Here is a 45,207-nt window from a genome sequence, read left to right on the forward strand (position 1 = left end):
AGATCGTACGTCCCCGCAGGGACGTCTGGGCGGCCTTCGCCGACACCGAGACACGGCAGCAATGGGGAGTTCCCGCAGGCGATGGTCTCGTTTACGATCACGATGATTTCAGAACGGGTGGAAGTGCGCGCTACAGGTGTGGATCGCCGGAGCGACTGGAGTTCTCCGCCGCGATGTCCTATATCCGTGTTGAGGCGGAATCGTATGTGGTCCACACGGATACCGTGTGGTCCGGTGAAGAGGTTCTCGGCACGGCCATGATCACGTGGACCTTCTCCGACGTACCGGTGGGGACGTGTGTTTCGATCGTCGACCAGGTCGTGTCGTTCGTCGGTCAGGGCATGATCGAGGGCAGCCGAAATGGGCACCGAATCGTGCTCGAGCAGCTAGGTGCCTTCCTCGCTGGCCCAGGGCAGATCGGCTCCGGGCCGAGAGACGGTGACAGCGGCGCGCCGTGAGGCATTCTCACCGAGTTGTCTGAGTTCGCTCTCGCTCATCGCATCAAGCCGTGAACCAGAGTCCTGCAGGTCGTGCACCAGCGAGGACATGAAGCAATCTCCCGCACCTATCGTGTCCGCCACCTTGGCTGTGCGCGCGGGAACGCTCACCCTCGCCGAGGCGGTGGTGATGAAGGATCCCTCCGACCCGCAGGTCAGTGCCACCAGTGAAGCCCCGAGGTGAAGAATCCGCTCAATCTGAGAATCGGGGCTCAGCTCGGGATAGAGCCAATCCGCGTCGACGTCACTGAGCTTGACGACATCCACCCGTGAGGCAATTGACTCGAACCGAGCCAGCGCCTGCTCCTGGTCTCCGATGATGGTGGGTCGGATGTTGGGATCGAAGCACAGGAGCGCCGAGGACTGGCGCCCCCGCTCCAGGAGAGCGTCGACGACCGCGGCACCGGGGGAGAGGAAAGCCGCAATCGAACCGACATGGATCGCCGACCACCTGCCGTCGTCGACCACAGAGGGATCCGGCGCCCAGTGCAGCGCGAAATCATATTCGGCAGAACCATCCGGTGACAGCAGCGCCCTTGCCGTCGAGGTCGAACCGGTAGGGCGCGTGTGCACCTGCACGTTCGACTCCCGCAGATGTGCAAGCAGGAAGCCGCCGTGAAAGTCATCTCCGACATCAGTGAGCAGCTCCACATCGGCACCCAGGCGCCCCAAGCCGAGGGCCACATTCGCCGGCGCTCCGCCGGGGGCATAGCGATCCGGTGCCCCTGCCGAGCTGACGATGTCGATGAGAGCCTCACCGATGACAAGAATGTTCATGGCCTCGATTCTATGCGCACCGCATCGACCACGTGCCTCATCAGCACGAATAGGACAGATTTAGTTCAGAAGTAGGCTTTTGCTTCAGTTTGTGTCAGTGCCGTCTGGAATCGTTGCCGCATGGACAAAGACACCATGGAATCAGAAGTCAGAACCATCGTCGATGCAGCCTCAGCTCGCATCCTCACACCACGAGAGGGGGAGTGCCTGGTCTGCTACGTCTTCCGCCAGCTCGGTGAATTCGGTTGCGACGGAACACATCGCTTCGCCCAGACATTTCGGGACCGCACCGCACCCAGGGCCACCGCGCTGATGGAACGCCTGGGAAGTATGGGCGCCTGCTGCTGTGACTGCGAAGTATTCAACAACGCCTACACGTTCGCATCACGCCCGTGGATCACCGGTGCCGCGTTCGGTGCGGATATCGGCACAGGGTTCGAATCCGCAGAACCCGTCGACCTACGTGAGGAGTTCGGCATCAATGAGCCGCCCGCGAAGATCTTCTACTTGTGCTGCCAGTTCGTGCGACGGGGCTCGACACAACCGTGCCCGAACTGGGTGCGAATGAGTCGCTGGTGAGAGATAGAGGCGAGTCTCCGGCAGAATAGGGCACATGCCTCCACGCCTGCCGCTGTTCCTCGACTGTGACCCCGGAATCGATGACGCCATCGCCCTCGGCTATCTGCTGTGCCAAGTCGATGTCGACATCATCGGAATCGCAGCTTCAGGCGGCAACGTGTCCACCGCACAGGTGAGTGCCAATGTTCAGAGCTGGCTTGAACTCGCCGGACGGAGGGACATCCCCATCCATCCGGGCAGCACGTTCCCCTCTGCCTGGCCACCCGCCGATGCCGACCGACGGTCTGCGGCTTCGCCTCGTGCTGAACCCGAGTACGCCGACCTCACCCACGGACCCACCGGGTCCGGATACGCTCAGCTTCCACCGCCGAGCACACCGCTGAGCCCCATCGACGCTGCTCAGGCCTGGGTCGACACGGCACGGTCCCATCCCGGAGAGCTCATCGGAGTCATCATCGGACCTGCCACGAACCTTGCCTTGGCCCTTGCTCTCGAGCCTGAACTGCCCAGCCTGATGAGGCGACTCTTCATCATGGGCGGTGCCTTCAACTATCGCGGAAACACGCTCCCGACCACCGAATGGAACGTCACCTTCGACCCCGAGGCGACGGCGGCCGTCATCGCCTCCTTCGACCAGGCTCACCGCCAGGGTGCTCTGCAGGCACTGCCGGTGATCGCCCCCATCGAAGCCACCGAGGCTCTTGAGATGACTCCCGCGCGGTTGCAGGCAATCCTCGACGGAGCGCGGGCGGCCCATGATGAGGCAACGCCGCCTCGTGACGAGAGGCTGGGGCCCCGTGACGAGACCAGCGAGGTGCTTGTCACAGGAGAGAAATGGAGGGACTGGCTGGCTCAGATGGCCGAAGCTCTGCGCTTCTACTTCGAATTCCACGAATGGGACGGCCTGGGCTACATCGCTCACATCCATGACCCATTCGTCCTCGCCTGCGCCCTCGAATGGGCACGCAGCACCGAGGCCACAGCCACCTCGGCGGGCTGCAGCGAACCGTTAGCGAACGGAACTCGAGGCACACTGCCCTGGGCCACGACGATCTGTGCACCCGTCGACGTCGAACTCACCGGTAAACTCACACGTGGCGAAACCGTCGCCGATTGGCTGGGACGGTGGGGGAAGGGCGTCAACGCTGAGATCATCCGCACGATCGACGCACAGACCTTCCTCGACCACCTCGGCGAGACACTGAGCAAAGGACCCCATCATGACCACTGAATCCAGACAGTCTGGGCAGGGGCCGACGCACACCGTCGGTCCCGCACAAAACCAAAGCACCAAGGGTCACACAATTCCCTTCACACTGACCTTCCTCGGCACCCTCATCATCCTCGGCACCTATATCGCGGTCCTCCTGACCCAACCGGCTAACCTCGGCACCGATCTGGGACACACAACATTGTGGGTCATGCTCGGCTACCTGGCCGGGGGAGTTCTCCTCGCAGCCGGCACCCTGCCGCTCATCCCGCGCAGCATTCTCGCCCTCATCCCCGTCGCCATCGCGGCCAACATCGTCATCGGGCAAGTTGTGGGCAACGTAACCCCGATTCCGCTCTACCTCGACTCCATCGGGACCGTGATGATCGGTGTTCTCGCCGGTCCTGCCGCCGGAGCATTCACCGGCATCATCTCCAACCTCATCTGGGGAGTCACCCTGAGCCCCAGCGTCATCGCATTCAGCTCTGGAGCGGCCTTCATCGGCGCAGCCGCAGGATGGGCGGCACGACTCGGAGCCTTCCGCACCCCCTGGTTCGCCGTCATCACCGGGGCACTGGCAGGAATCCCGGCCGGATTACTCGGGGCACCCGTGGCCGCTTACGTCTTCGGGGGCGGCCTGGGCTCGGGCACCGGTGGTGTTGTGGCCATCCTGCAGGCAGCAGGCCTGGAGATGCTCAACGCGACCATGGCCCAGAGCCTGTTCTCCGACATCATCGACAAGGCACTCATCTTCGCTCTGGCCTACGTCATCGTGCGCACCCTGCCGCGGCGTATCCTCAACCGATACCCGTTCACTGACCATAGTCTTTCGCGCAGTTTCCGTGAGCCGGCGCGGGTCGGCTGAGTGACAGCGACTGTTTCCGACCGTGAACGGCAGACCACACGTCGTTGGCACCCAGCCACTGAGATCATCGTCCTCGCATGCTCTCTGCTGCTCGTCTTCGGCATCCCATCCCCGGTCGTGCCCATCACCATCATCGGTGCCGCGTTCATCGCCGCGGCAGCCTCACCCGCTGTGAGGCTGCACTCATGGACGCTCGGGGTCTGTGTGTTGTGCCTGCCGACGCTGCTCGTCCTCAGCGTCGTCCAAGGACTGTTCTATCCAGGTGCCGAGGTGACCGTGCTGTGGGAGTACGGTCCTGCTCGGCTCACCGTCGAAGGACTGGCAATCGCCGTTCAGATCTGGCTGCGTGTCACCGCCCTCGTGTCCCTGTGCGCATACTTCGGCCTCGGCGCTGACTCCGCCCGCCTGTTCGACGGTCTGCGATTTCTGCGGCTGCCCTCCTCGGTGGCCTATATCGGCGCCTCGGCGATCGGCCTCATTCCACTCATCCGAACGCGCACTCAGCAGATCATCGAGGCTCGGGCCAGTCGCGGGTGGAACGTCAGCAGCTGGATGGTCCGCACACGATTGCTCCCGAGCATCGTCACCGGCCTGTTCACCTCCGTCCTCATCGGGGTCGAGCAGCGCCACGATGTGCTCGTACAGCGCGGCCTTGGAGAATCAATGTCGGTGAGGTCACTGCAGGACCACCACGACGGGCCCGGACAACGGGTCCTGCGCCGTGGTGCACCTATCCTGACCTGTGTCCTCGTCGTGTGCTCCGTGGCAGGTGTTCTGCCACTGCCCACAGCCGACCAACTGATCGGGGGTGATTGAGTCTATGCCGCTCGAACTGATCGGAGCCGGCTTCACCTACCGCCGCGACGCCTTCGCGGCATTGACAGACATCGACCTCCGTCTGGCACGAGGGCAGATGCATGCGATCCTAGGCGCGGTGGGCTCGGGCACCTCCACCCTGGGGCGCCTGATCACCGGCTTGTTGGGCGACTGTGGAACCAGCGTCGGCCGCATCCACCTCGAGGGGACTGCCGTCATGCTCGGCGATGACCCCGAGGCCCAACTGAGCGGAATGACGAGCCTCGTCGGCGATGAGGTCCAACTGTCCGGGCGCTTGCATGGGGACGAAGTCACAACGGTCGAACGGCATGCACGCAACACCTTGAACTCGCTTGACATCGGCGATCTGTGGGGGCGACGCCTCGACACTCTGTCCGGTGGTCAACGGCAGCTCGTGGCCTTGGCCGGGCTGCTGAGTCTCAACCCCTCTCTGCTGGTCCTCGACCAGCCCTCCTTGTCCCTGGACCCGGATACTCGGCAGCGCCTCGCCACAGTGCTGCAGGACTTCTGCTCCGCCGGAGGTACGGTTCTCATCACAGCCCATCAGTTCGACGAGGTGGCTAAAGCCTGCGATCGGCTGAGCATTCTGGATTCAGGTCGGCTGATCACTACCGATACCAGTCTGTCGGCCCAGGAACTTGAACGCTGCGGAATCTGGGACACCCGGTGCCCTGAGCAACATGGGCAGGGACTCTCGGAAAGTGCTCGACCACCGGCTTCGGCACCACTCACACTCTCCGCGCGCGGGCTGAGCGCCATTCGCGACGGTGCCACCGTTGTCAACGACATCGACCTCGACGTCGCATCCGGCGAGAACGTCACAATCATGGGATCCAACGGGGCAGGGAAGTCCACCCTCCTGCGCAGTCTCGCGGGCCTACTCGGGCCCGGCTCCCGAACATCGGGCATCATCACCGTCGATGACAACGGAACTCCGGTCAGCCTCGGTGAAACGCAGGCGCACGAACGGACACGGCATCTTGCTTGGGTCGGTCAAGACCCCGGCAGTCAGCTCTCGGCCGCGACCGTGCGCGCCGAGCTCATGTACGCCGTCCCCTTGCCCTCGCACCGACGCCGCGACCGGGTTGCGATGCGCGCCCAACGCCAGGAAGCGGTCACCTCAGCGATGGTGAAGACTCAGCTGGGCACGGTGAGCGAGATCCATCCCTATGATCTGAGCATCGACCTCCGCAAGGACCTGGTGATGACATCGGCACTGATCATGAGCCCGCGGATCATCCTCCTCGACGAACCGACCTTGGGCAGAGACCGTAGGGGAATCGACAGGCTGAACATGTTCATCACGGACTTCCTTCGCCGAGGCGGGTCCGTCCTGGCCACGACCCACGATGGGCGATGGGCGTCAGAGACAGCGGATCGCGTCCTGATTCTGGACGATGGTCGTCTATGTGAGGGCCGAGGTGGCGGGGTAGTCCCATCGGCAGGATGAGCGAACCGGTTCCGTCCGCACCTGGCACCTGCCCCACTCGACGGCCGGGGTGCGTGGGCCGGGCGACTCAGAAGTCGTAAGTGGCGTCCGTAGTTGGGGTTTCAGGTCCGCGGATCTTCTGCAGGTGCACATGTCTGATCAGGCGGATGACCGGTCGGATGAGCATCTCAAGGCTGCCGAGGACGAAGAGGCAGGTTCCTGTGAATACCCATCTGTCGGAGAAGAACATGAAACTGCCGATGAGGAACCAAATGCCGATGAGGACATCGTTGACGATGCTCAGCACCTGATACCGCTGGCGGATGACGAGTTCGTCATGGCCGATGTGAATCGTCAGATTGCGGTCGCCATCGGTCATAAAGTCCTCCTGGGTTGAACGTGTGTGGGACCACGGTGTTGCTGAGAGATCGCGGCTCGTCCCCGACTCGATGCTAGCCCCGAGAATGCTCAACGACCATATCTGACGCCGACTATCTCGGCCATGTCAGTGCCGCGTCGTAGCGTGAGGTCATGGATAAGAACGTGAATTCGTTTGATGCACTGTACGCCGAAGTCGGCAGCCACAGGTCCGTGATGCCATGGGACGAGCTGCTGGGTTTCGTCCGCAGATTTCCGCATATCGCGGCGTTCAATGCGGCCCTCATCGCACAACAGAATGCCGGAGCGATCTTCGTCGAAACAGAGCACGCCTGGCAGAAGAAATACGGCCGGCTGCTGAAAGACGAAGCTGTGGCGCTGATCGTCCTTCACCCTTTCGCGCCGGTGCGCTTCGTCTATGACGTCGAAGACACACACGGGCCTCCCGTCCCTGACTCCGCGGTCAACCCGTTCAAAGCAGTGGGGGCACCGACGTGGGACGGGCACCGTCTCGTCATGGATGTCCTTCACCGAAAGGGCCTGGCTCTCGCGGGTCTGCCGAAGACTCAGAGCCCGACCGTGATGTTGGCGCATGTGCTCGATGAGCTGGCTCGGGTCTACGCCGGACACCGCGGAGCATTCCCCAAGCTGGGAATCACAGCAAGCAACACCGATATCGACGGACGACAGGCACGTTTCGAAGCCGAATGCGTCACCTGGCTGATCGCCGGACGACTCGGTCTGAAAACGGCGGCAACGGGCTCATTGAAGGGCTATCTCAAACACGGCGAACTGCTGCCCCCACTGTCCAGAGACCGCGTTCTCCATGTGGTCAATGCCATTGAGAAGCTCTTCGGTGGTGCACTGAATTTCGGTCAGACAGTCCGCGAGGATGTGCCAAGTTTGTTTCCGCTGACAGAACAGTGGTCGCACTCGTCATAGCCGACGTCGTGCGGTTACGAACTCTTCGCGGCAACCCGGAGACAAATTTCTGCAGAACCCTGGTCACCGGGGCGCTGGGCGAGCAGAATGCCTATATGTCCACAACCCCGAACAGACGGACCCAGGCCACCGTCTACCCCGATATGTGGGTTGACCCCGACGATGATCCCCGCAATATAGACGGCACGAGTCCCGACGGCGAGGCCGAGACTCAGCTCGAGTTCATCCACGACTACCGCTTCACCCTGCGCATGAAATTCGAGGGAGTCGAGGCTGAGCAGCTGGCCACGTGGTCGGTCCCGCCCTCGACGATGTTGCTTTTGGGCCTGCTCAGACACATGGCCGAGGTTGAACGAGACTGGTGCAACTGGATCACAGACGACGGCCAGAGGCCCTCACTTTACGGCGGACTCGATGCGGCATTCGAAACATCAAGGGCCGATGCCGACATGCTGGCGAAGAACTGGGCAGATCTCGAAGCCGAACAGGCATTCACCGATGCTGAGATGGCCAAGCATAAGGATCTGGGCGCCCGCATCGGACAGTCGCAGATAGCGGTGAGGGAGCTCCAGATCCACCGATTCGAGGAGTACGCCAGACACTGCGGGCATGCGGACCTGCTGTGTGAATGCATCGACGGTCGAACCGAGCAGTGACACCACTGCAAGAGCAGGTAGCCTTGGTTGAACTATCTCAATGAGGAGACACGATGAGCCGAGCAGTTCAGATCACATTCGATTGTCGCGACCCGGTCAAGCAGGCCACATTCTGGGCAGATGTCCTCGGGTATGTCATACCCGGTCCGCCGGGAGTCAGGCTTGATGCCGGTGACGATCCTTTTGCCGCATGGCAGAACTTCATCGAGGAACGCGGCATCGAGATGAAGCCGGAGGATTACCGCGCCGCGATCGAGGACCCGCAGGGACGCGGGCCACGGGTGTTCTTCCAGATCGTTCCCGAGGGCAAAACCGTCAAGAACAGAGTCCATCTCGATGTGCGTGCGGCTCCCGGTCTGCAGAACCCCGAGCGGATGGATGCGCTGGAATCGGAGAGTCAGCGCCTGCAAAGCCTAGGGGCACAGCGTCTGGAGAGGGTTGATCCCAGCCCGCCGATGGAGTCTGGATTCATCGTCATGGCCGATCCTGAGGGCAACGAGTTCTGCCTGGACTGACCAAATCGGTCCTATGGCTCATTTCGGTTCAGTGAACCATTTCGGTCGACAGCATCGCGGCGTAGGCTGTCGACATGCCCATGATTCCCGTTGCTTCGCCGCGGTCGGCAGGACGCCTCGACGTCATTGCCGGCCCCATGTTCTCAGGCAAGTCCGAGGAGCTCATGCGCCGGGTCCGGCGGGCGAAGATCGCTGGGGTCAAGGTGCTTGTCCTCAGCCACTCTCTCGATACCCGTTCCGATCTCTCGGCGATCACCTCACACGATGGGATCAATATTCCCGCCGTGCCTGTTGGTGATGTCGAGTCCCTTGCCGAGGTCGCCCGTGCCGATGACTTTGATCTGGTGGCCATCGATGAGGCTCAGTTCTTCGGCCCTGACCTGGTGCCGACCGTGTTCGAACTGGTGGAACGTGGTGCCACAGTCATCGTCGAAGGCCTGTGCGTGACATTCGACGGTGGACCCTTTGAACCGATGCCGACTTTCATGGCGGTGGCCGAGGATGTTCTCAAACTGACGGCCGTGTGCACGATCTGCGGCAGGGATGCCGTGTTCCACCAACGTGTGGGTACGCCTGGCTTCATCGCCGAAGATTCAGAACCCCGTGCCACGGATATCGACGCCAGCCACATCGGCGGTCTCGAATCCTATGTCGCACGCTGTCGGGAACATTTCGCGCCACCGCGCTAGAAACGCACGCTCACGGCCGCATCAGGTCAGGAACTCAGTCCTCGATGCTCTCCCACACTCCACGCCAGATCCGCGCCAAGTCCGGAACCTGGTAGTGGGCATTGAGTCCGCTGGGCTGGGGCACGACATGCAGCGCGATGTCTTCAGGCCACCCCTCGATGAGGGACGTGTCCTGTGGCCCCAGGTGGGCCGTGGGTTGTGAATATCCGATCCGGAATGAGGTGATCCCAGCGACCGCAACGGCTCGGGGGCGGATTTCATCGAGGCGGTGAACAAGCCTGGCCGCACCGTCTCGCAGTTCCTGCCTGTCCAGCTCATCCGCCCGGGCAGTGGCCCGTCCGACGAGGTTGGTGATGCCGATGCCGCGGGCCAGCAGCTGAGCCTCGTCTTCTACAGCGAGTCCCAGGGAAGCATCGACGAGGTGATCAGTCAGACCTGCCTGATGCAGAGACGGCCAGAAGCGGTTGCCCGGTCGAGCGAAGGGCGCATTGACTGCGGCCGTCCACAGACCAGGATTGATTCCGACGATGAGCATCGACAGTTCACCCGGATGTTTGGGCAGAACATCATCGATGGCGTCGGGACTGTCATTGGCGAACTCAGCGAGGTCGTCCTTCGTCGGCTTTCGTCCACCTAAGGGCGAGGGCCGACGGGAGCTGATGAAACTTTCCTCATTCACGCATTCCACACTACCGTCGAGTCAGAACGGTTGAGTCGGCACCCGCCGACTCACAATAATCGGGAGACCCATGACCCATGCACACGAGCAACATACTCATCGGCACGTGCAATCGTATGCCGGAGAGTCAGCGCCCTTCCACTTTGAGAACCAGTGGAGGGTCAATGCCTCTGTGGCCGATGTGTGGTCCGTGCTCTCCGATATTGAGTCGTGGCCGCAATGGTGGCCGGGCCTGCCAGTGGCGGTGCCCGTCGATGAGGGGACCGCATCCGGAAGCCGTGCCGACATCCAGGTCAACAGTCCGATCGGTGTGACATTGAGCTTCGGCATCGAACTTAAGGACACCGACCCGCCGAACTTCGTGAAGTTCTTCGCCAGCGGTGACCTGAGAGGGATCGGGGAGTGGACGTTGGAGCAGATGGGCCCGATCACAACGATCAGCTCCGTGTGGTGTGTCACGACTCGGCGCATGCCCATTCGCCTGCTGCGTCCCGTGGCAAAGAGGATGCACTCACATGTGATGAGCGCCGGGCGCCATGGTCTGGTCCGTCGACTGAACCGTCTCCTGCCCCGAGGCTGACCAGGCATCGATGCCGCCTGCCAGAGACCGCAGGCGCACGGAACCCGGTGCCGAATCATGGAGGAGCTGCACGGCTTGGCCGGAGCGAGCCCCCGACTTGCAATGGATGACGATGTCGACTGGCGGGTGGCCAGCGATTGTCTCCACCGCACTCCACCCCTCGATCTGCAGCATGCCCAGCGGCAGGTGAACGGAGCCGGGGATGGCCGCGATCTCCCGCTCCCAGTCAGCACGCACATCGATGAGAAGAACACCCGAGGAGTGAGCCCGGTATTCGTCGACGCTGATCTCCTCCGCCCGGTCCGGATCCCGACCATCGGGTCCCGGACGGGCAGCAGCGCAGGCAACGGCCACCTCGGCGAGGTCGGTGACCGGCGGGCGATCAGGATCCGGTGAGAACCGAAGTGTGGAGTAATCGGACTCCAGAGCGTCATAGCGCAGAAGGCGCCCGATCAGCGGTGTGCCGATTCCGCAGATGAGTTTCACGGCCTCCGTGGCCATGGCCGAACCGACGGTGCCGCACAGGACCCCGAGCACACCGCCCTCGGCACAGTTGGGCACGGAGTCGGCCTCGGGGATGTCTGGAAACAGGTCACGCAGCATCGGCCCCTGCCCGGGGACGAAGGTGCTGACCTGCCCCGAGAAGCGAAAGATCGTGCCCCATATCAGCGGTGTGCCGGTGAGCTCGGCGGCATCATTGGACAGGTATCGGGTCGCAAAATTGTCTGCACCGTCGAGGACCAGGTCGTGGGAGGAGAAGAGCTCGAGAGCATTCTCAGGACGCAGCCGCTCACACATCGTGTGGACCACAAGTTCCGGATCAAGACGCAGCAGGGCATCACGGGCGGAAGCGACCTTGGCTCGCCCGATATCGGCATCGCGGTGAAGGACCTGACGCTGCAGATTCGAGGCTTCGACCACATCGTCATCGATGATCGTCATCGAGCCGATCCCGGCCGCGGCCAGGTAATGCAGGATAGGTGCCCCCAGTCCACCCGCACCGATGACCAGCGCCGAGGCGGCCCGAAGCCTCCGCTGTCCCAGCACACTGATTCCCGGCAGGCTCAGATGCCTGGCGTAGCGGTCGAGTTCCCGTGGGCTCAGACAATCGACCGGTTCGACGAGTGGGCCCGGATTGCTCGCCACGCTCATGCCGGGGTCACCATCCCGTCGAATGTCGACGAGGCGAAGGCCAATGGTCGTTTCGGGATGCGACCGGCATGAGCGGCGAGGTGCCCGGACTCCACAGCCAGGGACATCGCTCGCGCCATGGCGGTGGCATCGTGGGCCCGGGTGACGGCTGAGGCCAGGAGGACGGCGGTGCAGCCGAGCTCCATCGCCAAAGCAGCATCGGAGGCGGTGCCGATCCCAGCGTCGAGGATCACGGGCACCTGGGCACGGCTGACGATCGTCTCGATGTTGTGGGGGTTGAGGATACCCAGCCCGCTGCCGATCGGAGCCCCAGCAGGCATGACCACGGCCACCCCAGCATCCTCGAGCCGCTTGGCCAAGGCTGGATCGTCGTTCGTATAGGCAAAGACCGTGAAACCATCGAGAACTAGTTCCTCCGCGGCACGGAACAGTTCCACCGGATCGGGCAGCAGAGTCTCCTCATCGGCGATGACCTCAAGCTTCACCCAGTTCGTCTCGAGCGCCTCCCGAGCCAACTGGGCCGTCAGCACAGCATCCCGGGCGGTATAGCATCCGGCAGTGTTGGGCAGGATGCGAATACCCAGGCTCTGCAGCAAGGCGAACACCGAGTCGCGGGCTTGTCCGTCATAGCGGCGCAGAGCCACGGTCGTCAGCTCGGTGCCCGACGCTTCCAGGGCCTGTTCGAGGATGCTCAGCGAACTGGCGCCACCGGTGCCCATGACGAGTCGGGAGTTCAGAGTCACGTCGTCAACGCTCCAGGTCATGTCAGCCTCCCTGTACCGCGGTGACGATGTCGACTCCATGGCCCTCGCGCAGAGTGAAGTCCGACCACTGTCCGCGCCGGATGACTTCACCGTCGACGGCGACGGCGATGCCCAGGCGGCTGCCGTCGACGGGAGTGCCCTCGGCGGTGAGTTCCTTGTCGACGATGCTGGAGACGAGGTCTCTGGCGGTGGTAGGTCCGGCGAGTGCATGGTGCTCGCCGTTGAGCGTGATGGTGATCGTGTCGGTCATGGATGACTCCCTGCTGGTTGCCGGATGGTGGTTGATGAGTGAAAGCGTTCTGGTCCCACTGCGGTCAGTACCCCGGGAGGCCCAGACTGGGGTGCGCGCTCACACACGAGGTCGGCGCTGAGTTCGGCACCCAGTGGGGCGAGGAGGATCCCGTGGCGGAAGAACCCGGTGGAGATGACACAGCCGGGGTCGATGCGTCCGATGATCGGCACATCATCGGGTGAGCCCGGCCGGGCGCGGGTGGTGATATCGGTGATCTCGGCCTCGAGGATGGCCGGGGCGAGGCGTTCGGCATCTCGGAGCAGCTGGTGGACGCCACCGGCGTTGGTCCCTGACCGCCCGTCCTCACGGCTCGTGGCCCCGAGGACGAGTTCACCGTCGAGACGAGGCACGATGTAGACGGGGCGGGCCTTGACCAGACCACGGATCGTGCGAGTCAGCAGCGGGGCCAGGGCCTGAGGCGCACGGAGCCTGATCACCTCACCCCACACCTGGCGCAGCGGCAGTGGGGGAACGCCCGAGATGTCATTGCAAGCGCTGCCCGCGGCCACGACGACCTGATCGGCGCGCAGCCTCGTCCCATCCTCGAGTTCCACTCCGAGTGTCTGGCCGGCTTCGGTGATCAGGGCGTCGACGCGGACACGAACGATATCGTCACGCAGCACCGCGAGCAGTGCACCGGTAACGCGCCGGGGATCGATCGAATGATCTCCGGGGATCATCACCGCACCACATACCCCCGGTGCCAGGGACGGTTCCAGCTCGCGGGCCCGGGATCCGGTGATGAGGGAGACGTCGAATCCGGCGGTGGTCTGCAGATCGACGAGTTCACGCAGGGAGGCGAGATCGGCGCGGTCACCGGCACAGACGAACGTCTCGGCGCTCGAATACCCCAGCTCATGACCCGAGGCTGCAGCGAGATCGGCGGCGAAACCTGGGTAGAGGTCTGCTGAGGCACGCATGAGCGGATATAGGGGAGACTGACCCCACACCACCTCGGCGGCCGGGGCCAACATTCCGGCCGCAGCATGGGAGGCACCCATGGCGGGATCCGGATCGACGACGGTCACGCCAACGCCGCGACAACGCAGCTTCCAGGCAGTGGACAAGCCGATGATTCCGGCTCCCACAATGACGACGTGCACGTACTTCTCCCTCCGGCGGCATGACCCGCATCAGGTTGAACGGTCGGCACAAAGCCCTCTCAGCCTCTTTATGAGGCTCCCGCGAACTCCTCTACTCTAGGAGCATGGTCGCAGATATGACAATGGACGCCGCAGTCCGAGACACAGACAAGACCGCAGACAGAGCCGCACGACTGGAGCGACTTCGCGAAGCCAGCCTCTATGTCTGCACCGATTCCCGCAGCGCCCAGGGGGACCTCCCCGAATTCCTCGACACCGCCTATGCCGGTGGTGTCGACATCATCCAACTGCGCGACAAAGGCCTCGAGGCACGCGCCGAGATCGCAGCACTCGAAGTGCTCAGGGAGGCAGCCCACCGTCACGGGAAACTGTTCTCCGTCAATGATCGTGCGGATGTGGCTCTCCTCGTGGGAGCCGATGTCTTCCACGTCGGGCAAGGGGACCTCACCAGCGAACAGGCCCGCGCGGTCCTCGGCCCGGATGTGATCCTGGGGCGATCGACCCATTCGATCACGCATGCCGAGGCCGCCGAGGCGGACCCCGAGATCGACTATTTCTGTCTGGGCCCCGTATGGGAGACCCCAACCAAACCCGGCAGACCCGCCATCGGCACTGACCCCCTGCGTGCGCTCGCCTCCATCGCCACCAAACCCTGGTTCGCGATCGGCGGGATCTCGGCAGGCCAGCGCCTCGACGAGGTTAAAGCTGCAGGTGCGCGGCGCGCCGTCGTCGTGCGTGCGGTGACCGCGGCAGACGACCCTGCGGCCGCAGCCGCGGAACTCAAGCAGGCACTGTGAAACCCAGCCGGTTGAGACCAGCACTGTGAGGGCCAGCAGGGAGAAGGCCAGCAGTATGAAAACGAAGGAATCCAACTGACATGGGAGAACACGCAGTGAAGATACTCATCGCCGGAGCCGGCGCGACCGGTGGAGCATTCGGCACCCGCCTGTTCGAAGCAGACCGCGACGTGACACTCCTGGTCCGCGCCGCGCGGGCAGAGACGATACGCGCCGATGGGCTGCGCTTCGTCGCCCCCGGAGAAGACCGGACGAATCACATTCCCGTCCTCACTGCGGCAGAACTCGCCGCAGACGGCACCGACCAGGCCCCCTTCGACCTGGTGATCGTCGCAGTCAAGGCCAACGGCCTGGAACCGATCCTCAACGACATCAGGCCCGCCGTCGGCGAGCACACGATGATCATTCCGTTCCTCAACGGCATGGCTCAGATCGACCGGCTGGTCGAGGAGTTCCCCGGACAGGTGCTGGGCGGTCTGGTCAAGATCGTCGGGACGATCAAGGACGGAGCCATCCACCAGATGACAGATCTGGCCGTCATGACCATCGGCGACCTCGACGGGGGAGTCGTTCCGGAGACCATTGCCCAGGCGCTTGACGTTCCCGGCTACAAACTGCAGATCCTGGACGACATAACATCCGCGCTATGGGAGAAATGGATCTTCATCGCAGCAGCGGGAGTCGTCACCTGCCTGTTCCGAGCCCCGGTCGGAGCGATCATGGCCGCTGGTGGCCACGCCCACATCGTGAGGATCGTTGATGAACTCGAGGCCGTGGCGGCCGCGGGCGGACACCCTGTTTCGGCCAAGGCCAGGGACATGACACTGTCTATGCTCACCGCCGAAGGGTCGGCGTTCACCTCATCGCTCTACCGTGACGTGACCTCGGGTCTGCCCAGTGAAACCGAGCACATCCTCGGACACCTCGCGAGCACGGCGGCTGGCCTCGGTGTCCCGACGCCCCTGCTCGACCTCACACTTGTGCAGCTGCGAGCTGGGGCATCTCTGCGACAGCACTGACCTCTTCGGCGCCGAGGCGCAGCATCGTCACGTACGGGTCATTGGGGATGGTGTGGGGGACCGCATCAGATCCGTGCGGGGCGGTGAACGTCACCATCGGGATCGCATCTCTGCGGTCGAGGACCAGAAGTGTCTCGTACTTGCCCGGCCCCACCGAGTGGGCGGCGCCGACGGGAAGTTCGGAGGCCAGCGTCTCCAGCGGATTGGCCGCCGAGGGTATCCGATTCATCTCCTGATCGGCGACATCGGCGAACTGTTCGGCGGTGATGAGATAGGCCTTGGCCGGGGTGGGTCCCGGTGCGTGATGGTCGTAGAAGGCCATTCCTCCACCGCCCCACACGGTGGAGCTGCCGGCGAAGTAGATGGATCCGGGAAGTTCGATGCCCATCTCCGCCAACGGCGGATCGGTGTTCCTCGCGCCGGGATAGGTGACGAAGGCACCTGGGGGACGGCCGCCCTGCAGGTAACAGGCGAGCCTGTCACGATGCATGTTCGACCCATAACTGACATACCACACGAGTGCTTGAGACATCCCTTTCATGATGCCACGTCGACGGCTGGGACTGTCCAATCTGTCGCGCCTCGGTGTGCCGTCCGAACGTCGTCTGCTCGGGCTTTCCTCCTGGCCAGGAGTCTGCGCGTGAGTTCGGCTACACCGGTGATTGTCAGAGCGATGCCGACGCCCAATCCCACTCCGAGCAGCGGCTGGTCTTCGAAGAGCACACCACCGAGGAGACCGATGCCCGTGGAATACAGGGCCCAGGCCAGGCACCCTACGGCGTCGAAGGCGAGGAACCGGGTGCGCGGATACTTCAGGATCCCGGAGGTGAGGGTTGTCGCTGTGCGCCCGCCGGGAACGAAGCGTCCCGCGATGAGGGCGGCACCGCCTCGGCGGGCGAAGATGTCTTCGGTGTGCTCAACCATTCGCGAGGCCCGCGGCGAGCGGGTCCACCGATGCACCAGCGAGCCGCCTCCGCGCCCCACAAGATGGGCGGCGAAGTCGCCGATGAGGGCACCGATGGCCGCTGCCAGGAGAAGTCCCACGGGGGTCGGCGTGCCGGCCGCGGCATAGGCTGCAGCGGTGATGAGGACCGTCTCGGAGGGGACGATGGGGACCAGGGAGTCGAGGCCGGCGGTGACGAAGATGAGGAGATAGACCCATGGGGATTGGAGCGTAGCGGTGAGGATGTCGAGAGCAAGGTCCATACCCACTTACGCTATGGACGGGGAGGTGAGATCGGAACGTGGCAAGGAGCAGTCTCTTGTGCAGGTGTCCGGACGAGGATATGCGGAAAACCGGAAGCGGAGATTGCGGTCGGTCCCATGGGAGTGGCCGTCTGGCGTTGCTACGATCAACCTATGCCCTGGCCGACATCGCTGACTGCGCGAATTCCCCGAGAGTCCCGCATGTTCGCCACCCGTTGGGTCGCCTCGGTCTTCGGCATCCTTTGGGGCGTGGTTCTGTGTCTTCCGCTTCTGCTCGCCGCCGTCCCAGCACCGACGTCGCGTTTGAGTCGCAGGGTCCTCGGCTGGGAAAGAAGCCGACAGGATAGGTGCTTCGGCATCGTCATGGGCGAGGCTCCGAGCAAGCGCGGCTTCTTCGTCTTCAATGGTGTGGTTGCTGGCCTCATCGCCATGCCAGTGTTCAATCTGCTGACCGGTTTCCTGCTCGTCACGATCGGCTCCCTCATCCAGGGACTGTTCATCGGTGGCAGCATCACCATCGGCTTCGACTTCTGGACCATCAGTCAGCCGACATTGTTCGTCGGGGTGCTCTACGGAGCCGCGAATCTCATCGGGGTCATCGTCCTCGCCGAGCTCGCGAATTGGCTGCATGGGACAATCGACTCCCGATATTCGGCGGTCAGCCGCCCCAACGCACCACACACTCGCATCACCCAGCTCCTCATGACCCGCCACGGTGTGGTCATGGCCATAGACGAGGAGCGTCGACGCATCGAACGTGACCTCCACGACGGGGTGCAGCAGAACGTTGTCTCCCTATCCGTGCTCATCGCCCGGGCCCAACGAGCCAAAGACCAGGACAAGGTCAGCGCTCTCCTCGATGATGCCCTCGTCCAGTCCCAGGACCTCATCGATGAGATGCGCGAGGTCGCTTGGCGTGTCTATCCCACGGCCTTGGACGAACACGGCCTGGGCACCGTTCTCAACCGGGTCGCCGATCATTGCCCGATCCCGGTCACCCTCACCGCTGTCCCGTCCCAACGGGCGCCCCAGGCCTGCGAATCGGCCGCGTATTTCGTCGTCCGTGAGGCTGTGACCAATGTCGTCAAACACGCAAATGCCTCGCACATTCGCATCAGCGTGATCGTTGACGGGCAGATGTTGATCGCCGAGGTGGTCGATGACGGATGCGGGGGAGCAGATCCTGCCGGTGGCGGGCTGAAGGGCCTGTCACGTCGAGTCGGAGCCTTGGACGGGACGATGACGATTGAAAGCCTCGAGAATGTCGGAACCACTGTGAGAGCGGAGATCCCCTATGCCTGAAGCCGAAATGCCTGAATCCGCTGATGAATCGAGGGATGGTGATCCTATGAGAGTCGCTTTGGCCGATGATTCTGTGCTGCTGCGAGAAGGTGTGCGCAGCCTGCTCGAGGACGAGGGCATCGCGGTTGTGGCCTCTGTCGACGATGGGCAGCAGCTGCTCACCGCGGTAGCAGCCCAACGTCCGAACCTGGCGATCGTCGACGTCAGGATGCCACCGACACACACCACCGAAGGACTGGAAGCCGCGCTGGAGATCAAACGGCGGTTCCCGGACATCGGAGTTCTCGTGCTCAGCCAATACGTTCTGCGCGAATACGCGACCGAACTGCTGAGCACAGAGACGGTGGGAGTCGGCTACCTGCTGAAGAACCGGGTCACCGACATCGACCGCTTCCTCGAATCCGTCAACAGGATTGCGGAGGGAGGTACAGTCATCGACCCCGAAGTCGTCCGGCAGCTGCTGAGCTCCTCCGAACAGCAGAATTCTCTGTCCGCGCTCACTCCCCGGGAGAACGAGGTCCTGCGGGCCATGGCCGAAGGTCTGTCGAATCGAGGTATCGCCGAACGCCTCTACGTATCCATCAGCTCAGTGGAGAAGGCCATCAGCTCGATCTTCGACAAGCTCGGGCTGCAGGCGGGGGAGACCACGAGCCGCCGAGTCGCTGCGGTCCTGCACTACCTCGACCAATCCTGATCAGAGTTCTGCCCGGGTCCGGGCGCCGATGCGCAGGTTGAGGTCCTCGAGCTCTGCCAGGACGTCGCCAGCGCCCCAGATCTGATTGCGTTTGCGACTGGTCAGGCCGCGCAGAATGCCAGCTTCCATCAGTGCGGAAACGGCCCGGTTCGCCGAGGAGCTGGGCAGGTTCAAAGAGTTCTCGTGGTCATCGATCGTGAACACTGGGTCCGATGCGAGGTAGCTCAGGACGCGAGCTGCGGCACTGTTCGCATGCGGATGGCCGAGGAGGTCCGCCCACTCACCCGGCAGCGCGGCCAGCCGATGCGCGGTCAGCTGCGATTCCTCTGCAGCGATGATCGAAGAACGGGACCACAGGGATATGACAGGTCCGGCATTGCCCAGGTGATAGGAATTCAAGGCGCCGAAGTAGCGGTCGCGAACCTCGACCAGAGCAGCGGCCAGCGGAACCGTGATCCCCGTGGTGACACCTCTCGAGTGGAGAATCCCGGCTGCCAGGGCCCGTCCGATGCGCCCATTTCCATCCGTGAAGGGATGGATCGCCTCGAACTGCGAATGGGCAATAGCCGCCTGCGCAATCGTGGGAATGTCATCGCGCAGAGCAAACGTGAGCAGATCGTCCATGAGCCCAGGCACAAGCTCAGGGGGAGGCGGGACGTAGAGGGCTCCACGGGGCGAATGATCCGACCCGCCGATCCAGTTCTGCATCGGCCGATGCCGCCCCGCCAGATGATCTTCCCCAGTATCGTCTTTGAGCAGCAGCCGATGGGCACGAGAGATCGAATCTGCACTGATCGCTCCTGATGTCAGCAGATCCAGTGCCCCTGTCGCAACGGCCATCGCTGTGGCCGAGGAGTTCGACTTGGCTCCGTGCAAGGCCCTGACGAAGTCATCGATGGGTGCCTCTTCGGCCTCGATCTTCGACGAGGCGATCGATTCGCTGCGCAGCAGCAGATACGACAACGGAATCAGGGTGCGACCGTGCTCGGCATCGAGTCGGGAAATCGCCCGGATCGCGGTCTCTGACAGAGACGCGAGTTCGGCAGGCAGACGCAGGTCGACCGAGCTGATCCGAGCGGGAATGGAGACTGCCACCTCGGCGAATGTCCTGTCATCGACAGTGCCGCCGCGAAACTCCTGGCGCCACGGTCTGGTCTCGGACTGCGCCGTGGGGACGGGCACGATGAAATCGGACATGGGATTCGTCTAAGAGATAATTCCACATATGAAGGAAACTGGGAATATCTCTCATGGTGATCCCAGTTCCGGCGAACACAGATGCCTCGTTAGACTCGCAGCTCAGAGGTGCCGACTGCCCATGGCTGTCCCAGGCACCTCGAGCCCGACGACATTCAGTATTGACCACGAGTTTGCGTGTTTGCCACGAGATTGCGTGTTCACGACGAGGAGAACGATGAAACGCCAGCTGCCCGATATGAAGGAACTCGCCCCTCTCCTACAGTTCGGACTGCCCAGACTCGACCGGGTGGCCGCACGGCTCGACTCCGCTGCCGATATCTGGGACCTGCGTCGCATCGCCAAGCGAGTGACACCCACCGCTCCCTTCGATTACGTCGACGGAGGAGCACTCGATGAGCACACGCTGCGCAAGAACCGGCAGGTCTTCGCCGATGTCGAACTCCTGCCACGCATCCTGCATGGAGTCGACGCTCCGAACACGTCGACGACGATCGCCGGACAGCACGCAGCCCTGCCTTTCGGCATCGCACCGACCGGCTACACACGCATGATGCATTCCGAGGGAGAGGTCGGGGGAGTCCGGGCCGCAACGAAGGCAGGAATTCCCTTCTCCCTATCGACAATGGGCACACGGTCCATCGAGGAAGTTGCTCAGGCGGCACCCGGGTCCACACGCTGGTTCCAGCTCTACCTGTGGAAGGACCGCGAGCGCAGCCTCGACCTGCTGCAGCGAGCCCAAGCCAGCGGGTATGAGACCCTGCTTGTCACCGTCGACACCCCGATCACCGGACAGCGGCTGCGCGATAACCGCAATGGGCTTTCGATTCCACCGAAGCTGACGCTGAAGACCATTCTCGATGCCTCCTACCGGCCCGGCTGGTGGTTCAACTTCCTCACCACCGAACCGCCGAAATACGCCTCGCTGTCGAACACCTCACAGTCCCTGGCCGAGATGACGCAGACCATGTTCGACCCGACTCTTGACCTTGATGACCTGAAATGGATCCGCGAACACTGGAAAGGCAAGCTCTTCGTCAAGGGCGTCCTCACCGTCGATGATGCCGCCAGGGCTGGGTCCATCGGTGCCGACGGTCTGGTCGTGTCCAACCACGGAGGACGCCAGCTCGATCGGGCACCCGATTCTCTGACCGCACTGTCGGAAGTCCGGGCTGCAGTCGGTGAGGATATGGAACTCATCCTCGACTCCGGCATCATGTCCGGCACCGATGTCGTGGCCGCACTGTGTGCCGGAGCGGACTTCGTGCTCATCGGCCGGGCGTACCTCTATGGCCTCATGGCCGGAGGGCAGCGCGGAGTAGAGAGGGCCATCGAGCTGATCAAGGCTGAGATCTTAACCGCCATGGGGCTGATGGGTGCCCGGAACATCTCCGACCTCGGGCCGGACCTTGCCAGGGGCCTGCCGACACCTGCCACTGGGAATCCGGCCAGACCGGACGAATTGCGCGGCGTCGACTCCTGAATGTGGTAAGAATGGCCGGGGCCCGAACGGGATCCCGCCGGCACGACAGTCAAGGGACACGATGAACGCAGCACCCACCTCGGCGAGGGACAACCGCGAACTCAAACGGGGGCTGAAGTCACGTCACCTGCAGATGATCGCCATCGGCGGTGCCATTGGCACCGGCCTCTTCCTCGGATCGGGTGGCACGATCTCACAGGCCGGACCCGGCGGTGCACTCCTGGCCTACGCCGCGATCGGCATCATGGTCCTCTTCGTCATGCAGTCCCTGGGGGAGATGTCGACGCATCTGCCCGTGGCCGGTTCCTTCCACACCTACGGCTCGAAATACGTCAGCCCCTCATTCGGCTTCGCCATGGGGTGGAACTACTGGTTCAACTGGGCCATCACACTCGCGGCCGAACTCGTCGCGGCCGGGGTCATCATGTCCTTTTGGCTGCCCGATGTTCCCTCCTGGGTCTGGGCCGCGGTCTTCCTCGTCCTGCTCTCGGGACTCAACTTCCTCTCGGCCAAGGCCTTCGGCGAAGGCGAATTCTGGTTCGCCGCCATCAAGGTCACCGCGGTCCTGGCATTCCTCGTCCTCGGGGTGCTCATGATTACGGGCATCATCGGTGGACAGTCGCCGGGCAACAGCAACTGGACGACCGGGGAAGCTCCCTTCGTGGGCGGCTGGGTCTCGATCATCAGCGTGTTCATGATCGCCGGATTCTCCTTCCAGGGCACGGAGCTCGTCGGTGTCACCGCAGGCGAGTCCGCCAACCCTCGCCGCGACATGCCACGAGCCATCCGCACCGTGTTCTGGCGCATCATGCTCTTCTACATCGGTGCGATCGTCATCATCGGCTTCCTCCTGCCCTACACCGACCCTTCGCTGCTGGCGTCGGCCAACAGCGAGGATGTCACGGCCTCGCCCTTCACCCTCGTCTTCGAACGCGCCGGAATCGCCGTGGCCGCCTCTGTGATGAACGCCGTCATCCTCACCGCGATCCTCTCCGCCGGCAACTCCGGTCTCTACGCCTCGACCCGGATGCTCTATGCAATGGCCAAGGAGGGAACCGCGCCGAGGCTGTTCGCCCGACTCAATGAACGCGGCGTACCCGTCATGGCGCTGCTGGCCACCGCGGTCATCGGCCTCTTCGGCTTCCTCTCGGAGGTGATGGGCGACGGCGGGGCCTACACCTGGCTGATCAACGTCTCCGGCCTCTCCGGATTCATCGTCTGGGTCGGCATCGCCTGGTGCCATTTCCGCTTCCGTCGCGCCTACATCAGGCAGGGACGCAACCTTGCGGACCTGCCGTATCGAGCGCCCTTGTTCCCGATCGGTCCGATCATCGCCCTGGTCATGCTGGTGATCGTCATCATCGGCCAGAACGTGCAGGCGATCGTCGAAGGACGCGTCCTCGAAGTTGCCTCCGCCTACATCGGACTGCCTGCGTTCCTGCTGCTGTGGCTCATCCACCGACTGGTCACGGGTCACCGCTCACGCATTGTGGGCCTCGAGGAGATGGATGTCGAAGGTCTCGAGATCACACCTGAGCACGACCGGAGCAAACGCATCTGAGCGTCGCCGAGACCCTCTCGGATGGGTTAAGCTAGGCTCGCCTAACTCAAAAAGAAGGATCTCATGCGCAGAATTCTCGCCCCCATGCTCGCCTCAGTACTCCTGCTCACTGCCTGTGGTGGCAGCGGCGGTGGGGGAGAAGAGGCCGGCTCCGGTACCAGCATCGACACAAAATTCGGTTCCGTCGAGGTTCCCAAGGACCCGAAGAAGATCGTGGCCCTGGGCTGGGGCGATGCAGAGACCGCACTGGCCCTCGGCGTGCAGCCCGTCGGTGCCTCCGACTGGGTGGAATTCGGCGGCAAGGGTGTTGGTCCCTGGGCCGAAGATCTCTACGACCAGGCTCCGGAGATCATCGACACAATGGAACCCGACTTCGAGAAGATCGCGGCACTCGAGCCCGACCTCATCCTCGACACGAAGAGTTCCGGTGAACAGAAGCGCTACGACCGTCTCTCGGAGATCGCACCAACTGTGGGAGCACCCGAAGGCGGCGACAACTACCTGACGACGATGGACCAGCAGGTCGATCTCATTGCCCAAGCCCTGGGCAAAGAAGACGAGGGCAAAAAGGTGCTCGGCAAACTCGATGAGAAGTTCGAATCCGTGCGTGAGGCCCATCCGGAGTTCGACGGTAAGTCTGTGAGCGTGGCGGCCAAGACCTCGGAAGGCTGGGGAGCCTACGTCGAAGGCTCTGAACGCGTCCAGTTCATGGAACAGCTCGGCTTCAAGCAGTCCGAGAAGGTCGCCGCCCTCAAATCGGAGAACTTCACCGCTGACGTCTCCGAGGAGGAGCTGGAAGTTCTCGACGCGGATCTGCTTGTGGCCTTCCCGATTTACATTCCCGACACCGAGGTCACCAAGGACGCTGCCTTCAAACGCATTCCAGCCGTCGAAGACGGGCACAGTCTGGTGCTGACGGAGGACCTCAACGACGTCCGCCAAGCATTCTCACTCAACTCGGTGCTCTCTGCGACTTATGCCGCGGAGAAGATGCCCGACCTCGTAGCCGACACCCTCAAATAGCCCCACACTCACACTGCGCCACGCCACGCATCAAGACCGATGTCGATGATGCGGGCGTGGCGCACGTCGGCCAGCGAATCGATGGCCAGCCATTCCGCCCGATCCGTCGTGCCATCGATCTCGAGCGTGCCCAGGGTACCGCCCGTGATGCGAGCCTCGTAGACGACCCGCACTCCCTTGAACGGACGCGGAGTCGACCTGCGACGGGAGGCATTGCTGCGATTCTCCGTGAAGGTGTGGGTCGTGAGAGGGCGGACGAGCTCGGCATCGAAGCCCGTCTCCTCTTTGATCTCACGGATCGTTCCGGTGTCGATGCTTTCGTGGAACTCGATCCCACCGCCGGGCAGAGTCCACAGTGCATGGGCCGGTTCACTGCCGCCGTTGAACCAGCTGAGCAGGATTTCCTTATCGTCGTTGACGATCACCGCGTACCCGGCAAGTCGTGTGTCGTAATCGGAGAAGTGCATGGGTTCAGCCTACCTTCGAGTATCTCTTCCCAAGCCGAAACCCGGTGAATAGGCTGATCACATGCCTGAAGCCGCGAAATACCCCAACGAACACATCATCCGCACACGCACCATCGAGGCCCCCGCCCACTCGATCTTCGCAGTGCTGCGTGATCCGACCCGACACCGGGACACCGAACCCACCGACTGGGTGCGCGATGCCGTCGATCCGAAGCCGATCACGGCCACCGGACAGATCTTCTCCATGAATATGCACTTCGATGAGGAGAATGGTGACTACAGGATTGACAACACCGTGACCACGTTCGAACCCGATCACGCGATCGCCTGGGACCCGGGCCAAGCCGATGAGAACGGACAGGTCGACCCCGGCGGCTGGCGGTGGCGTTATGACCTTGAAGAGACAGATACCGGGACAAAGGTGTCACTGACCTATGACTGGTCACGCACAACACGAAAGATACGAGACGAGTTCGGCGGCTTCCCCGTCGTCAGCCCCGACTACCTCGACCGGTCATTGCAGGCCCTGGAAGACACGGTCACCAGCAGCAAATGACCCGGTGAGACGTCCCGGGTAGGCTGATGGCGTGAGAGACATCGCCACCAGACTCATCGGCACCACCGGTGCCCGCATCGTGTTCCTCCACGGTCTCTTCGGCCGCGGCAAGAACTTCACCTCGAACGCCAAGGCCCTCGAGCCCGACTACTCGAGCCTGCTCGTCGACCTGCCCAACCACGGTGATTCGGACTGGACCGAGGACTTCAGCTACGTGGACATGGCCGACTCCATCGCCGCAAAGATCGCCGAGGTGACCGATCCCGATGACCTGCCCGTGCGCCTGGTCGGTCATTCCCTGGGCGGCAAGGTCGCCATGGTCCTGGCGCTGCGTCACCCGCAGCTCATCGACCGCCTCGTCGTCGTGGACATCGCACCCACCGCGGGCGGGTCGCTCGGAGTGTTCGAACACCTGCTCTCAAGCCTGGCCGAACTCGACCTTCACCAGATCGAGTCCCGCACGGCTGCCAACGACGCTCTGCAGGAGAAGATCCCCGAGGACACGATCCGAGGATTTCTGCTGCAGAACCTGCGCACCACCTCGGCCGGATATGCCTGGCAGCCCAATCTGACCCTGCTGCATGAGAGCCTGCCTGAGATCGGTGACTTCCCCGACATGGGGGAGGCCACCTTCGACGGTCCCGTGCTGTGGATCGCCGGCGAGAGATCGGACTACGTCTCCCGTGACGACCTGCCGCTCATGCGCTCCCTCTTCCCGCGCACAATCCTGCTCACTGTCAAAGGCTCGGGCCACTGGGTCCACTCCGAGAAGCCACAGACGTTCATCTCGTCCCTGCAGACATTCTTCGCACGCAGCTGACTCACGAAACCCGCCAGCAGCCTCCCGTCTGACTTGTGAGGCTTTGATCTCACCTGCGACACCCCGAGATCGGTCACTGCTGAAGAGGAATATGCTGGTGGACAGTGGCGTTGAGCCACACAGACGCACCATGAACCACAAGATCACAATCTTCACGAGGAGGAACGAGTGAGCACAGCGATCCCGGCCGATTCCACGGTCAAATTCGCCGAATACGCAGACGGTTCACGCCTGGTCAGCACCGAATGGGTGGCCGAACATGCCGGTGAACCCGGACTGGTCATCGTCGAAAGCGATGAGGACGTCCTCCTCTATGAGGCCGGGCACATCCCCGGCGCGGTGAAGGTCGACTGGCACACCGAACTCAACGACAGGGTGACCCGGGACTATGTTGACGGTGAAGGCTTCGCCGCCCTCATGTCCGCCAAGGGCATCTCACGAGAGGACACGATCGTCTTCTATGGCGACAAATCCAACTGGTGGGCCGCCTACGCCCTGTGGGTCTTCTCGCTGTTCGGACACGAAGATGTCCGCCTCATGGACGGCGGCCGCTCCAAGTGGCAAGCCGAAGAGCGCGAACTGACCACGGTGAAGCCACGCCCGGAGCCAACCGAATACCCGGTCGTCGACCGTGATGATGCCACCCTGCGTGCCTTCCTGCCCGAGGTCAGGGACAGCCTGGGCAAACGTCCCCTCATCGATGTCCGCAGTCCCGAAGAATACAGCGGAGAGCGCACTCATATGCCCGCCTACCCCGAAGAGGGCGCACTGCGCGGAGGACACATCCCCACCGCAGCATCGGTGCCCTGGGCGAAGGCCGCAAACGAAGACGGCACCTTCAGATCGGCCGAGGAGCTCAAGGCCATCTACACCGATGAAGCCGGACTCGGCACCGCCGACGAAGTCATCGCCTACTGCCGCATCGGCGAACGCTCCAGCCACACCTGGTTCGTTCTCCAGCATCTGCTCGGCTACACCAACGTCCGCAACTACGACGGTTCCTGGACCGAGTGGGGCAACGTCGTCGGCGTTCCCATCGTCACCGGCTCAGAAGCCGGCGAGGTGCCGACCAGCTGATGGCTGCCGACACAGACACCCCAGATACCTCGGACCTGCCGGAGAGCCTGGCCGAAATCGTCACTGACTTCGCAGACACCGAATCCGGCGACCGGCTGCAGCTGCTGCTCGAGTTCGCTTCTGAGCTGCCCGAGCTGCCACCGCGCTACACCGATCACCCCGAACTGCTCGAACCGGTGCCCGAATGCCAGTCACCGATCTTCCTCGTCACCGAGGTCGAGAACCCCGAGCAGGGTGACTCGGCAATCGTGAAGCTGCATTTCTCGGCACCTCCCGAGGCGCCGACGACGCGTGGCTTCGCCGGGATTCTTCACGAAGGGCTCAATGACCAGACCGCCGAGGTTGTCCTGTCCATCCCGTCCGACCTGCCCTTGCGTCTGTCGATGACGGATCTGGTGAGCCCGCTGCGGCTGCGCGGGATGAGCGGTATGCTCTCCCGGATCCAGCGGCAGACATCGGAAAGGATCGGCAAGATCACAGATCAGTGACCGGCAAATCGTTTGGATGAGCCGACATTTTCGACTAGATTGTGGTTAGCCTGCCCTTAATTAGTCGATACTAAGGAACCCTCCGATGACCAGTCTCGCCACCACCGCCTCGGCGAAGCACTCTGAGGTCACCGGTCAGAAGGCGAGCCGAGCGCTCAAGGTCAAGAGGACTCTCGGCCTCGTCGTGGCGATTCTGGCTTTGGTGGTCGTGGTGCTGGCTTCACTGGCCATCGGCACCCGCGATATGCCGGTCTCGGAGGTCCTTGGGGCGTTCTTCAAGCCCAGCGGCAGCGACGACCAGCTCGTCGTCCTCGAACTGCGTTTCCCGCGGACCGTGCTCGGAATCCTCGTCGGCATGGGTCTGGGGGTGGCAGGCGGGCTCATTCAGGCACTGACTCGCAACCCCCTGGCCGATCCGGGCATCCTCGGCGTCAATGCCGGAGCCTCCTTCGCGGTGGCCATCGGCATCGGATTCTTCGGAGTCACTTCGATCAACGGCTACATCTGGTTCGCCTTCCTCGGCGCGCTCCTGGCCACGACAGGCGTGTACATCATCGGTTCCTCCGGCCGAAACCACAGTGTGGACCCGATCCGCCTGACCTTGGCCGGAGTCGCGGTCGCCGCTGTGCTGACCGGACTGACCAAAGGCATCCTGCTCACGAACGAACGCGCCTTCGACGCCTTCCGCGCCTGGGACGTCGGCGCCATCGCCGGCCGCGGATTGGACACGGTCTACGCGGTCGCCCCATTCATCATCGGCGGCATCGTCCTCGCACTGTTCTTGGCCCACTCGCTCAACGCGGTGGCACTCGGTGACGATCTGGCTGCCAGCCTCGGCACCTCGGTCAATCGCACCCGCATCATCACCATTCTCGCCGTCACTCTCCTCGCCGGCGGCGCCACCGCTGCTGCCGGGCCCATCGGCTTCATCGGACTCATGATTCCCCATATCGCCCGTTGGATCGTCGGTCCCGACCAGAGATGGATCCTCAGCTACTCCGTCATCCTCTCGCCCATCCTGCTCCTCGTCTCCGATGTGCTCGGACGCGTGGTGATGAAACCGGGTGAACTCCAGGTCGGCGTCGTCACCGCCTTCGTCGGCGCGCCGGTACTCATCGCCCTCGTTCGCAGAAAGAAGGCGAGCGGACTGTGAAGACATCGAACTCACCGATCGGTGACGCCCCTGTGCTCGTTCCAGGACACCGCGTTCTGCCGGGGGAGCGGATCAACTTCGGCCGCCCCATGCTGCGAGCCTTCGGCTTCCGCATCGATCTGCGCGTCGTCGTCATAGCCGGCATCGTCACTCTCCTGGCCCTGGGCTGCGGATTCCTGGGACTGCTGCTCGGCGAATTCTCACTGACCCCCGGCGAAGTCTTCCAGGGGCTGTTCGGCCAGGCCGACAGACGCATCGTCAACACCGTCGTCGCCGAATGGCGGGCACCGCGCATCATCGCCGGAATCGTCCTCGGTGCCGGCCTGGGCATCTCGGGCGCGGTCTTCCAATCACTGACCCGCAACCCGCTGGGCAGCCCCGACATCATCGGCTTCTCCACCGGTGCCTACACCGGCGGCATCGTCACCATCATCGTCTTCGGCTCCAGCTTCATCTCCACCGCCTTCGGCGCGATCATCGGCGGACTCCTCACCGCCATCGTGGTCTACCTCCTGACGTGGAAGGGCGGCGTCCAAGGATTCCGACTCATCATCGTCGGCATCGCACTGACCGCCATGCTCAACGCCTTCAACACCTGGCTGATCATGCGGGCAGATCTCGACCTCGCCATGGCCGCAGCCACTTGGGGTGCTGGCACACTCAACGGCATGGGCTGGTCGACCCTGCTGCCGGCCGCCATCGGCACGGCGCTGTTGGGGCTGGGGTGTGGTCTCTTCTCCCGTGGTCTGGGAACCCTGGAGCTCGGCGATGACACCGCCAAGGCGCTCGGCGTGCGCAATGAACCGGTCCGTGCCGGTCTCATCCTGGTGGCCGTAGCTCTCGTCGCCGTCGTCACCGCCGCCGCAGGACCGATCGCCTTCGTCGCACTTGCCGCCCCGCAGATCGGACGCAGAATCGCGAAATCCCAGGGCACCAGCCTGCTCTCAGCTGCGGCGGTCGGAGCACTTCTGCTCGTCGCTGCCGACCTCATCGCCCAGCATGCCCTGGGCGAGACCCAACTTCCCGTCGGAGTCGTCACCGTGTGCATCGGCGGCATCTACCTGATCTGGCTCCTCATCCAAGAAGCTCGGAAGGCACAATGAGCATCTCATCCGACACGACTGATAAGGCTGTTATGACTGATAAGGCGACCTCGACCCAGGCGCCGCTGGCAGCCCAGAATCTCGACCTCGCCTATGACCATCGCCAAGTCATCGCCGACCTCGACGTCGAGATCGCACCCGGCAAATTCACCGTCATCGTCGGACCCAATGCCTGCGGCAAGTCCACCCTGCTGCGGGCACTGGCACGACTGATGACGCCGGCGAAAGGCACGGTGCTCCTCGACGGTGGAAACATCGCAAAGCTGAAGACGAAGCAGATTGCCAAACGATTGGGGCTGCTCCCGCAGGCATCGATTGCCCCTGACGGCATCACTGTCGGGGAACTCGTGGCCCGCGGACGTCACCCGCACCAGTCGTTCCTCAAACAGTGGACCGATCAGGACGAAGTCGCTGTGCTCTCGGCCCTGCGTGCAACGAACACCGAAGAGCTCTCCGCGCGCCAGGTCGACGAACTCTCCGGAGGCCAGCGGCAACGGGTATGGGTGGCGATGGTCCTGGCGCAGGAGACGCCGTTGATGCTCCTCGATGAGCCCACGACGTTCCTTGACCTTGCCTTCCAGATCGAGCTGCTCGATCTGTTCTCGCAGCTCAACAACGAACACGGGCACACCCTCGTGGCAGTCCTTCATGACCTCAACCAGGCCTGCCGCTACGCCGATGAGATCATCGCGATGAAGAACGGCGCGATCGTCGCCCAGGGAGCACCAGCGGAGATCATCACGACAGAGCTGGTGCATCAGGTTTTCGGCATCGACTGCACCGTCATCGACGACCCCATCACCGGTGCACCCATGATCGTTCCCGGCAAGCCGAAGAAGACCTTCGCCGACCGCTGACTCTCAATGCCAGCAGTATCGAAGACGTGCTGGAGAAATAGGACTCAACTGTCCGAGGCGTCTTTGGCCTGGCCGGGCGCGTAGTTCGGCTTAGGTCCTGCCCCGTGATTGGCAAGTGAGACCGGGTCCGCAATAGACTTCGCTTCGTTTGTCTTCGCATCGTTCGTCTTCGTGTCCCGGACGGAGGGCTCCTTGCCGTCGTTGTGCCCGGACTTCATCAGTGCAGTGATGCCGACGGCGATTCCTGCCACGATGGCTCCCCAAACGGCACCGAGGATGAGCGAGAAGAAGGTGTTGACCAACCAGCCGAGGAATCCGCCAACGACCGGGATCATGGCCACGGGCTCTTCGAGGTGGTGGACGAAGTCGTAGAAGACGTGGAGGCCGAGTTCGTCTGTGCCGACGAGGATGATATGTCCGCCGACCCACAGCATGGCGAAGGTGCCGATGACTGAGAGCCCGCCCAGCAGCTTGGGCATCGCCTTGACGAGGAACCGGCCCGTCTTCTGTGTGCCCGGTTTGTCCTTCTGGGCCATGTTCAGACCGATGTCGTCCATCTTCACGATGAGGCCGACAGCACCGTAGACGCCGACGGTGATCGCCAGAGCTACAAGCAGGAGGATGATGGCTCGGGGGAGTAGAGCTTCGCTTGTCACCTCGTTGAGGGCGATGACCATGATCTCGCAACTGAGCACGAAGTCAGTGGTGATGGCTGAGCGGACGATCTTCTTCTCGGCGTTGGCATCGTCCTTTTTGCCGTGTTTGGATTCCTTCTTCGGCTCTTCGTGGTGTTGGATCCACCCGAACTTCTCAAAGATCTTCTCCGCACCTTCAAAGCACAGGTAGGTACCGCCCACCATCAGAAGCGGAGTCAGCAGCCACGGCAGGAATTCGCTGAGCAGCAGGATGACCGGCAGGATGATGACGACCTTGTTGATCAGCGAGCCGATGGCGATGCGCTGGATGATCGGCAGCTCCCGTTTGGGATCGACCCCTTCGACGAACTTCGGTGTCACTGCCGCGTCGTCGACGACGACGCCTGCGGCCTTGACTCCTGCACGGGATGCGCCCGCGGCAACATCATCGAGGCTGGCCGCCGAGAGCTTGACGAGTGCCGCCACATCGTCGAGGAGAGCAAACAGACCGCCGGCCATTTAATGTCCTTCGTCGGGTTCGATCGAACCGGTGTCCCTGACCAGTTCGCCGAGGTGGTTGCCGCCATGATCGAAGACGGTGAGCAGGTCGCCTTCGGCCTCAACGCGGTGAACGCGCCCCACCCAGGCCTCCATGCCCATGACGGCGCGCTGGGTGGTGGCGAAGGGCTTGATGACCGCTCCTGGGTCTTCCGCACCCCATGTGGTTGCGATTCGGTTTCCACCATCGCTGCCGGTCAACGTTCCATCCTCGTCGAACTGGAGGAACGCGGAGGATCCTTCCTTGGTGCTGACCCACTTACCGTTGATCTGCTGCGTCATTTCTTCTCCTTCTCCAGTCCGCCGACGACCTTGCCGCTGGCATCGGCGACCTTCATGACGTTTCCTTCGATGGTTGCCGATGCGGCCTTGGACAGCCATGGATCCACGCCTGCACAGGCTTTCTGGGTCGAAGTGAAGGAGGTGATGAGGACCTTGTCCCCGTCGACTTCCCACGTCGTCTTGATCGCGTTGCAGCCATCGGATCCCTTCACCTGTCCGTCCTCGGTGAACTCGAGGAACGGATCTCCGGTCTCTGGAGACGTCCACTTCCCGGTGGGGTCGAGCGCATCGGCATCGGCCGAGTCAGTGGGCGAATTGGATTCCGTGGACGCAGAGCTGGTCGGTTCGCTGGGTTCGGAGCCAGTCCCGCACGCGGCGAGGGGCAGTACGAGGCCGAGCACCGCGATTCCCATGACACGACCGAACGCAGCTGGAGGTCTGATTGCAGTGAGGTTGAGCATGCACCGATCATAACGGCCTGCCTTGACAGGTCCATGGAGAACTCCGCAGACAGGGTACAGATTCAGCTTTTGTAAGTTGTGTTCACCAGCAACACGCATTGTGGTTGCTTCGCATCGTTGCCAAACCGTAACCTTTCACGTGGTTGAAAGACTGTTCTCAGAAACGTCCTCACGATTCTTCAGGTGCGGGACGAAGAGAGCACAGGCAGACACAACATGAATCCGATCAAGGGAACCCAAGAGTATGCAGAAGAAACTCGTTCAGAGTTCGCTGGCACTGACCGCCGCAGCGGCGCTCGGTCTCGGCAGTGCGTTCGTCGCATCCCCTGCCATGGCGTCCGACGCCCCGCAGAAGCTGGATGTGCAGAGCGACGCACAGGTGCAGAAGGCACTATCCGACATCGAAGGCGTCAACGCCTACGGTTCTGAGGACGGAAAGCTCAACCTCGGTGTTGAGAAGAAGACCGACGAGATCAAAGATCTCGAAAAGAAGTTCGACAACGTCAAGGTCACGACCGGCGTTCAGGAACTCGAACCTTACGCAAAGAACGATCTCGTCGGCGGAGCCGGCTACCTGCTCAAGGCCGGCGAGGCCGGCGGAGCATGCTCGACCGGTTTCTCCGGTTGGGACGGCGATGGCAACCCGATCGTCCTCACCGCTGGTCACTGCGCCCAGATCATCAACGAAGAGACCAACGAGTTCGACGGCAAGACCACGGTCAATGAGACCGAGCAGCCTTCGAGCGCTCCTGCGAACGGCGGCGAAGGCTTCAAGCAGTCCGGCAACGGAGTCATCGGCAAGTGGGGCTTCACCAACTTCGGCGGTGACCTCCTCAAGGGTGACGACGAGAAGAAGTGGCCAGAGCCTAGCGAATCCGACATCGACTTCGCTGTCATCAATGTCGACAAGGACAAGTACCAGGCCAAGAGCGGTGTCACCGACTGGAAGAGCGCTGACTCCGAGGACCTGTCGAAGTCCACATCCGACATCGCCAAGGTCGGAGCTCACAAAGACAGCTCCATCGAGAAGTCCGGCCGCACGACCGGCCTGACGGAAGGCGAAGTTCTGCCCCGCAAGGACTACGACTTCGATTACCAGAACGTCGGCGGACGTTGGGTTCACGGATTCGGTGTCACCGCACCGATCGACAAGCCCTTCTCTCAGCCGGGCGACTCCGGTGGCGGAGTGTTCCAGGGCGACACCGCAGTCGGTGTCATCTCCGGTGGCGGAGACCTCGACCCCACCACCTCGTTCACTTGGGTTGCTGACCTCGATCACTCCCTGGAGGAGTCCGACACCGACTTCCATGTCGAAAAGCCGAGCGAAGAGCCCCCTGAGGCACCTGCCGCTCCCAAGGCCGAAGACCAGACCATTGAGCCCAAGGGTGATGTGACAGGTAAGGCTAAGGCTGGCGCCGAAGTTGAGGTCAAGTGGGAAGCAGCCAAGGGTACCCAGGCAGCTGAAGACGGATCCGAGAAGGTCAAGGCCGACAAGGATGGAAACTTCGAGATCGAAGGGCCCACGGCTGAAGGTACATACGCTTTCTCAGCTACCGCGACTGTCGATGGTCAGGAATCTAAGACCACCGAGTTCGAGGTGACTGTAGAGGAAGACGAGTCCGAGACTCCTGCACCAGTCGAGCGTGAGATCAACGTTGACCCCAAAGAGATCGTCGCTTCTGACTTTGTGAAGGAAGACAAGGGCGTGACCGTGACGGTCAAGGGCTTCGACGAGGGCGAGAAGGTGACTCTTAAGGTCGCCTCCGGTCCTGAGAATGTCGAAGGCATCACCCTCGACGAGACCGCGAACGAGAACGGTGCTGCTGCCTTCTCGATCTACGGCACGAGCGAGACCGATCCTTCGGTCTACCTCGGCAAGTACGACGTAGATGTCACCGGTGCCAACGACACGGATGATGAGAAGGCTCTTGCCGGTTCGTTCAACGTTGTTGCAGACGAAGACGGCAACGGCGGCGGCGGAAGCGATGACGGCGACAATGGCAACAAGGACGACGGCGATGACGGTGACGGTGGAGATGGCGGATCCGATCTGCCTCGCACCGGTGCTGAACTGACCGGCCTTGCTGCCGGTGCTGGACTCCTCGTTGTCGGTGGAGCCGCAGTTGCTCTGACCATGCGTCGGAACAAGAAGAACTGAATTGACTCACACGATCAGCAGATGATCGTCTGAGAGCTCACGCGAGTGCCCCTGGTCTTCGGACCAGGGGCACTCTGTGTTTGTGTGGGTACAACGGGTGTGTCGAAAGCGATAGGAAATCATTTTGGCAACGCCTGTTGTTTCGTTCATTTAGTTCACAGCTTGAGGGGTACTTTCTTGGTAGTCGCTGTATGCAGCCCGTAACCTTACCGTGACCAAGGTCATCAACTTGTGATGTTGCAAGCTCCTGATAAGAGAAACGGAAATTTATGCAGAAGAAACTCGTGCAGAGTTCGCTGGCACTGACCGCCGCTGCGGCACTCGGATTGGGCGGCGCGTTCGTCGCAGGCCCAGCTGCAGCCGGCCCTCAGCAAGTCCTGACTGAGCAGCAGGCTGTGAAGGCTGCCAAGAACGTTGACGTCGTCAACGCCTTTGGCTTCGATGAGAAGACTAAGACTCTCCACCTCGGTGTTGAGGGAGAGGCTGACGTTAATTCGAAGGAGATCAAGGATCTCAAGAAGAAGTACGGCGCTGAAAGCGTCGAAGTAGTCTCCGGAATGAAAGCCGCCGAGCCTTACGCGAAGAATGACGCAGTTGGCGGCATGGGCTACCTGTCTGAAATTCCCAGCCAGCCAGGCTTCCTGGGCGCGTGCTCGACTGGATTTGCCGGTTGGGACGCAGACGGCAAGAAGCTCGTCCTTACTGCGGGACACTGTGCAGAGGACGACGCTCCAGGCAATCTTGTCACCCCACTGGACTCTGAACTGCCTTCAACAGCCCCCGCAGTCACCGGGGACTACGAGGAGGGCGGATACGATCTTCAGAACATCGGACCGTTGGGCGAATGGGGCTTCAACAAATTCGGGAGCGTCGCGACTGACCCGGATAACCCTGACGAGGCGAACGAAGACGACATCGACTTTGCTGTCATCAACGTCGGTGATAAATACAATGTCAAGCCTGAGATTACTGATTGGCAGTCCGCTTCGACCAATGACCTTTCAGGGTCAACGACTCAAATCACAGAGGTCGGTGCTCACACTTCCGGAGCAGTCCAAAAGTCGGGACGCACCACTGGTCTGACGAGTGGTGAAGTTGCCGCTGACGAGCTATGGCCTTTTGACTATCAGACCGTTGGTGACCGCTGGGTTCATGGCTTTGGTGTGACCTCAGCAGTCGGAAACGACTTCTCTATGCCTGGTGACTCCGGAGGTGGAGTGTTCCAGGGCAATACGGCTGTGGGAGTCATTTCGGGTGGCGTCCCTGACCCCGTTACCGTCGGTGGCGAGACCTTCATGTGGGGCTGGGTTGCTGACCTTGACTACTCGCTGGAGCAGTCCGGAATCGACTTCCAGCTGACTGATCCGAACGAAGAGCCTCCAGGCGACGACGATGCAAATGCTGACGCTGGTGCCGACGCGAAGGACGCTGGCTCAGACGCTGGTGCCGACGCGAAGGACGCTGACTCAGATGCTGGTGCCGACGGCAAAGACGCTGACGCATCAGCTGCAGCTGACGCAGACGCCAAGGACGCAGAGGCTGACGCTGGGGCCGACGGCAAGGACGCAAACGCCGACTCCGATGCTCCGGAAGCACCTGAAGCGCCAGTCGTCGACGACCAGAAGGTTGACGAAGGCGGCCAGATCACCGGCAAGACCGAAGCCAACGCCAAGGTGAAGCTAGGTTGGAAGCCTGTCGCCGCCAACGGCGAACAGTCGTCGAACCAGGCTCAGGCTGCAGCAGAAGGCACTGTGACTGTCACGGCTGACGCCGACGGAAACTTCACCGCTGAAGCTCCTTCAGAAGCTGGCGAGTACGCATACACTGCTACCGCGACCACTGATGCCGGAACTTCGGACCCAACTGAGTTCACCGTGACCGTGGAAGCTGCCGCTGAAGAAGCAGACGCCGATACTGACGGTGCAACCGCTGATGCGGATTCGGGTGCAGAATCTGATGCAGGCGCCGACTCGGACGCTGGTGCAGCTGCAGACGCTAAGAATGCAGAATCCAACTCTGATTCCGACGGATCGAAGGACGGCGAGGCTCCGGCCGAGCGCAAGATCTCCATCGAGCCTAAGGAAGTTGCGGCTTCTGACTTCGTGAAGAAGGACAAGGGCGTGCAGATCACGGTCGAGGGCTTCGAAGAGGGCGAAAACGTCTCTCTCGAGGTAGTCGCCGGTCCGGAAAATGTTGAGGGCATCACCCTCGACGAGACCGCGAACGAAAACGGCGTCGCCGCTTTCTCGATCTACGGAACCAACGCAACTGATCCTTCGGCCTATCTGGGCAAGTACGACGTGCAGGTGACCGGAGCCAACGACACGGATGATGAAAAGGCACTTGCCGGCTCGTTCACCGTAGTTGCCGATGAAGATGGCAACGGCGGCGGAAGCGATGACGGTGACGGTGGTGACGGTGGATCCGATCTGCCTCGCACCGGTGCTGAACTGACCGGCCTTGCTGCCGGTGCTGGACTCCTCGTTGTCGGTGGAGCCGCAGTAGTCCTGACCATGCGTCGGAACAAGAAGAACTGAACATAGCTCACCCGATCAGCCAATGATCGTTTGAGGGTTCACACAAGAACACCCCTGGTCTTCGGACCAGGGGTGTTCTTCTTATAGCCACAGCTTCAGGTCACAACTTCACAAATCCGCGGACGTCTGACCTGCCGGCCGCGGATGCTTCGGCGAATCCCAAGGAATCGTAGAACGCCGTCTGTCCGGGATCGGTATCCGTGAGCAGGACCTTCTGCCGGACTGCCCCAAACGGAGCGAGGACACGGGTGACGAGTTGCCGACCGACACCTCGGCGATGGTGGTTAGGGTGGACGAGCACATCCTGTAGGTAGACGATCGAAGCGAAATCACTGACGACGCGCGCCAAGCCGATTAGCTCGCCATTAAGCCGAGCGGAAACGACATGAGCCGAGGACAGCACGCTCGAGCGCAGGGTGACCGGGTTCTGTGTGTATGCCGTCCAGCCCACCGAACGATATAGATCGACAAGTTCTGTGGCCTCAGATACAGAGTTCGACGTGAATTCGACGTCTTCCTCGACATGGGGAGTGAACATTGGGAGATCGTGCCAATGGACATCGACCGATGACCCAGACTCCCATTCCTCGCGCAGAATGGCGTAGGCGACCGAGTCTCTGGGAGCCTGACCTCGTACGGGCCAGGCTCGTCGATAGTGTGCTTCCTTCGACCAGCCCGCCCGAACGAAGGTGGACCGCATAGCAATGTTGTCATCGCGAGTATGACCTTCGAACCGATCGACGTTCAGGGTCGTGAATACATGATCCGTGACAGCGCGCAGACACGCGATGCCAAGACCTCGTCCGCGAAACTCCTTGCCCAAACGCAGATCGAACATGGGTGTGTCATCGGTAAGATCTTCCAGGCGGACATAGCCAATGACGCCCAAGGTGTCATGGCGAAGCCAGAATGCTTCATTCTCTTGATTGCGAAGAACGCCAGAACCGATGACTTCCACTGCCTTAGCAACAGTCCAAGGCTCGGCGTGAACGTGGAACGGGAAGTCGTTGCTGGTGAAGAATTCGATGAGGCCGGAACGATCGGCACCGTTGGGATCGAGGCGTGACAGGGATATGCTCATGGTCACCAGGCTAACCGGATAGATGAGGGCAGAGGAGTGTTGGCAGTGGGCCTCGAAGGCGATCCGTTCGACTACCGCATCACGAAATCCGGAATGCTCGTCATTACCCGCAGCGGTCGAACTGTGATGGAGCTCGGTGGCAAGAAGGCGTCTGCTTTGATTCCAAAGCTCGGCGTCAGCAATGATTCCGACCAGCAGCTGCTTGCTCGGGCCACCGGCAACTACCGCCGCGGCAACGAACGGCACGTCAACCGACATCACTGACCGGACGTTTGTTCAGTTCTTGATAATGTGAGTCACATGAGCCAAACGAATGTGAACGAAACGCGACTCAGTGAATTCGCCTCCGCCATCGCTGTCGAACGTCAGTCCGAGACCAGCTTCAGCGCTGAACTCGACGGGGAGTGGAGTGTAGCCGGAGCAGTCAACGGGGGATATCTCCTCAGCATTGCCGCTCAGGCTCTGCGCAGCAACAGTCCGAACTCTCCCGACCCTTTGGTGCTCTCCACCTACTATCTGGGCCCCAGCCGGGGAGGCCGAGCCGACATCACCACACGCCTGATCCACGAAGGCCGATCCAGTGCCACCTTCGCCGTGGATATGGCGCAGAACAATGCACCTAAGATCACCGCATTAGCGACAATGGGCAGTCTGGGCAGTCTGCCCGACGATGTAGAAACGACTGCGGTCCCACCAGAGCTGCCGGACCCGGAACAGTGCATCAGCATCGCCGAGGCGCCCGGAGACTTCGTCGAATCCGCTCCCTTGGTCAAACGCTACGATATGAGGCTCGATCCCGAGACCGCTGGCTTCGCAGTTGGTCGACCCAGCGGACGCGGTCTGCTGCAGGGGTGGATCCGTCTGGCCGACGGGACGGAGCCGGATGCATTGTCGCTCTTGGCATTTCTAGACGCATTCCCACCTGTCATGTTCGACCTGGGCCGCTTCAACTGGGCCCCGACCATGGAGCTGACAGCTCACCTGCGCTCGGTGCCAGCCCCAGGCTGGATCAAGGCAAAGCTGTACACGCGCAATATCGCCGGTGGCATGTTCGAAGAAGACTGCGAACTCTGGGACTCCGCCGGGCGGCTGGTCGCTCAGTCCCGGCAACTGGCCAGGCAGCCACGCAGCTGAAGCCCGAATTGTGTCAGGGAACCCACACCGCGTCATAGCCTGCGTCTAGAGTGTGAGGTCAAACAGACCTCATCACGAAAGGACCACCAACCATGGCGTCCCTGTCCTCGCTGAGCATCACATTCGACTGCCTCGATGTTGAAACCCAATCGGTCTTCTGGGCTGAACTCCTCAACGCAGATCTCGACGATGGGGCGGACGAATTCGTCGCGAGCATCGGCGGAGTCCACAACGGGGAATCAACAACCCCAGGCATGCTCTTCCTGCAGGTCGACGAACGTGGGGAAGGCAAGAACCCACTGCACATCGATCTCGATGACCCGAACTATCCGGCCGATGTCGACCGTGCGGTGGCGTTGGGGGCCGAGAAGGTCGCATCCTTTACCGAGTTCGGCATCGAATGGACGACGTTGAGGGACCCCGAAGGCAATGTCTTCGACATCGGCCGGAAAACACCCACAGAGGAAAGCGAGCGTTTGACATGAGCCTCCCACCAGACGAGTCAGCCGAACTGGCCGAGCCAACCGAAGCACCGGGCGAACGTCAGGGAGTGGAGGAGTTCCTTGACTACTACCGCGAGGTGATGCGCAGAAAAGTCAGCGGACTCGACCAAGCTGCACTGAGCCGAAGCGTCGCTGCATCGACGCTGACCCTGGGCGGAATCATCAAACACCTCAGCCTGGTCGAAGAGTCTTGGTTCGTCGAGGACATCTTGGGCCAGGAGCTATCAGATCCTTGGGCAGCCATCGACTGGGAGACCGATCGCGATTGGGATTTCGAGAGTGCGGCAAACGACTCGCCCGAGTATCTCCTCACCCTTCACGCCAAGGCATGTGAGCGCTCAAGACAGATTCTTGCCGACATCGACGACCTGGACACCCTTGTCGCACGTGAACCCTCCTCAGGCGATCGATTCAACGTGCGATGGGTCCTCATCCACATGATCGAGGAGTACGCCCGACACGTCGGCCACGCCGACCTCATCCGCGAAAGCATCGACGGAGCAACCGGCGACTAGGAGGCCAACCCCGAGACAGCGGTACCCTTCTGCTCATGTCCGCACCGGTGTCTCGTAAGGTGAAGACACTATGACGAATTCCAACTCAGAGGCGACCGCCGATGGCGCAGCCTCCCGCTCCAAAACGCTGATTCCCCTTGACCTGCTGCGCGGCTTCCTAATCGGGTCTGCCGAGCTCGTCCCCGGTGTCTCCGGTGGAACGATCGCACTCGTGACCGGCGTCTACGACCAGCTCATCGACTCCGCCGCGCATGTCGTCAAGGCTGCTAAGACGGTGATCACCGGCCCCGATCGGTGGAAGGGTGCCGTTGCCGAACTGCGCCGCACTGACTGGTTCCTCGTCATCCCGGTGCTTCTGGGAATGGCGACAGCGGTCTTCAGCATCGCCGGCGTGATGGAAGCCTTCGTCACCGCCAACCCGGAACTCGCCCGGGGACTGTTCTTCGGCCTCGTCGCGGCCAGCATCGCTGTCCCGCTGCGCATGCTGCCCGCGCGCACCGGCCAACCAGTGCTGCTCGGCGCCGTAGTCTTCCTCGCCGCCGCCGCACTCGCCTTCTGGATGACGAGCCTGGCTGGCGGATCCGACGTCTCGAACCCGCCCCTCATCGCAGTTTTCTTCGTCGCCTCCATCGCCATCTGTGCCCTTGTCGTTCCTGGAGTCTCTGGATCGTTCTTTCTCCTCGCAGTCGGCCTCTACGCCACCACGCTGAGAGCGGTTAATGACCGTGACCTCGTCTACATCGGCGTGTTCGGGCTCGGCGCGCTCCTCGGCCTGGCAGTGTTCGTCAATATCCTGCGCTACCTACTTCACAACTACCGGTGGTGGACACTGGTGGCGATGGCAGGGCTGATGCTCGGGTCTCTGCGTGCCCTGTGGCCGTGGCAATCGGCTGGCGACGCCGGTGGTCTGCTCGCTCCTATCGACCCGGTGTGGCTGCCGATCCTCCTCGCCGTCATCGGCGCAGCAATCGTCGTTGTTCTCATCATCATCGAGTCCGCGTTCGCATCGAAGACTGTGAAGGACAGCCTCGGCGAGCAATAGAGCCAACATAGTTTGTGCATATTTTGCTCAGGAGTTGCTCAGAATTGTTGTATTTCGGATTAGAGTAGGAGATCTGTATCACAACGATATCTGGAGACTTATGCGCTTGCGTACCCTTGCCTCGTCCACACTGGCTCTGACGCTCATCGTTGCAGGACCAGCAGCCGCCTCGGCGACGGGACTGGGCAGCGGGCCACCAGAGGATGACAAGGCGGCAGGCACGGGTGTACTCACCCTGTTGGCGACAACCGACGTCCACGGACACGTCCTCAACTGGGACTACTTCGCCAATGCGCCCTACCCTGACGGGGAAGAGCTGGGCATGTCGCGAGCCTCCACTCTGATCAACGAAGTCAAAGAGGCCAAAGGTGAGGATTCTGTGCTCCTTGTCGACAACGGCGACACGATCCAGGGCACCCCGCTGACCTATTACTACGCGCAACAGGAACGCATCACCGAGACCGGTGAGATGCACCCGATGGCCAAGACGTACAACCACGTCGGCTACGATGCGCAGGTCGTGGGCAACCACGAATTCAACTACGGTCTCGACCTGCTCGCCAAATACAAGGAACAAGTCGACTTCCCCCTCCTCGGCGCGAACGTCATCAATGACGATGACGGTCAGACCCACCTTGATCCCTACACCCTCGTGAAGAAGAACGTCTCCGGGCAGGAGATCACCATCGGCGTGCTGGGCGTGACGACCCCCGGCAGTCGCATCTGGGACAAGAACAACCTCTCAGGTAAGGTCCACCTCGATGACCCGGTGGAGACTGCGAAGGAATACGTCCCGAAGATGAAAGACGCCGGTGCAGATATCGTCGTCGTCCTCTCCCACTCAGGCAAGGATCCCGAAGGCCAGTCCTGGGACCCAACTAAGCTGCAGGAGAACGTCAGCACCTCGGTCGCGAAGGTCCCCGGGGTCGACGTGCTCGTCGCCGGGCACACCCATCTGAACGAGCCCAGCCAAGTCGTGTCCCGCGAAGACGGGACGAAGGCCCTCATCACTCAGCCCAACTACTGGGCGCGGTCGGTCTCCGATGTGGATCTGCCTATCGACCTCGAGGACATGGGCATCGACTGGGGGACTGTCGACCCCGAAGCCACACCTCTGGCCACTCAGGGCGACGTCGCCGAGGATCCCGAGATCAAAGACATCATCGACTCTCAGCACAAGAAGACCGTGGACTACGTCAACACGAAGATCGGCTCCGTGACCGAGACCATGAGCGCTTCGAACTCGTACTATGAGGACACCCCGATCCTCGACTTCATTTCAAAGGTGCAGTCCGAGACGGTGGAAACCGCATTGGCTGACACGAAGTACAAGGACGTTCCCGTCATCTCGCAAGCTTCACCATTCAGTCGTACGGCCGAATTCCCCGCCGGTGACATCACCATCCGCGACGTCGCAGGACTCTACGTCTTCGACAACACCCTCGGCGGCGTCGAGATCAACGGTTCACAGCTGAAGGACTACCTCGAGTTCTCCGCTCGTTACTTCAAGCAGACGGAAGAAGGGGCAGACTTCGACCCGGTCAATGGAACCAACGCCATCGACGAAGGCCTGGATCGCCCGATTCCCGACTACAACTACGACGCGCTCTCAGGCATCGACTACGACATCAACGTATCCAAACCAGTCGGCAAGCGAATCGAGAACCTCACCGACAAAGAGGGGAAGACTGTCAGTGATGATGACACATTCATCCTCGCGATCAACAACTACCGTCAGTCCGGGGGTGGTGACTACCCGGTCGGTGACCTGAAGGAGGTCTACAACGAACAGGTCGAGGTCCGCCAGAGCCTCATCGACTGGGTCAAAGACAACAAGGTCGTCGACCCTACGGCCTTCTACGACGAGAACTGGAAGGTCGTCACGACCACGCAGGAACCCGGCGACGATGACGAGAATTCGTCGAACGCCCAGGCAGAGGCTGAAGCTGACGGGACGGCCGACGGTGGCAACGCGGGCGCCGTGGATGGCACTGACAAGGGCAACGGCGACGATGGCGCGGCTGGTGCCAAGGATGACTCCGATGCCAACGACGAGGCTGCTGCGAACGCATCGGCTGCGGCCAAGGGTTCGGACTCTTCCACCAGCAGCTCCTCCAACGGCAGCGGGGACGCGAACGCCGGCGGTGACCTGCCACGCACCGGTGCAGAACTTGCCACGACGCTCGGGATCGCGGCAGTCATCATCGCACTCGGTTCAGGATTGGTCTTCATCGCCCGCCGACGTCGGATCTGAACGACCGATTCCCGTGTCCGTCCTCTCACGTAGGGTGGTAACTGACAGCAGTGATCACGACAGAAAGTGAGAGTGAAACATGGCGAAGACAGCATTCCAGGGCACACCGGTCAAGACCGTAGGTGACCTCCCGGAAAAGGGTGCACAGGCACCAGCATTCAGCCTTGTGGGCAACGACCTCGGTGAAGTGAGCTCGGCCGACACAGCTGGTAAGCGAGTTGTGCTCAACATCTTCCCCAGCGTGGACACCGGAGTCTGTGCCGCCTCGGTGCGCAAGTTCAACGAACTCGCCGCGAGCCTGGACAACACCACAGTCCTCTGTGTGTCCAACGACCTGCCCTTTGCTCAGGCCCGCTTCTGCGGCGCGGAAGGCATCGAGAACGTTGTGGCCGCATCAGGTTTCCGCAGCGCCTTCGGCAAGGAGTTCGGTATGACGATGGTCGACGGCCCCCTGGCCGGACTGTTGGCTCGCTCCGTCGTCGTCCTTGACGAAAAGGGCACCGTCATCCACAAGCAGTTGGTCGACGAGATCGGGACCGAACCGGATTACGACTCGGCGGTTGCGGCACTCGGCGCCTGAGCGCCTCGGAGCCGGTCACCGCTCAGTCGTGCCGGGTCCTACATGTCGAATACCTGCACGGGCAGCGCGTACTTCACGCCTGCCCGTGTTCCGCCTTCCGAGGTGATTCCCGGGATCATGTCCGCAGGTGCAGGATGGTCGGGCAGCGCCTCAAGATAGACGGTATGAGCCTGCAACGAGCGCACGGCTCTATCGACATGATCATCGTCGAGGGGCACGGCATGTGTGGCGTCGGCACCGTTGACCAACAGTTTGTCGGCCTTCCATGCGTTGAGACCCTCATCCTTGAGGTCGGTGAAGACCCATGGATTGTCGGCATCTCTGATCGCATCGACTGTCGCGATGCCGGCGGCACGATGGTCGACATGGTTAAGTCCCCATGGCATGTTGAGCTCCCAGTTCGTCACCATCACGGCATCAGGTTTGAATTGGCGGAGCTTCCTCGCGATCGCATGCCGCAGTTCAAGACTCGGCTCAAGAAGTCCGTCAGGGAAATCGAGGATCTCAAGGTCATCCACTCCGACGATCGTGCACGCCTGACGTTGTTCTTCTGCGCGTAGGGGAGCGACTTTCTCGGGGGCCATCCCCTGCGTGTCAGGGTGAGTTGAGTCCACCGGTTCATAGCAAGTCCGCCTTCGCAGGGCGAGTTCAGGAACAACCACCATGAGTATCTCGACTCTGTCCACACCGTCAGCACCGATCGGGAATGATGGAGACATG

General features: G+C 62.1%; 50 protein-coding genes and 1 riboswitch (1 of these 51 only partly in view). Of the genes, 34 read left to right on the forward strand and 16 right to left on the reverse strand.

Features of this window, described 5'->3' with window-relative positions; genetic code table 11:
• Window positions 1–458, forward strand: the 3' portion of a protein-coding gene (locus BSP239C_RS01560) for an SRPBCC domain-containing protein (RefSeq protein WP_180958877.1). Its footprint begins 28 nt before the window's first position; the window shows 458 of its 486 coding nt (coding positions 29–486); the start codon falls outside the window, past its left edge; its stop codon occupies window positions 456–458.
• On the opposite strand, the gene BSP239C_RS01565 is transcribed toward BSP239C_RS01560, so the two are convergent.
• Window positions 387–1,274 carry a carbohydrate kinase gene (locus BSP239C_RS01565; protein ID WP_101569844.1) on the reverse strand — a complete coding sequence of 296 codons (888 nt, stop codon included), beginning with the start codon at window positions 1,272–1,274 and terminating at the stop codon, window positions 387–389. The two genes, BSP239C_RS01560 and BSP239C_RS01565, sit on opposite strands and share 72 nt — an antisense overlap.
• Before the next feature lie 120 nt (window positions 1,275–1,394).
• On the opposite strand from BSP239C_RS01565, the gene BSP239C_RS01570 reads away from it, so the two are divergent.
• The 5 genes from BSP239C_RS01570 to BSP239C_RS01590 are packed head-to-tail and all read left to right on the forward strand — an operon-like array spanning window position 1,395 to window position 6,215.
• The gene (locus tag BSP239C_RS01570; RefSeq protein ID WP_101569845.1) at window positions 1,395–1,853 is read left to right on the forward strand and encodes a DUF2695 domain-containing protein; all 459 of its coding nucleotides are present in this window, start codon (window positions 1,395–1,397) and stop codon (window positions 1,851–1,853) included.
• Window positions 1,854–1,887: 34 nt separating this feature from the next.
• Window positions 1,888–3,084, forward strand: coding sequence for a nucleoside hydrolase (locus BSP239C_RS01575; protein ID WP_101569846.1), 1,197 nt, complete (start codon window positions 1,888–1,890; stop codon window positions 3,082–3,084).
• Window positions 3,074–3,928 (forward strand): histidine kinase, encoded by an 855-nt coding sequence (locus BSP239C_RS01580; protein ID WP_101569847.1) that lies wholly within the window; start codon window positions 3,074–3,076, stop codon window positions 3,926–3,928. The genes BSP239C_RS01575 and BSP239C_RS01580 overlap by 11 nt, the downstream gene beginning before the upstream one ends.
• The gene (locus BSP239C_RS01585; RefSeq protein WP_101569848.1) at window positions 3,929–4,744 is read left to right on the forward strand and encodes an energy-coupling factor transporter transmembrane protein EcfT; all 816 of its coding nucleotides are present in this window, start codon (window positions 3,929–3,931) and stop codon (window positions 4,742–4,744) included. It abuts the gene before it with no gap.
• Window positions 4,745–4,748: 4 nt separating this feature from the next.
• On the forward strand, window positions 4,749–6,215 hold the full coding sequence (locus tag BSP239C_RS01590; RefSeq protein ID WP_101569849.1) for an ATP-binding cassette domain-containing protein: 1,467 nt from the start codon (window positions 4,749–4,751) through the stop codon (window positions 6,213–6,215).
• Window positions 6,216–6,282: 67 nt separating this feature from the next.
• Here the strand turns inward: BSP239C_RS01590 and BSP239C_RS01595 are convergent, their stop codons facing one another.
• Complete coding sequence (locus BSP239C_RS01595) at window positions 6,283–6,573, reverse strand: YrhK family protein (RefSeq protein ID WP_101569850.1); 291 nt, start codon at window positions 6,571–6,573, stop codon at window positions 6,283–6,285.
• A 152-nt stretch (window positions 6,574–6,725) separates the two neighbouring features.
• Between BSP239C_RS01595 and BSP239C_RS01600 the strand changes: the two genes are divergently transcribed.
• The 4 genes from BSP239C_RS01600 to BSP239C_RS01615 all read left to right on the forward strand — a co-directional run bounded on the left by BSP239C_RS01600 (window position 6,726) and on the right by BSP239C_RS01615 (window position 9,374).
• Entirely contained in the window at window positions 6,726–7,514 is a 789-nt protein-coding gene (locus tag BSP239C_RS01600) for a hypothetical protein (protein WP_101569851.1), read from the forward strand.
• A 95-nt stretch (window positions 7,515–7,609) separates the two neighbouring features.
• Window positions 7,610–8,170, forward strand: a complete 561-nt coding sequence (locus BSP239C_RS01605) for a DUF664 domain-containing protein (protein WP_101569914.1) — start codon at window positions 7,610–7,612, stop codon at window positions 8,168–8,170.
• A 53-nt stretch (window positions 8,171–8,223) separates the two neighbouring features.
• Window positions 8,224–8,685: a VOC family protein gene (locus BSP239C_RS01610; protein WP_101569852.1), complete on the forward strand. Its 462-nt coding sequence runs from the start codon at window positions 8,224–8,226 to the stop codon at window positions 8,683–8,685.
• Window positions 8,686–8,765: 80 nt separating this feature from the next.
• The gene (locus BSP239C_RS01615) at window positions 8,766–9,374 is read left to right on the forward strand and encodes a thymidine kinase (protein ID WP_101569853.1); all 609 of its coding nucleotides are present in this window, start codon (window positions 8,766–8,768) and stop codon (window positions 9,372–9,374) included.
• 34 nt (window positions 9,375–9,408) lie between these two features.
• On the opposite strand, the gene BSP239C_RS01620 is transcribed toward BSP239C_RS01615, so the two are convergent.
• Window positions 9,409–10,053: a mismatch-specific DNA-glycosylase gene (locus tag BSP239C_RS01620; protein ID WP_219618824.1), complete on the reverse strand. Its 645-nt coding sequence runs from the start codon at window positions 10,051–10,053 to the stop codon at window positions 9,409–9,411.
• 70 nt (window positions 10,054–10,123) lie between these two features.
• On the opposite strand from BSP239C_RS01620, the gene BSP239C_RS01625 reads away from it, so the two are divergent.
• Window positions 10,124–10,633, forward strand: a complete 510-nt coding sequence (locus BSP239C_RS01625) for an SRPBCC family protein (RefSeq protein ID WP_101569854.1) — start codon at window positions 10,124–10,126, stop codon at window positions 10,631–10,633.
• On the opposite strand, the gene BSP239C_RS01630 is transcribed toward BSP239C_RS01625, so the two are convergent.
• From BSP239C_RS01630 to thiO, 4 genes are all read right to left on the reverse strand, one after another.
• Window positions 10,565–11,785, reverse strand: coding sequence for a ThiF family adenylyltransferase (locus BSP239C_RS01630; protein ID WP_101569855.1), 1,221 nt, complete (start codon window positions 11,783–11,785; stop codon window positions 10,565–10,567). The two genes, BSP239C_RS01625 and BSP239C_RS01630, sit on opposite strands and share 69 nt — an antisense overlap.
• Window positions 11,782–12,549: a thiazole synthase gene (locus BSP239C_RS01635; protein ID WP_101569856.1), complete on the reverse strand. Its 768-nt coding sequence runs from the start codon at window positions 12,547–12,549 to the stop codon at window positions 11,782–11,784. Before BSP239C_RS01635 ends, BSP239C_RS01630 begins: the two co-directional genes overlap by 4 nt.
• Before the next feature lies 1 nt (window position 12,550).
• Entirely contained in the window at window positions 12,551–12,799 is a 249-nt protein-coding gene (thiS, locus tag BSP239C_RS01640) for a sulfur carrier protein ThiS (RefSeq protein ID WP_101569857.1), read from the reverse strand.
• Window positions 12,796–13,944, reverse strand: a complete 1,149-nt coding sequence (thiO, locus tag BSP239C_RS01645; protein WP_101569916.1) for a glycine oxidase ThiO — start codon at window positions 13,942–13,944, stop codon at window positions 12,796–12,798. The genes thiS and thiO overlap by 4 nt, the downstream gene beginning before the upstream one ends.
• Window positions 13,935–14,037: riboswitch (TPP riboswitch) on the reverse strand. (Overlaps the previous gene by 10 nt.)
• A gap of 23 nt (window positions 14,038–14,060) precedes the next feature.
• On the opposite strand from thiO, the gene thiE reads away from it, so the two are divergent.
• Window positions 14,061–14,741 (forward strand): thiamine phosphate synthase, encoded by a 681-nt coding sequence (gene thiE, locus BSP239C_RS01650; protein ID WP_101569917.1) that lies wholly within the window; start codon window positions 14,061–14,063, stop codon window positions 14,739–14,741.
• A gap of 80 nt (window positions 14,742–14,821) precedes the next feature.
• Entirely contained in the window at window positions 14,822–15,760 is a 939-nt protein-coding gene (locus BSP239C_RS01655) for a ketopantoate reductase family protein (RefSeq protein WP_101569858.1), read from the forward strand.
• Here the strand turns inward: BSP239C_RS01655 and BSP239C_RS01660 are convergent.
• Window positions 15,714–16,292 (reverse strand): histone deacetylase, encoded by a 579-nt coding sequence (locus BSP239C_RS01660; RefSeq protein WP_101569859.1) that lies wholly within the window; start codon window positions 16,290–16,292, stop codon window positions 15,714–15,716. The two genes, BSP239C_RS01655 and BSP239C_RS01660, sit on opposite strands and share 47 nt — an antisense overlap.
• 5 nt (window positions 16,293–16,297) lie before the next feature.
• Entirely contained in the window at window positions 16,298–16,966 is a 669-nt protein-coding gene (locus tag BSP239C_RS01665; RefSeq protein WP_101569860.1) for a DedA family protein, read from the reverse strand.
• A gap of 153 nt (window positions 16,967–17,119) precedes the next feature.
• On the opposite strand from BSP239C_RS01665, the gene BSP239C_RS01670 reads away from it, so the two are divergent.
• Window positions 17,120–18,268, forward strand: coding sequence for a sensor histidine kinase (locus BSP239C_RS01670; RefSeq protein WP_180958878.1), 1,149 nt, complete (start codon window positions 17,120–17,122; stop codon window positions 18,266–18,268).
• Between the two features lie 46 nt (window positions 18,269–18,314).
• Window positions 18,315–18,962 (forward strand): response regulator transcription factor, encoded by a 648-nt coding sequence (locus BSP239C_RS01675; protein ID WP_101569918.1) that lies wholly within the window; start codon window positions 18,315–18,317, stop codon window positions 18,960–18,962.
• On the opposite strand, the gene BSP239C_RS01680 is transcribed toward BSP239C_RS01675, so the two are convergent.
• On the reverse strand, window positions 18,963–20,159 hold the full coding sequence (locus BSP239C_RS01680) for a Fic family protein (protein WP_101569862.1): 1,197 nt from the start codon (window positions 20,157–20,159) through the stop codon (window positions 18,963–18,965). It abuts the gene before it with no gap.
• 217 nt (window positions 20,160–20,376) lie between these two features.
• Between BSP239C_RS01680 and BSP239C_RS01685 the strand changes: the two genes are divergently transcribed.
• The 3 genes from BSP239C_RS01685 (at window position 20,377) to BSP239C_RS01695 (ending at window position 24,226) form a co-directional block, all read left to right on the forward strand.
• Complete coding sequence (locus BSP239C_RS01685) at window positions 20,377–21,642, forward strand: alpha-hydroxy acid oxidase (RefSeq protein WP_101569863.1); 1,266 nt, start codon at window positions 20,377–20,379, stop codon at window positions 21,640–21,642.
• A gap of 61 nt (window positions 21,643–21,703) precedes the next feature.
• Complete coding sequence (locus BSP239C_RS01690) at window positions 21,704–23,203, forward strand: amino acid permease (RefSeq protein ID WP_101569864.1); 1,500 nt, start codon at window positions 21,704–21,706, stop codon at window positions 23,201–23,203.
• 63 nt (window positions 23,204–23,266) lie between these two features.
• Window positions 23,267–24,226 carry an iron-siderophore ABC transporter substrate-binding protein gene (locus BSP239C_RS01695; protein WP_101569865.1) on the forward strand — a complete coding sequence of 320 codons (960 nt, stop codon included), beginning with the start codon at window positions 23,267–23,269 and terminating at the stop codon, window positions 24,224–24,226.
• Between the two features lie 8 nt (window positions 24,227–24,234).
• Here the strand turns inward: BSP239C_RS01695 and BSP239C_RS01700 are convergent, their stop codons facing one another.
• Window positions 24,235–24,693, reverse strand: coding sequence for an NUDIX hydrolase (locus BSP239C_RS01700; RefSeq protein WP_101569866.1), 459 nt, complete (start codon window positions 24,691–24,693; stop codon window positions 24,235–24,237).
• Between the two features lie 61 nt (window positions 24,694–24,754).
• Here BSP239C_RS01700 and BSP239C_RS01705 point away from each other — a divergent pair, with 61 nt between their 5' ends.
• The 7 genes from BSP239C_RS01705 (at window position 24,755) to BSP239C_RS01735 (ending at window position 30,747) form a co-directional block, all read left to right on the forward strand.
• On the forward strand, window positions 24,755–25,249 hold the full coding sequence (locus tag BSP239C_RS01705) for an SRPBCC domain-containing protein (RefSeq protein WP_101569867.1): 495 nt from the start codon (window positions 24,755–24,757) through the stop codon (window positions 25,247–25,249).
• Window positions 25,250–25,280: 31 nt separating this feature from the next.
• Window positions 25,281–26,069, forward strand: a complete 789-nt coding sequence (locus BSP239C_RS01710; RefSeq protein ID WP_101569868.1) for an alpha/beta fold hydrolase — start codon at window positions 25,281–25,283, stop codon at window positions 26,067–26,069.
• 168 nt (window positions 26,070–26,237) lie between these two features.
• Window positions 26,238–27,146, forward strand: coding sequence for a sulfurtransferase (locus BSP239C_RS01715; protein ID WP_180958879.1), 909 nt, complete (start codon window positions 26,238–26,240; stop codon window positions 27,144–27,146).
• Window positions 27,146–27,634, forward strand: coding sequence for a SufE family protein (locus BSP239C_RS01720; protein WP_101569869.1), 489 nt, complete (start codon window positions 27,146–27,148; stop codon window positions 27,632–27,634). Before BSP239C_RS01715 ends, BSP239C_RS01720 begins: the two co-directional genes overlap by 1 nt.
• An 85-nt stretch (window positions 27,635–27,719) precedes the next feature.
• Window positions 27,720–28,787: an iron ABC transporter permease gene (locus tag BSP239C_RS01725; protein WP_180958880.1), complete on the forward strand. Its 1,068-nt coding sequence runs from the start codon at window positions 27,720–27,722 to the stop codon at window positions 28,785–28,787.
• Window positions 28,784–29,890 (forward strand): iron chelate uptake ABC transporter family permease subunit, encoded by a 1,107-nt coding sequence (locus BSP239C_RS01730; RefSeq protein WP_101569870.1) that lies wholly within the window; start codon window positions 28,784–28,786, stop codon window positions 29,888–29,890. The genes BSP239C_RS01725 and BSP239C_RS01730 overlap by 4 nt, the downstream gene beginning before the upstream one ends.
• A 32-nt stretch (window positions 29,891–29,922) precedes the next feature.
• A complete protein-coding gene (locus BSP239C_RS01735; protein WP_101569921.1) occupies window positions 29,923–30,747 on the forward strand; it encodes an ABC transporter ATP-binding protein in 825 nt (274 codons plus the stop codon).
• 44 nt (window positions 30,748–30,791) lie between these two features.
• Here the strand turns inward: BSP239C_RS01735 and BSP239C_RS01740 are convergent, their stop codons facing one another.
• Genes BSP239C_RS01740 through BSP239C_RS01750 form a run of 3 tightly spaced genes read right to left on the reverse strand, consistent with a single transcriptional unit; the run spans window position 30,792 to window position 32,683 of the window.
• Window positions 30,792–31,901, reverse strand: a complete 1,110-nt coding sequence (locus BSP239C_RS01740) for a DUF808 domain-containing protein (protein WP_101569871.1) — start codon at window positions 31,899–31,901, stop codon at window positions 30,792–30,794.
• Window positions 31,902–32,222: an META domain-containing protein gene (locus tag BSP239C_RS01745; RefSeq protein ID WP_101569872.1), complete on the reverse strand. Its 321-nt coding sequence runs from the start codon at window positions 32,220–32,222 to the stop codon at window positions 31,902–31,904.
• On the reverse strand, window positions 32,219–32,683 hold the full coding sequence (locus tag BSP239C_RS01750) for an META domain-containing protein (protein WP_101569873.1): 465 nt from the start codon (window positions 32,681–32,683) through the stop codon (window positions 32,219–32,221). The genes BSP239C_RS01745 and BSP239C_RS01750 overlap by 4 nt, the downstream gene beginning before the upstream one ends.
• 244 nt (window positions 32,684–32,927) lie before the next feature.
• Here BSP239C_RS01750 and BSP239C_RS01755 point away from each other — a divergent pair, with 244 nt between their 5' ends.
• Both BSP239C_RS01755 and BSP239C_RS01760 read left to right on the forward strand, forming a co-directional pair.
• Window positions 32,928–34,841 (forward strand): LPXTG cell wall anchor domain-containing protein, encoded by a 1,914-nt coding sequence (locus BSP239C_RS01755; RefSeq protein WP_101569874.1) that lies wholly within the window; start codon window positions 32,928–32,930, stop codon window positions 34,839–34,841.
• Between the two features lie 269 nt (window positions 34,842–35,110).
• Window positions 35,111–37,378: an LPXTG cell wall anchor domain-containing protein gene (locus BSP239C_RS01760; protein WP_101569875.1), complete on the forward strand. Its 2,268-nt coding sequence runs from the start codon at window positions 35,111–35,113 to the stop codon at window positions 37,376–37,378.
• A gap of 100 nt (window positions 37,379–37,478) precedes the next feature.
• On the opposite strand, the gene BSP239C_RS21260 is transcribed toward BSP239C_RS01760, so the two are convergent.
• Window positions 37,479–38,459, reverse strand: a complete 981-nt coding sequence (locus BSP239C_RS21260) for a GNAT family N-acetyltransferase (protein ID WP_308298050.1) — start codon at window positions 38,457–38,459, stop codon at window positions 37,479–37,481.
• Window positions 38,460–38,504: 45 nt separating this feature from the next.
• On the opposite strand from BSP239C_RS21260, the gene BSP239C_RS01775 reads away from it, so the two are divergent.
• From BSP239C_RS01775 to tpx, 7 genes are all read left to right on the forward strand, one after another.
• A complete protein-coding gene (locus BSP239C_RS01775) occupies window positions 38,505–38,723 on the forward strand; it encodes a hypothetical protein (protein ID WP_101569876.1) in 219 nt (72 codons plus the stop codon).
• Window positions 38,724–38,759: 36 nt separating this feature from the next.
• A complete protein-coding gene (locus tag BSP239C_RS01780) occupies window positions 38,760–39,593 on the forward strand; it encodes a thioesterase family protein (RefSeq protein WP_101569877.1) in 834 nt (277 codons plus the stop codon).
• 92 nt (window positions 39,594–39,685) lie between these two features.
• Window positions 39,686–40,078, forward strand: coding sequence for a VOC family protein (locus BSP239C_RS01785; protein ID WP_101569878.1), 393 nt, complete (start codon window positions 39,686–39,688; stop codon window positions 40,076–40,078).
• The gene (locus tag BSP239C_RS01790; protein WP_101569879.1) at window positions 40,075–40,611 is read left to right on the forward strand and encodes a DinB family protein; all 537 of its coding nucleotides are present in this window, start codon (window positions 40,075–40,077) and stop codon (window positions 40,609–40,611) included. The genes BSP239C_RS01785 and BSP239C_RS01790 overlap by 4 nt, the downstream gene beginning before the upstream one ends.
• Window positions 40,612–40,681: 70 nt before the next feature.
• Window positions 40,682–41,653 (forward strand): DUF368 domain-containing protein, encoded by a 972-nt coding sequence (locus BSP239C_RS01795; RefSeq protein WP_101569880.1) that lies wholly within the window; start codon window positions 40,682–40,684, stop codon window positions 41,651–41,653.
• A gap of 100 nt (window positions 41,654–41,753) precedes the next feature.
• Window positions 41,754–43,907 carry a 5'-nucleotidase C-terminal domain-containing protein gene (locus BSP239C_RS01800; protein ID WP_101569881.1) on the forward strand — a complete coding sequence of 718 codons (2,154 nt, stop codon included), beginning with the start codon at window positions 41,754–41,756 and terminating at the stop codon, window positions 43,905–43,907.
• Between the two features lie 79 nt (window positions 43,908–43,986).
• Complete coding sequence (gene tpx / locus BSP239C_RS01805; protein WP_101569882.1) at window positions 43,987–44,487, forward strand: thiol peroxidase; 501 nt, start codon at window positions 43,987–43,989, stop codon at window positions 44,485–44,487.
• Between the two features lie 38 nt (window positions 44,488–44,525).
• Here the strand turns inward: tpx and BSP239C_RS01810 are convergent, their stop codons facing one another.
• On the reverse strand, window positions 44,526–45,206 hold the full coding sequence (locus tag BSP239C_RS01810) for a PIG-L deacetylase family protein (protein WP_101569883.1): 681 nt from the start codon (window positions 45,204–45,206) through the stop codon (window positions 44,526–44,528).
• Window position 45,207: the final 1 nt, after the last annotated feature.

The organism is Brevibacterium sp. 239c (genome assembly GCF_900169365.1).
In the GTDB taxonomy this organism is placed as follows: domain Bacteria; phylum Actinomycetota; class Actinomycetes; order Actinomycetales; family Brevibacteriaceae; genus Brevibacterium.

Excerpts from the sequence above, each read along its gene's own strand:
- BSP239C_RS01565 (WP_101569844.1), bottom strand. The coding sequence starts at position 1,274 with ATGAACATTCTTGTCATCGGTGAGGCTCTCATCGACATCGTCAGCTCG.
- BSP239C_RS01570 (WP_101569845.1), top strand. The coding sequence starts at position 1,395 with ATGGACAAAGACACCATGGAATCAGAAGTCAGAACCATCGTCGATGCA.
- BSP239C_RS01575 (WP_101569846.1), top strand. The coding sequence starts at position 1,888 with ATGCCTCCACGCCTGCCGCTGTTCCTCGACTGTGACCCCGGAATCGAT.
- BSP239C_RS01580 (WP_101569847.1), top strand. The coding sequence starts at position 3,074 with ATGACCACTGAATCCAGACAGTCTGGGCAGGGGCCGACGCACACCGTC.
- BSP239C_RS01590 (WP_101569849.1), top strand. The coding sequence starts at position 4,749 with ATGCCGCTCGAACTGATCGGAGCCGGCTTCACCTACCGCCGCGACGCC.
- BSP239C_RS01595 (WP_101569850.1), bottom strand. The coding sequence starts at position 6,573 with ATGACCGATGGCGACCGCAATCTGACGATTCACATCGGCCATGACGAA.
- BSP239C_RS01600 (WP_101569851.1), top strand. The coding sequence starts at position 6,726 with ATGGATAAGAACGTGAATTCGTTTGATGCACTGTACGCCGAAGTCGGC.
- BSP239C_RS01605 (WP_101569914.1), top strand. The coding sequence starts at position 7,610 with ATGTCCACAACCCCGAACAGACGGACCCAGGCCACCGTCTACCCCGAT.
- BSP239C_RS01610 (WP_101569852.1), top strand. The coding sequence starts at position 8,224 with ATGAGCCGAGCAGTTCAGATCACATTCGATTGTCGCGACCCGGTCAAG.
- BSP239C_RS01615 (WP_101569853.1), top strand. The coding sequence starts at position 8,766 with ATGATTCCCGTTGCTTCGCCGCGGTCGGCAGGACGCCTCGACGTCATT.
- BSP239C_RS01625 (WP_101569854.1), top strand. The coding sequence starts at position 10,124 with ATGACCCATGCACACGAGCAACATACTCATCGGCACGTGCAATCGTAT.
- BSP239C_RS01630 (WP_101569855.1), bottom strand. The coding sequence starts at position 11,785 with ATGAGCGTGGCGAGCAATCCGGGCCCACTCGTCGAACCGGTCGATTGT.
- BSP239C_RS01635 (WP_101569856.1), bottom strand. The coding sequence starts at position 12,549 with ATGACCTGGAGCGTTGACGACGTGACTCTGAACTCCCGACTCGTCATG.
- thiS (WP_101569857.1), bottom strand. The coding sequence starts at position 12,799 with ATGACCGACACGATCACCATCACGCTCAACGGCGAGCACCATGCACTC.
- thiE (WP_101569917.1), top strand. The coding sequence starts at position 14,061 with ATGACAATGGACGCCGCAGTCCGAGACACAGACAAGACCGCAGACAGA.
- BSP239C_RS01655 (WP_101569858.1), top strand. The coding sequence starts at position 14,822 with ATGGGAGAACACGCAGTGAAGATACTCATCGCCGGAGCCGGCGCGACC.
- BSP239C_RS01660 (WP_101569859.1), bottom strand. The coding sequence starts at position 16,292 with ATGTCTCAAGCACTCGTGTGGTATGTCAGTTATGGGTCGAACATGCAT.
- BSP239C_RS01665 (WP_101569860.1), bottom strand. The coding sequence starts at position 16,966 with ATGGACCTTGCTCTCGACATCCTCACCGCTACGCTCCAATCCCCATGG.
- BSP239C_RS01670 (WP_180958878.1), top strand. The coding sequence starts at position 17,120 with ATGCCCTGGCCGACATCGCTGACTGCGCGAATTCCCCGAGAGTCCCGC.
- BSP239C_RS01675 (WP_101569918.1), top strand. The coding sequence starts at position 18,315 with ATGAGAGTCGCTTTGGCCGATGATTCTGTGCTGCTGCGAGAAGGTGTG.
- BSP239C_RS01680 (WP_101569862.1), bottom strand. The coding sequence starts at position 20,159 with ATGTCCGATTTCATCGTGCCCGTCCCCACGGCGCAGTCCGAGACCAGA.
- BSP239C_RS01685 (WP_101569863.1), top strand. The coding sequence starts at position 20,377 with ATGAAACGCCAGCTGCCCGATATGAAGGAACTCGCCCCTCTCCTACAG.
- BSP239C_RS01690 (WP_101569864.1), top strand. The coding sequence starts at position 21,704 with ATGAACGCAGCACCCACCTCGGCGAGGGACAACCGCGAACTCAAACGG.
- BSP239C_RS01695 (WP_101569865.1), top strand. The coding sequence starts at position 23,267 with ATGCGCAGAATTCTCGCCCCCATGCTCGCCTCAGTACTCCTGCTCACT.
- BSP239C_RS01700 (WP_101569866.1), bottom strand. The coding sequence starts at position 24,693 with ATGCACTTCTCCGATTACGACACACGACTTGCCGGGTACGCGGTGATC.
- BSP239C_RS01705 (WP_101569867.1), top strand. The coding sequence starts at position 24,755 with ATGCCTGAAGCCGCGAAATACCCCAACGAACACATCATCCGCACACGC.
- BSP239C_RS01720 (WP_101569869.1), top strand. The coding sequence starts at position 27,146 with ATGGCTGCCGACACAGACACCCCAGATACCTCGGACCTGCCGGAGAGC.
- BSP239C_RS01725 (WP_180958880.1), top strand. The coding sequence starts at position 27,720 with ATGACCAGTCTCGCCACCACCGCCTCGGCGAAGCACTCTGAGGTCACC.
- BSP239C_RS01735 (WP_101569921.1), top strand. The coding sequence starts at position 29,923 with ATGACTGATAAGGCGACCTCGACCCAGGCGCCGCTGGCAGCCCAGAAT.
- BSP239C_RS01740 (WP_101569871.1), bottom strand. The coding sequence starts at position 31,901 with ATGGCCGGCGGTCTGTTTGCTCTCCTCGACGATGTGGCGGCACTCGTC.
- BSP239C_RS01745 (WP_101569872.1), bottom strand. The coding sequence starts at position 32,222 with ATGACGCAGCAGATCAACGGTAAGTGGGTCAGCACCAAGGAAGGATCC.
- BSP239C_RS01750 (WP_101569873.1), bottom strand. The coding sequence starts at position 32,683 with ATGCTCAACCTCACTGCAATCAGACCTCCAGCTGCGTTCGGTCGTGTC.
- BSP239C_RS01755 (WP_101569874.1), top strand. The coding sequence starts at position 32,928 with ATGCAGAAGAAACTCGTTCAGAGTTCGCTGGCACTGACCGCCGCAGCG.
- BSP239C_RS01760 (WP_101569875.1), top strand. The coding sequence starts at position 35,111 with ATGCAGAAGAAACTCGTGCAGAGTTCGCTGGCACTGACCGCCGCTGCG.
- BSP239C_RS21260 (WP_308298050.1), bottom strand. The coding sequence starts at position 38,459 with ATGAGCATATCCCTGTCACGCCTCGATCCCAACGGTGCCGATCGTTCC.
- BSP239C_RS01780 (WP_101569877.1), top strand. The coding sequence starts at position 38,760 with ATGAGCCAAACGAATGTGAACGAAACGCGACTCAGTGAATTCGCCTCC.
- BSP239C_RS01785 (WP_101569878.1), top strand. The coding sequence starts at position 39,686 with ATGGCGTCCCTGTCCTCGCTGAGCATCACATTCGACTGCCTCGATGTT.
- BSP239C_RS01790 (WP_101569879.1), top strand. The coding sequence starts at position 40,075 with ATGAGCCTCCCACCAGACGAGTCAGCCGAACTGGCCGAGCCAACCGAA.
- BSP239C_RS01795 (WP_101569880.1), top strand. The coding sequence starts at position 40,682 with ATGACGAATTCCAACTCAGAGGCGACCGCCGATGGCGCAGCCTCCCGC.
- BSP239C_RS01800 (WP_101569881.1), top strand. The coding sequence starts at position 41,754 with ATGCGCTTGCGTACCCTTGCCTCGTCCACACTGGCTCTGACGCTCATC.
- tpx (WP_101569882.1), top strand. The coding sequence starts at position 43,987 with ATGGCGAAGACAGCATTCCAGGGCACACCGGTCAAGACCGTAGGTGAC.
- BSP239C_RS01810 (WP_101569883.1), bottom strand. The coding sequence starts at position 45,206 with ATGTCTCCATCATTCCCGATCGGTGCTGACGGTGTGGACAGAGTCGAG.